51 protein-coding genes (2 of these 51 running past the window's edge) are annotated in these 57671 nt (G+C 64.4%); 21 read left to right on the forward strand and 30 right to left on the reverse strand.

Features of this window, described 5'->3' with window-relative positions; all coding sequences use genetic code 11:
• A protein-coding gene (locus ACOGJC_RS04730; RefSeq protein WP_419847357.1) for an enoyl-CoA hydratase-related protein crosses the window boundary here: on the forward strand, positions 1 to 129 show its 3' portion. It extends 651 nt beyond the left edge of the window; 129 of the gene's 780 nt are visible here — the last part of the coding sequence; its start codon lies off the left edge, out of view; the stop codon is at positions 127 to 129.
• Positions 130 to 141: 12 nt separating this feature from the next.
• Here ACOGJC_RS04730 and ACOGJC_RS04735 read toward each other — a convergent pair whose 3' ends face one another.
• Genes ACOGJC_RS04735 through ACOGJC_RS04755 form a run of 5 tightly spaced genes read right to left on the reverse strand, consistent with a single transcriptional unit; the run spans position 142 to position 6335 of the window.
• On the reverse strand, positions 142 to 609 hold the full coding sequence (locus ACOGJC_RS04735) for a pyridoxamine 5'-phosphate oxidase family protein (protein WP_419847358.1): 468 nt from the start codon (positions 607 to 609) through the stop codon (positions 142 to 144).
• On the reverse strand, positions 602 to 2164 hold the full coding sequence (locus ACOGJC_RS04740) for an AMP-binding protein (RefSeq protein ID WP_419847359.1): 1563 nt from the start codon (positions 2162 to 2164) through the stop codon (positions 602 to 604). The genes ACOGJC_RS04735 and ACOGJC_RS04740 overlap by 8 nt, the downstream gene beginning before the upstream one ends.
• On the reverse strand, positions 2164 to 3192 hold the full coding sequence (locus ACOGJC_RS04745) for a redoxin domain-containing protein (RefSeq protein ID WP_419847360.1): 1029 nt from the start codon (positions 3190 to 3192) through the stop codon (positions 2164 to 2166). The genes ACOGJC_RS04740 and ACOGJC_RS04745 overlap by 1 nt, the downstream gene beginning before the upstream one ends.
• A gap of 22 nt (positions 3193 to 3214) precedes the next feature.
• Complete coding sequence (locus ACOGJC_RS04750) at positions 3215 to 4708, reverse strand: ABC transporter substrate-binding protein (RefSeq protein WP_419847361.1); 1494 nt, start codon at positions 4706 to 4708, stop codon at positions 3215 to 3217.
• 49 nt (positions 4709 to 4757) lie between these two features.
• Positions 4758 to 6335, reverse strand: a complete 1578-nt coding sequence (locus tag ACOGJC_RS04755; RefSeq protein ID WP_419847362.1) for a sulfatase — start codon at positions 6333 to 6335, stop codon at positions 4758 to 4760.
• A gap of 98 nt (positions 6336 to 6433) precedes the next feature.
• Between ACOGJC_RS04755 and ACOGJC_RS04760 the strand changes: the two genes are divergently transcribed.
• Together ACOGJC_RS04760 and ACOGJC_RS04765 are read left to right on the forward strand one after the other, a co-directional pair.
• Positions 6434 to 8635, forward strand: coding sequence for an MFS transporter (locus tag ACOGJC_RS04760; protein WP_419847363.1), 2202 nt, complete (start codon positions 6434 to 6436; stop codon positions 8633 to 8635).
• On the forward strand, positions 8635 to 11526 hold the full coding sequence (locus tag ACOGJC_RS04765) for an ABC transporter permease subunit (RefSeq protein ID WP_419847364.1): 2892 nt from the start codon (positions 8635 to 8637) through the stop codon (positions 11524 to 11526). Before ACOGJC_RS04760 ends, ACOGJC_RS04765 begins: the two co-directional genes overlap by 1 nt.
• Before the next feature lie 27 nt (positions 11527 to 11553).
• On the opposite strand, the gene ACOGJC_RS04770 is transcribed toward ACOGJC_RS04765, so the two are convergent.
• Positions 11554 to 12378 (reverse strand): amidohydrolase family protein, encoded by an 825-nt coding sequence (locus ACOGJC_RS04770; protein WP_419847365.1) that lies wholly within the window; start codon positions 12376 to 12378, stop codon positions 11554 to 11556.
• 43 nt (positions 12379 to 12421) lie between these two features.
• Positions 12422 to 13537 carry an acyl-CoA dehydrogenase family protein gene (locus tag ACOGJC_RS04775; RefSeq protein ID WP_419847366.1) on the reverse strand — a complete coding sequence of 372 codons (1116 nt, stop codon included), beginning with the start codon at positions 13535 to 13537 and terminating at the stop codon, positions 12422 to 12424.
• A 132-nt stretch (positions 13538 to 13669) separates the two neighbouring features.
• Here ACOGJC_RS04775 and ACOGJC_RS04780 point away from each other — a divergent pair, with 132 nt between their 5' ends.
• Complete coding sequence (locus ACOGJC_RS04780; RefSeq protein ID WP_419847367.1) at positions 13670 to 15985, forward strand: CaiB/BaiF CoA transferase family protein; 2316 nt, start codon at positions 13670 to 13672, stop codon at positions 15983 to 15985.
• A gap of 43 nt (positions 15986 to 16028) precedes the next feature.
• Here the strand turns inward: ACOGJC_RS04780 and ACOGJC_RS04785 are convergent, their stop codons facing one another.
• Positions 16029 to 16862 (reverse strand): SDR family NAD(P)-dependent oxidoreductase, encoded by an 834-nt coding sequence (locus ACOGJC_RS04785; RefSeq protein WP_419847368.1) that lies wholly within the window; start codon positions 16860 to 16862, stop codon positions 16029 to 16031.
• 90 nt (positions 16863 to 16952) lie between these two features.
• On the opposite strand from ACOGJC_RS04785, the gene ACOGJC_RS04790 reads away from it, so the two are divergent.
• On the forward strand, positions 16953 to 17696 hold the full coding sequence (locus tag ACOGJC_RS04790) for an SDR family oxidoreductase (RefSeq protein ID WP_419847369.1): 744 nt from the start codon (positions 16953 to 16955) through the stop codon (positions 17694 to 17696).
• Positions 17697 to 17711: 15 nt separating this feature from the next.
• Positions 17712 to 18008 carry a Dabb family protein gene (locus ACOGJC_RS04795; RefSeq protein WP_419847370.1) on the forward strand — a complete coding sequence of 99 codons (297 nt, stop codon included), beginning with the start codon at positions 17712 to 17714 and terminating at the stop codon, positions 18006 to 18008.
• Between the two features lie 24 nt (positions 18009 to 18032).
• Here the strand turns inward: ACOGJC_RS04795 and ACOGJC_RS04800 are convergent, their stop codons facing one another.
• Positions 18033 to 18818: a glucose 1-dehydrogenase gene (locus ACOGJC_RS04800; protein ID WP_419847371.1), complete on the reverse strand. Its 786-nt coding sequence runs from the start codon at positions 18816 to 18818 to the stop codon at positions 18033 to 18035.
• Positions 18819 to 18873: 55 nt separating this feature from the next.
• Here ACOGJC_RS04800 and ACOGJC_RS04805 point away from each other — a divergent pair, with 55 nt between their 5' ends.
• Together ACOGJC_RS04805 and ACOGJC_RS04810 are read left to right on the forward strand one after the other, a co-directional pair.
• Positions 18874 to 19926, forward strand: a complete 1053-nt coding sequence (locus ACOGJC_RS04805; protein ID WP_419847372.1) for a Rieske 2Fe-2S domain-containing protein — start codon at positions 18874 to 18876, stop codon at positions 19924 to 19926.
• A gap of 33 nt (positions 19927 to 19959) precedes the next feature.
• On the forward strand, positions 19960 to 21348 hold the full coding sequence (locus tag ACOGJC_RS04810; protein WP_419847373.1) for an FAD-dependent oxidoreductase: 1389 nt from the start codon (positions 19960 to 19962) through the stop codon (positions 21346 to 21348).
• Here the strand turns inward: ACOGJC_RS04810 and ACOGJC_RS04815 are convergent.
• Both ACOGJC_RS04815 and ACOGJC_RS04820 read right to left on the reverse strand, forming a co-directional pair.
• Positions 21238 to 23385: a cytochrome P450 gene (locus ACOGJC_RS04815; protein ID WP_419847374.1), complete on the reverse strand. Its 2148-nt coding sequence runs from the start codon at positions 23383 to 23385 to the stop codon at positions 21238 to 21240. The two genes, ACOGJC_RS04810 and ACOGJC_RS04815, sit on opposite strands and share 111 nt — an antisense overlap.
• 172 nt (positions 23386 to 23557) lie before the next feature.
• Entirely contained in the window at positions 23558 to 25591 is a 2034-nt protein-coding gene (locus ACOGJC_RS04820) for a cytochrome P450 (protein WP_419847375.1), read from the reverse strand.
• 168 nt (positions 25592 to 25759) lie between these two features.
• On the opposite strand from ACOGJC_RS04820, the gene ACOGJC_RS04825 reads away from it, so the two are divergent.
• From ACOGJC_RS04825 to ACOGJC_RS04850, 6 genes are all read left to right on the forward strand, one after another.
• Complete coding sequence (locus ACOGJC_RS04825) at positions 25760 to 27253, forward strand: flavin-containing monooxygenase (protein WP_419847376.1); 1494 nt, start codon at positions 25760 to 25762, stop codon at positions 27251 to 27253.
• 53 nt (positions 27254 to 27306) lie between these two features.
• The gene (locus ACOGJC_RS04830; protein WP_419847377.1) at positions 27307 to 28080 is read left to right on the forward strand and encodes an SDR family NAD(P)-dependent oxidoreductase; all 774 of its coding nucleotides are present in this window, start codon (positions 27307 to 27309) and stop codon (positions 28078 to 28080) included.
• Between the two features lie 13 nt (positions 28081 to 28093).
• Entirely contained in the window at positions 28094 to 29284 is a 1191-nt protein-coding gene (locus tag ACOGJC_RS04835) for a cytochrome P450 (protein WP_419847378.1), read from the forward strand.
• Positions 29285 to 29382: 98 nt separating this feature from the next.
• Positions 29383 to 29706, forward strand: a complete 324-nt coding sequence (locus ACOGJC_RS04840; protein ID WP_419847379.1) for a helix-turn-helix domain-containing protein — start codon at positions 29383 to 29385, stop codon at positions 29704 to 29706.
• Between the two features lie 115 nt (positions 29707 to 29821).
• Positions 29822 to 30052, forward strand: coding sequence for a DUF433 domain-containing protein (locus ACOGJC_RS04845; protein WP_419847380.1), 231 nt, complete (start codon positions 29822 to 29824; stop codon positions 30050 to 30052).
• Entirely contained in the window at positions 30049 to 30414 is a 366-nt protein-coding gene (locus ACOGJC_RS04850; protein WP_419847381.1) for a DUF5615 family PIN-like protein, read from the forward strand. The genes ACOGJC_RS04845 and ACOGJC_RS04850 overlap by 4 nt, the downstream gene beginning before the upstream one ends.
• A 78-nt stretch (positions 30415 to 30492) precedes the next feature.
• On the opposite strand, the gene ACOGJC_RS04855 is transcribed toward ACOGJC_RS04850, so the two are convergent.
• On the reverse strand, positions 30493 to 32007 hold the full coding sequence (locus ACOGJC_RS04855; RefSeq protein WP_419847382.1) for a hypothetical protein: 1515 nt from the start codon (positions 32005 to 32007) through the stop codon (positions 30493 to 30495).
• A 419-nt stretch (positions 32008 to 32426) separates the two neighbouring features.
• Positions 32427 to 33092 carry a nitroreductase family protein gene (locus ACOGJC_RS04860; protein WP_419847383.1) on the reverse strand — a complete coding sequence of 222 codons (666 nt, stop codon included), beginning with the start codon at positions 33090 to 33092 and terminating at the stop codon, positions 32427 to 32429.
• Between the two features lie 23 nt (positions 33093 to 33115).
• On the opposite strand from ACOGJC_RS04860, the gene ACOGJC_RS04865 reads away from it, so the two are divergent.
• Positions 33116 to 34195: a zinc-dependent alcohol dehydrogenase gene (locus ACOGJC_RS04865; protein ID WP_419847384.1), complete on the forward strand. Its 1080-nt coding sequence runs from the start codon at positions 33116 to 33118 to the stop codon at positions 34193 to 34195.
• 30 nt (positions 34196 to 34225) lie between these two features.
• Positions 34226 to 35509, forward strand: coding sequence for an amidohydrolase family protein (locus ACOGJC_RS04870; protein ID WP_419847385.1), 1284 nt, complete (start codon positions 34226 to 34228; stop codon positions 35507 to 35509).
• 7 nt (positions 35510 to 35516) lie between these two features.
• Here the strand turns inward: ACOGJC_RS04870 and ACOGJC_RS04875 are convergent, their stop codons facing one another.
• From ACOGJC_RS04875 to ACOGJC_RS04900, 6 genes are all read right to left on the reverse strand, one after another.
• The gene (locus tag ACOGJC_RS04875) at positions 35517 to 35870 is read right to left on the reverse strand and encodes a hypothetical protein (protein ID WP_419847386.1); all 354 of its coding nucleotides are present in this window, start codon (positions 35868 to 35870) and stop codon (positions 35517 to 35519) included.
• Between the two features lie 97 nt (positions 35871 to 35967).
• Positions 35968 to 36624: a PAQR family membrane homeostasis protein TrhA gene (gene trhA, locus ACOGJC_RS04880; protein WP_419848197.1), complete on the reverse strand. Its 657-nt coding sequence runs from the start codon at positions 36622 to 36624 to the stop codon at positions 35968 to 35970.
• A gap of 35 nt (positions 36625 to 36659) precedes the next feature.
• Positions 36660 to 38153 (reverse strand): sulfatase-like hydrolase/transferase, encoded by a 1494-nt coding sequence (locus ACOGJC_RS04885; RefSeq protein WP_419847387.1) that lies wholly within the window; start codon positions 38151 to 38153, stop codon positions 36660 to 36662.
• 5 nt (positions 38154 to 38158) lie between these two features.
• Positions 38159 to 39667 (reverse strand): AMP-binding protein, encoded by a 1509-nt coding sequence (locus ACOGJC_RS04890; protein WP_419847388.1) that lies wholly within the window; start codon positions 39665 to 39667, stop codon positions 38159 to 38161.
• A 4-nt stretch (positions 39668 to 39671) separates the two neighbouring features.
• Positions 39672 to 40115: a VOC family protein gene (locus tag ACOGJC_RS04895; protein ID WP_419847389.1), complete on the reverse strand. Its 444-nt coding sequence runs from the start codon at positions 40113 to 40115 to the stop codon at positions 39672 to 39674.
• A 79-nt stretch (positions 40116 to 40194) separates the two neighbouring features.
• Positions 40195 to 41058, reverse strand: a complete 864-nt coding sequence (locus ACOGJC_RS04900) for a TauD/TfdA dioxygenase family protein (protein WP_419847390.1) — start codon at positions 41056 to 41058, stop codon at positions 40195 to 40197.
• A 22-nt stretch (positions 41059 to 41080) separates the two neighbouring features.
• Between ACOGJC_RS04900 and ACOGJC_RS04905 the strand changes: the two genes are divergently transcribed.
• Both ACOGJC_RS04905 and ACOGJC_RS04910 read left to right on the forward strand, forming a co-directional pair.
• Complete coding sequence (locus ACOGJC_RS04905; RefSeq protein ID WP_419847391.1) at positions 41081 to 41518, forward strand: nuclear transport factor 2 family protein; 438 nt, start codon at positions 41081 to 41083, stop codon at positions 41516 to 41518.
• A 6-nt stretch (positions 41519 to 41524) separates the two neighbouring features.
• Positions 41525 to 42028: a nuclear transport factor 2 family protein gene (locus ACOGJC_RS04910; protein ID WP_419847392.1), complete on the forward strand. Its 504-nt coding sequence runs from the start codon at positions 41525 to 41527 to the stop codon at positions 42026 to 42028.
• On the opposite strand, the gene ACOGJC_RS04915 is transcribed toward ACOGJC_RS04910, so the two are convergent.
• From ACOGJC_RS04915 to ACOGJC_RS04965, 11 genes are all read right to left on the reverse strand, one after another.
• On the reverse strand, positions 42025 to 42438 hold the full coding sequence (locus tag ACOGJC_RS04915; protein ID WP_419847393.1) for a Zn-ribbon domain-containing OB-fold protein: 414 nt from the start codon (positions 42436 to 42438) through the stop codon (positions 42025 to 42027). The two genes, ACOGJC_RS04910 and ACOGJC_RS04915, sit on opposite strands and share 4 nt — an antisense overlap.
• Positions 42438 to 43637 (reverse strand): thiolase family protein, encoded by a 1200-nt coding sequence (locus tag ACOGJC_RS04920; protein ID WP_419847394.1) that lies wholly within the window; start codon positions 43635 to 43637, stop codon positions 42438 to 42440. The genes ACOGJC_RS04915 and ACOGJC_RS04920 overlap by 1 nt, the downstream gene beginning before the upstream one ends.
• Positions 43638 to 43688: 51 nt before the next feature.
• Positions 43689 to 45203 (reverse strand): polysaccharide deacetylase family protein, encoded by a 1515-nt coding sequence (locus ACOGJC_RS04925; RefSeq protein WP_419847395.1) that lies wholly within the window; start codon positions 45201 to 45203, stop codon positions 43689 to 43691.
• 174 nt (positions 45204 to 45377) lie between these two features.
• Positions 45378 to 46289 carry a polysaccharide deacetylase family protein gene (locus ACOGJC_RS04930; RefSeq protein ID WP_419847396.1) on the reverse strand — a complete coding sequence of 304 codons (912 nt, stop codon included), beginning with the start codon at positions 46287 to 46289 and terminating at the stop codon, positions 45378 to 45380.
• A gap of 12 nt (positions 46290 to 46301) precedes the next feature.
• Complete coding sequence (locus ACOGJC_RS04935; protein WP_419847397.1) at positions 46302 to 47129, reverse strand: SDR family NAD(P)-dependent oxidoreductase; 828 nt, start codon at positions 47127 to 47129, stop codon at positions 46302 to 46304.
• A 53-nt stretch (positions 47130 to 47182) separates the two neighbouring features.
• Positions 47183 to 48325, reverse strand: coding sequence for a serine hydrolase (locus ACOGJC_RS04940; protein WP_419847398.1), 1143 nt, complete (start codon positions 48323 to 48325; stop codon positions 47183 to 47185).
• 77 nt (positions 48326 to 48402) lie between these two features.
• Positions 48403 to 49179, reverse strand: a complete 777-nt coding sequence (locus ACOGJC_RS04945; protein WP_419847399.1) for a hypothetical protein — start codon at positions 49177 to 49179, stop codon at positions 48403 to 48405.
• A complete protein-coding gene (locus ACOGJC_RS04950; protein WP_419847400.1) occupies positions 49176 to 49913 on the reverse strand; it encodes a lysophospholipid acyltransferase family protein in 738 nt (245 codons plus the stop codon). Before ACOGJC_RS04950 ends, ACOGJC_RS04945 begins: the two co-directional genes overlap by 4 nt.
• Positions 49906 to 52161, reverse strand: coding sequence for a xanthine dehydrogenase family protein molybdopterin-binding subunit (locus ACOGJC_RS04955; RefSeq protein WP_419847401.1), 2256 nt, complete (start codon positions 52159 to 52161; stop codon positions 49906 to 49908). The genes ACOGJC_RS04950 and ACOGJC_RS04955 overlap by 8 nt, the downstream gene beginning before the upstream one ends.
• A gap of 31 nt (positions 52162 to 52192) precedes the next feature.
• Positions 52193 to 52597: a VOC family protein gene (locus tag ACOGJC_RS04960; RefSeq protein ID WP_419847402.1), complete on the reverse strand. Its 405-nt coding sequence runs from the start codon at positions 52595 to 52597 to the stop codon at positions 52193 to 52195.
• A gap of 10 nt (positions 52598 to 52607) precedes the next feature.
• Positions 52608 to 54014: an MFS transporter gene (locus ACOGJC_RS04965; protein WP_419847403.1), complete on the reverse strand. Its 1407-nt coding sequence runs from the start codon at positions 54012 to 54014 to the stop codon at positions 52608 to 52610.
• Positions 54015 to 54091: 77 nt separating this feature from the next.
• Here ACOGJC_RS04965 and cysS point away from each other — a divergent pair, with 77 nt between their 5' ends.
• The 3 genes in view from cysS to ACOGJC_RS04980 are tightly spaced (at most 32 nt apart) and all read left to right on the forward strand, a layout consistent with a single transcriptional unit that may run on beyond the window.
• Positions 54092 to 55474, forward strand: coding sequence for a cysteine--tRNA ligase (gene cysS / locus ACOGJC_RS04970; protein WP_419847404.1), 1383 nt, complete (start codon positions 54092 to 54094; stop codon positions 55472 to 55474).
• A 32-nt stretch (positions 55475 to 55506) separates the two neighbouring features.
• A complete protein-coding gene (locus tag ACOGJC_RS04975; RefSeq protein ID WP_419847405.1) occupies positions 55507 to 56454 on the forward strand; it encodes a phosphotransferase in 948 nt (315 codons plus the stop codon).
• Positions 56451 to 57671, forward strand: partial view of a DPP IV N-terminal domain-containing protein gene (locus ACOGJC_RS04980; protein WP_419847406.1) — the 5' portion only. The gene runs 876 nt beyond the window's last position; only the first 1221 of its 2097 coding nucleotides appear in the window; it begins with the start codon at positions 56451 to 56453; its stop codon lies beyond the right edge, outside the window. Before ACOGJC_RS04975 ends, ACOGJC_RS04980 begins: the two co-directional genes overlap by 4 nt.

The raw sequence follows: 57671 nt of genomic DNA on the forward strand, positions 1-57671 counted from the left end.
AACATGGAGCTGAGGGAGGGCTACCGAACTGAGCAGGACTACACCACCCGCCTGATGCGCTTCGACGACTCCCGAGAGGCCCGCCGCGCCTTCCGGGAGAAACGCGACCCCGACTACAAGTGGCAGTAGGGGCGATTCTGCCTAGAAAAGCTTGCTGTTGTCCCAGTTGAGCATCTTGCCCACCGGGGTGAGCTCGAGGGTGGCGTTGAGGTTTTTTTCGTAATAGTCCTGGGTTTGCTGGGGCATCACGTCGCGGGCGGTTCGGTAGGGGGCGTACTTCTCGTCCAGAGACTGGGCGATCCGCTGGGCCAATTCCTCTGAGGGCTCGATCACCCGGCCGACGCACTCCACATGCACCGCCCGCAGCTCGGCCCACCTCTCGCCCGATTCCACCAGGAAGGAACAGCGCTGGTCATTGCGCACCCGTACCACCTTCTTGCCCCGAGTCACCATGTAGATCTTCTGATCCAGCACCACGTACCAGACAGGAAGGGAGATCGGCTGGCCGTTGGCCCGCAGTGTGGTCAGAGTGCCGTTCACCGAGGTCTCCAGCATCTCCCAGCACTCCTCAGACGACATCCGCACCGTGGGCCTCTTCTTCTCAGCCACCGATCAGCTCTCTCAGCTCCCGGCGCAGGATCTTGCCCGAAGCCGACTTGGGGATTGAATCAGCGAAACGCACCTCGCCGAGGTGCTTGTAGGTGGCCGTGTGGTCGGCCACAAAGGCCTTGACCGCCTCCTCGTCGAGGGCCGAATCAGGAGCGGCAACCACGAACGCCAGCGGCACCTCCCCACTTTCGTCGTCAGGACGGCCGACCACTGCGGCATCGGTGATCTGCGGGTGATCCAGCAGCAGCGCCTCCAACTCGGCGGGGGCCACCTGGAAGCCCTTGACCTTGATGAGCTCCTTCAGCCGGTCGACGATGTACACATGGCCGTCGCCGTCGATCCGGGCAATATCGCCGGTGTGGAGCCATCCGTCGTCGTCAATGGTCTCGGTGGTGGCCTCCGGGTTGTTTAGGTAGCCCTTCATCACCTGGGGGCCGCGAATCCACAGCTCGCCCTCTGCATCGACAGGCAGATCCTCCCCGGAGTCAGGGTCGACAATCCGGGCATCGGTGTTGGCCACCGTCAGACCTATCGACCCCGGCTTGAAATTGCCCGGCGGGGTGGCGTGGGAGATCGGGCTGAGCTCGGTCATCCCATAGCCCTGTACTACCTCACACCCGATCCGAGCCGATGCCTCGGCGGCCACCTCGGCCCCCAGCGGCGCGGCGCCCGACATCACATGGCGGAGCGACGACAGGTCGTAATCCGCCACCACCGGGTGCTTGGCCAGCGCCAGCACAATCGGGGGCACGGCGAAGAAATGGGTCACTTGGTGGCGCTCAATGATCCCCAACGCCTGGGCCAGGTCGAAACGGGGCATCGTCACCAGCTTCGCCCCGAAGCTCAGTTGGTGATTCATGAGCACCTGCATCCCATAGATGTGGAAGAAGGGCAGCACGGCCAGCACCACATCGCCAGCCTGGGACACCACCGAAGAAGCGCACTGCTCGATGTTGTTCACCAGATTGGCGTGGGTGAGCATCACCCCCTTGGGCAACCCGGTGGTGCCCGAGGAGTAGGGCAGTACCACCACGTCGTTTTGGGGATCGACCTCAACCTGGGTAATCGGGTCGCCCATCAGCGACTGCATGGCGACGCCCTCAGTCGGGCTGTCGGCGTCGATGACCACCACATCGCCAGCCACCCCAGCCTGGATCATGGCCTCTTGAGCCTGGGTCGCGAATCCGTCGGCGGCGAAGACCAGCGTCGCCCCCGAATCGGCGAGCTGATAGGCGATCTCTTCAGCGCCGTAGGTGGGGTTGACCGTGGTGACTGCGCCCCCCGCCACCGCCACTGCATGGAAAACCACCGGATACCACGGCGAGTTTGGCGCGATCAGTGCGGCGACATCGCCGCGGGCGAAGCCGCGGACGGCCAGTCCCCCAGCCAAGGAGTAAACCGCCTGCTCAAGCTGGCCGAACGTGAGCGACCACTCCCCCGGCCCATCGATCACCGCCTCCTGGTCGGCGAGTTCCGCGGCCCGTTCCAGCACAAATCCAGTGACCGGCTGCGAGCTCAGCGGCTCATCGGGCAACAGGCTGGGGTGGACGATCATCAAGCCTCGCTGGCCGGAATGATGCCGTGGAACGGGGTTCCAGCCGCTTCATACTCCGCCAGAATCTTGAAGAACTCCTCGCCGAAGGGACTCTCGCCCTGAAGCGGCATGGCGGCCCGGACAACGGTGAAGTCCAGCGGCGCCAGTTGGGCGGCCGCCTCGAAGTGTCGGGCCGCGCCATCCTCGTCGCCATTGCGGCGCAAGTGGGCCGCCAGGCGGAAGTGCAGCCGAGCGGCCACCTCGTCATCGCTGAGATCGGCGATCTGGCTGCTGGCGTCTTCAGGGACAGTGCCGTCGTGGACCCACTCCCGGATCTGGTCGAAGTGGCCCGCGCGAGTTCGACCGGTGAACTCGCTGAGCAGGTCGCTCCCGAACTCGTAGGCGTTGGGGCGGGCAATGCGACCCTCCTCGTCGATCCACACCACCGCAGGCACATTGCTGATGGCGTACAGCTCGGTGAGGATGTGGTCGGGGTCCATGAGCACCGGATAAGTGATGTTCTCGGCCAGGCTCCGCACCTCGTCGATGTTCTCGTCGATGGCCACCGCCACCACCAGGAAGCCGTCGTCGGCCAACTCGTCGTACAGTTCCTGCCACCCGGGCAGGTCGAAGGCGCATCCTCACCAACTGGAGAAGGCAACCAGCAGGCGCTTTTTGCCGGCGTAGTCCGACAGCCTGTGGCTGGTGCCGTCGAGATCGGAGAGAGTGAAGTCGGGCGCTTGGCGATCTTGCAGGGCTGCCCGGCGAGAGCCGTTGGGCTGGCCCAGCACCACGATGCCGGCGTCGGGGTCAACCACGGTGGGCTGGTCCACCGCATTGGCCACCGCGGCCAGGTCGAGCTTGTCGCCCACTTTGATGGCCGAGCCGTCTCCCACCAGCACGCACTGATCGTCGCGGCAGAGCCCCTCTGGCTTCAGCGTCCAGCCGACTGCGGCCGATAGGGCGTCTGGCTCCACAAGCGGGCGTCCATCCGTCCACTCGCCGGTGGCGGTGGCCACCTCCTCGCCCAGGATGGTAATTGTCGTCATGTCGGGAACTCCTTGGCTATGGCTACTCGACGGAATCGGTCGGAATCGGATCGCCCACCGGCAGATAGGTTCTCACCTCGGGGAAATACTCGTAGCGACGCACCAACGAGCCAGCCGAATGCTTGTCGGCCGTGATGCTGGCATTGATCATGGCGGGAAGATCAAATGTGCCCAGCCCCTCAGCCGCGGCCCTGAACGTCTCGGGGGTTATGTTCCCTCCGGCCGCCTCCAGGATCTTCACAGTCAACGCGAAGGCTCGGCAGTGGTTGGTTATGCCATTGACGATGTCGTCGTTGGTGAGATCGAGAGGCTCGTTGCTAGTCCTCTCCTCGAATACAGCTAGGCATTGCTGAACACCGGGATCGGCCAGCGCTTCCTCGCTGGTTGGCTTGTTGGTGGTGACGGCAAAAGTACGGGCCATGTACTCGTCTTCGAGGCCTTGGTCATCAGCAATGGTCAGGCGGTCGGCAGCCTGTCCATTGGTGTGGGCGATGCGCACCTCCCAGCCAATGCGCTGCACCGACCCGATGATGCCGTACACGTTGGAGAGGTTGAGGATCAGATCAACCCCGTCGGCTTCCATGCGCGTGGAGATGTTGTCGGTGTTCTGCTCATTCTGAACGGTGTCAGTTGTGGGCGAACCCGGCGAATAGACGCCAACGACGTTGATGCCCGCCTCCTCCAACAACGGCTCCACGGCATCGGCATACTCCTTGTCGGGGGGCGCCTCGTAGTAGATGCCCACGTTGTAGCCGTCAAGATCGCCGGCCCGAATCATCTCGGCCGTCCCGCCGACCCGCATGCGGGTCTGCTTCATCTCGGTGGCGAAGAACAGGCCGTTGGAGCGCTCTTGCCGCTCGGTGTTCTCCCCGAAATGGCCCACATAAGGATGACCGTGCAGCTCGGTGATGCACAATGCGTTGTCCTCGAGGAATTGGCCGATCACCACGAACACCTTCTTGTCCTCGATCAACTCGGTACACACCCGCTCGCTGTCGGTGCTACCGATCGGCAGGAAGGAAATCACGTGAACGACAACGTTGCGGCCGTGGATGCCGCCCCGCTCGTTCAGGTCTTCGGACAGGGCAGCATAGAGGTCCTGCACTGGGAAGATGCCGATGTCGATGCCGAACATCTCATTGATCTGCACCGGATCGATGGCGGCCACGCCGACGGCGATCTCGGTTTCCGTAACCCCCTGGTAGCTGGCAATGAGCTCCACCGGCGTGGGGGCTGGCGTCGGCTCTGCGGGGGCCTCGGCTGGCTCATCGGCTGGCTCATCGGCCGGTTGTTCGGCGGGCTCCTCAGCAGGCTCCTCCGCGGGGGCCTCGACGGTTTCCTCTGCGGGGGCTTCGGCGGTTTCCTCGGCCGGTGCAGCCGTCTGCTCCTGGGCCGCGGCCGGCTCCGCGGTGTCGGCCGAACTGTCATCGTCGTTTCCGCCGCAGGCCGCGGCCACCAACGCCAGGGCGACCAGCAGCCACCACCACTTCCTAAGGGTCTTGGAACCTCTGTTCATGCCGGGCATGTTCTTTCTCCAATGCTGTGGCTGGATAGGTGTAGGCACGTCATTTGAGCCCCAGACGAGCGTATTGCTCATCGGGAGCGTCAACCTCGTTGAGCGCGGTGTGGAGCAGATCGATCATCTCTTCGGCCGATGGCTCGCGGCTGCGGTTCTCCTGCTCTTCGGGGTCGACGTCGAGGTCGAACAGGAAGTGGCGGTCGTTGCAGGCGTTCACCGTTATCCACAGCGGCAGCTTGTCGCCCGGCTCGTAGGGCTGGCGGATCACCGGGACCTCCGAACCCGGCATCGTGTCGAGCCAGGCCCGGTGGTCGGGCGGGGGCAGACCGGGCATGCCGATGTCGCCGAACGGCATGGTGGACCACCGGTTGGACCACATCGAGATGGGGAAGTTCTCGCCCTCCGCGCCTCGGGCGTACTTGTGCTGGCCATCGGTCACCTGCACCCAGCCGCCGAACACTCCGCCCAGCGCCCACTCCCGGATGAACTCGGCCTCGCCGTTCAGCAGCGGGGCCATGGAACGACCGTGGGTGGTCTGCACCACCTCGGCATCGAAGATGTCGGCCACGGTGGCGAAGATGTCCACGTTGGTGGTCAGCGCCTCGCACGCTCCTCCCCCGGGCTTGCCCGGCCAGGAAATCAACAGCGGTGTGTGGCCCAGCGGCTCGTACTGGGGCACGCCGGGCTTGCCCCAGACATCGCGGCCCTCCCGCTCATCACCCAGGTAGTGGCCGTGGTCAGTACACACGATCAGCGCGGTGTCATCCCACAGGTTCTGCTCGTCGAAGCGGTCGAGGATCCGACCGAACCAGTGGTCGATCATCGACAGCTTGGCCCCGTAGTTGGCCCGCACGTGGCGGCCCTCCTTCTCCGAGAAGTGACCCGAGGCGATGCCCCCGTCAACGTAGGGCGGCCAGATGATCCACTCCTCGTCCCCCCATGGCTCGTCGTGATAGCGGCCGGCCCACGGCGCCGGCGTGTCGAACGGCTCGTGGGGATCGAACTCGTCCACGAACATGAACCACCGGTCGTGATGGGGGGTGTCCTGGGCCAAGAACCGGGCCGCCGCGCTCATCGTCATCGGCCCGGGATAGTCCTCCTCGGCCCGGAAGAACGTGCGCGACCGGTCGTAGGCCCGATCGATGTCCTCAATCCCCCACATCTTGGCCCACCACCAGCCGCCCTTACGGGCCGGCATGGTCGGGGTTCCGGCCCAGGAGGGGTCGCAATAAGTGCGCCACGGATCGCCCTCATGGCCCCGCAAGTAGTCCCAGCAGTCGAAGTCGGTGTGGTAGTTCTCCCCGCCGGTCTCAAACAAGTGGGGATGGTCGGTGACCAGCGCAGTGGTGACTCCCTGGCGTCGCAGCACCCGGGTGATCGGCTCCTCCCACAACTCGATCGACCCCCACGGCTTCCACAAGAAGTCCAGCGCCCCGCACAAAATGTCGTGGCGAGCCGGCATACACGGCAGCGACCCCGTCACATGGCGGGTGAACCGAGTGGCTTGCTCAGACGCGAACCGGTCCAGGTTCGGGGTCTCGAACTCGGTGCCCCCGTAGCTCCCCAACATGTGCCGATTCAGCGAATCCAGCAAAACGACCGCGACGTTGGAAGGTCCGCTCATCACATCTCCTGGCTTGTCTCTGGCATCGACTCGATCTGGTCACGCTAGTCTCATGGGCCATCGCAGGCGGAATAAGCCTGTTCAATTCGGGGGGACCGTTGGCCGAGGAACATGCCCAGGGCGAATCCATAGACGCACTGGCCACAACGGTGCTCGAGGGCGAGGCTGCTCGGCGCGACGCCCAGAAGGCCGACGTGCTGTTCCCCGACGATTTGCTGCCCGGGGTGGGCGGTGCACAGACCACCCTCAAAGAGGGCCTGCGCAAAGGCGGATTCCAGACCTTCGTCGTGCTGCTGGCGCTGAACAGCCTCGACGAGCTGGAGAACAGTGCGGTGGCCATCTTGGGCCCCGACATCGGCGAGAGCTTCGGGGTGAGCGACGGGGCGATCACTGCCATCAGCACCGCGTCGCTCATGTTCTTCGTGCTGGGCGCCGGGCCGATGGGTTGGCTGGCCGACCGCTTCCGCCGCGGTCCCATCGTGGGCATCGCCAGCGGCGCCTTCGCCGCGTTCAGCGCCCTGTCGGGGGCGGCGGTGAACGCCCTGATGTTCTTCTTCATGCGGTTCTTCGCCGGCATGTCCAAAGCCAACACCATCACCGTGCATCCCAGCATGCTGGCCGACACCTATCCGCTTCAGACCCGGGGCCGCATGTACGCCACCAACGCCGGGGTGGGGCGCGTCTTCTCAGCAGTCAGCCCCATCCTGGCCGGGGGCATCGCGGTGTGGATCGGCGGCGACGACGGCTGGCGTTGGGCCTTCTATCTGCTGGGGCTGCCCACTGCCGCCCTGGCCTTCTTGGCCTTCTTCTTGCGAGAGCCGCCCCGTGGCCAATGGGAACAAGAGCATGTGCTGGGCGCCGGGCTGAAACAAGACAAAAAGATGCCTATCTCGGTGGAGGCCGCCTTCACCCGCATCTGGAACATCGACACCATCCGCAACATGACCATCGCGTTCGCCGCCATGGGCTTCGCCCTTTTCCCAGCCGGTTCGATTCAGTCGTTCTTTTTGGAGGAAGAATTCGGCCTCGACGCCTTGGAGCGCGGCCTGGCGGTTGCCCCCGCAGGGTTCGGGCTGATCTTGCTCCTGCCGTTTGTCGGGCGCCGGTTCGATGCCACATTCCGAAGGGACCCCGACCGGGCAGTGCGGCTGATCGGCATCCTCTTGTTGCCCATCGGCGTGCTGGTTCCCATCCAGTACGCCATGCCCAATCTCGCCTTGTTCATGATTCTGTCCGCCATCAACTCCACCTTCCTGGGTGGGGCCTTTGCCATGGTGCAGCCCGCCATGCAAGCGGTGTTTCCCTACCGGCTGCGGGGCATGGGCACCGCCATCTTGACCTTCTTCATGGTCATGGTGGGCGGTGTGGGAGGCAGCATCATCGCCGGCTTCCTCCAAAACGAATTGGGCGAGCAAACCGCCATCACCATCATCACCGCGGTAGCCATGCCTATCGGCGCCTACTTCGTGCTGCGAGGGGCCGGCCGGCTGCGGCGCGATCTCTCGCTGGTGGTCGGCGAGCTGCGGGAAGAACAGAACGAGGAGCGCCGCCAAGCTGAAACCGACCCCGACGACATCCCGGCCATCCAGTTGGTCGATGTTGATTTCAGCTATGGACAGGTACAGGTTCTCTTCGATCTTGGATTCGAAGTGCGCAAACAGGAGACGCTGGCTTTGTTGGGCACTAACGGTGCGGGGAAGTCCACCGCGCTCAAAGTGATCACCGGGCTGGTCACCCCGGAGCGGGGAGTGGTGCGTCTGCATGGCCAAACCATCACCTATGCCACCCCCGAGCAGCGGGCCGCCATGGGCCTGCACATGCTGCCCGGCGGAGCCGGGGTGTGGAGCGAACTCTCGATCCGCGACAACCTGCTTATGGGGGCCTACGCCTACCGCAGGGATACCAGCGACCGGGACCGGCGCATCGAAAAGGTGCTCGAAATGTTTCCCGACCTCGGCAAACGGCTCAACGAGCGGGCCGGAAACCTCTCGGGTGGCCAGCAGCAGATGCTGGCGCTGGCCCGGGTGATGCTGCACGAACCCGAGGTGCTGATGATCGACGAGCTGTCGCTGGGATTGGCCCCGGTGGTGGTGCAGTCGCTCTTGGAGACAGTCGAGGAGCTCAAAGACCAGGGCCAGACCATGATCATCGTGGAGCAGTCGCTGAATGTGGCGCTGGCCATCTCCGACCGGGCCGTGTTCCTGGAAAAGGGGCAGGTGCGCTTTGAGGGCCCGGCCCAGGAGCTGGCCGAACGAGACGATCTGGCTCGGGCGGTCTTCCTGGGCACCGAGGGCGGCTGATGGAATTCGCCTCCGCGTCGGTGGTCGGGACCTGGATCACGCAGCAGTTGGCCTTCAACGGAGTGGTCAATGGCCTGGTAACCGGGCTGGTGGCCTTGGGGATCGTGCTGATCTACCGGTCCACCCGGGTCATCAACTTCGCGGTGGGCAACATGGGCATCATCTCCGCCTCGATGATGGCGCTATTGGTGCTGAACTACGGCTGGGGATTCTGGCTGGCGCTGGCACTGTCGCTGGTGCTCGGGCTCTTGTTCGCCGCCGCCGTGGAGCTGACGGTGATCCGCCGGCTGTTCAACTCTCCCCGAGTGATCGTGTTGGTGGCCACAGTCGGCATCGCCCAGCTGGCCCAGCTGGTGATCTCCCAGCTTCCCGACATCGAGGCCGCCGGCCAGAAATATCCGGTGGTGGTCGGTTCAGTCTGGGAAGACGTTTGGTTTACCGAAATCCGGGTACGCGGTCCCCAGCTCATCATCCTCATAGCGGTGCCGGTATTGGCCCTGCTGTTGGGCTGGTTGATGAACCGGACCTCTTTCGGCAAATCGGTGGCCGCGTCGGCCAACAACCCCGACCTCTCCCGGCTGTCGGGGATCAATCCCAAAACGGTGTCCACCTTCGTATGGGTGATGGCCGGGCTGTTGGCCTCGCTGTCGATGATCATGCTCTCCGGGTCCACCGGACAAATTGCCGGCTTGGCCAACCTGGGACCGCAGACGCTGGGCAAGGCCATGGTGGCCGCCGTGCTGGCCTCGATGGTCTCGTTCCCGCGGGCCATGGTGGCCGGGATGTTGATCGGTTTCCTCGACGCCCTGTTCCGGTTCAACTTCTTCACCGAAACCGGTCTCATCGACTTCGTCATCTTCTTGGCCGTGCTGGTGGCGGTGTATTTCCAGAGCCGCGGCCAGGGCGAGACCGGAGTGTTCTCATTCGCCCCCAAGGTGCGGGCCATCCCCGAGCGGCTGCGCCAGGTGTGGTGGCTGCGACACCTGTCCAAGATCGCCTTGGGGGCGCTTTTGGTGCTCAGCATCGTGCTGGTGCAGCTCCCCGGCATCTCCAACCTGCCGTCCCGCCAGCTGCTGTACGCCACCGTGCTGTGCTTTGCGGTCGCCGGACTGTCGGTCACCATCATCACGGGCTGGGCCGGCCAGCTCTCCCTGGCCCAGATGACCTTCGCCGGCATGGGGGCGCTGTTCGCCGCGAGCCTCAAACGGGGGCTGTCCATGGACTTCACCGTGGGAACCGGGTTCTTGCCCGGCGACGCGCTGTCGTACGACTTTTTCGACGTCCAGTTCGAGACCGGCGGCATCCCGTTCATGGTGGCCATTCCCGTGACTGCGCTGTTCTCTGCGCTGGTGGCGGCGGTGATCGGGGTCGGATCACTTCGAGTTCGCGGCCTCTATCTGGCGGTTACCACCTTTGTGTTCGCCCTGGCCGCCCAGCAGTACCTATATCGGAGGCCGTTCTTCACCGGGGGCAACACATCGTCGGTGTCGTTCCGCCGGGGCGAGTTGTTCGGACTCGACCTCAAGTCGCAGAAGACCTACTACTACGTGTGTCTGGCCCTGTTGCTGATCGCGGTGATCATCGTCAGCCGACTGCGTCGATCGGGGGTTGGCCGCACCATCATCGCAGTGCGCGACAACGCCGACTCCGCCTCGGGCTACACGATTGGGCCGGTGCGCTCCAAGCTGGCTTCGTTCGCGTTGGCCGGGGGCATCGCCGGATTGGGCGGAGCAATGCTGGCCGGCCTGGTGCAGAACGTCCCGATCAGCGAGCGGTTCTTCCAGGTGGAGGACTCATTGCAGCTTGTGGGCATGGTGGTGATTGGGGGTCTCGGCTCGTCGGTTGGCGCGGTGCTGGGGGCGATTTGGGTCTACGGCCTTCCGAATCTGTTCAACAATGCGGAAACCGTTGCCCTGTTCTCCTCCAGCATCGGGCTCCTTCTGGTGCTGATGTACTTTCCGGGCGGGCTCATTCAGATCGGCTACAGCGCGCGAAACGCCCTCATCGGCCTGGCCGAGCGGCGACTCGGACCCGATCCCGGCGGCAAAACCATCCAAGCCGCTCCCACCAGCCTGACCCGGGTTGACGATCCCCGGCCGGCCACCGATCCCATGCTGGCCGGGCACGACATCAGTGTGCGGTTCGGCGGCGTGAATGCGGTTTCGGAGGCCACCGTGGTGGTCCATCCCGACGAGATTGTAGGCCTCATCGGCACAAACGGCGCCGGCAAGTCCACGTTCATGAACGCGGTGGGAGGCTACGTGGCCTCCAGCGGCCGAGTGGAGCTGCTCGGCGCCGACATCACCCGGCTTTCTGCTTCCCGTCGGGCCCGAGCCGGGTTGGGGCGCACCTTCCAAACCGCGTCGCTGTTCCCGGAGCTGACGGTTCGAGAAACGGTGCAGGTGGCCTTGGAGGCCCGGGGCCGTACACCACTTGTGAGCACCGCCCTGCACCTCCCCCACACCTTTGCCTTGGAACGGAGGCGTCGGGCCGAGGCCGACGAGCTCATCGACTACTTGGGATTGGGGCGCTACGCGGATTCCTATATCAGCGACCTGTCCACTGGGACCCGGCGCATCGTCGAGATCACCGGGTTGTTGGCCCTGGGCACCCGGGTGCTGTGCCTCGACGAGCCCACCGCCGGAGTGGCCCAGCGGGAAACCGAGGCCTTCGGCCCGCTCATTGTGAATATCCGCCGAGAACTGGGGGCGGCCATGCTGATCATCGAGCACGACATGCCCCTCATCATGAGCATCAGCGACCGGGTGTATTGCCTGGAGGCCGGCAAGGTCATCGCCGAGGGATCACCCTCCGAGGTCCGCAACGACCCACTGGTGATCGCCAGCTATCTCGGCACCGACGAGCGCGCCATCGCCATCAGCGACGGCTGACCCGCGGCTGAAGGAAGGCGAGTCGATCTAGTAGCGGGGGTTGCGGGGGCCGAAGAACAGGCGGTCGGCGTTGGCGTAGAGGAACTTGTCGAGTACGCCGTCGCGCAGGTCAAGATCCCAGGCCTCCGTTATGCAGCGGCGCATGTCCAGGGCCGGATGGTCGGAGGCGAAGATCACCTTGTCTTGGCCCCGGGTGTTCATGAAGTGGACGAACTCGTCCGGGAGCCGCTTGGGGCTATAAGCCGAGGTCATCAAATGCAGGTTCTTGTACTTGATCATGAGCCGCATGGCCACCCCCCACCACGGGTCAGCGCCGTGGGCCATACACAGCTTCAAGTCGGGGAAGCGCAGGCAGATGCGGTCGAGCAGCATCGGGTCTTGGCCCTCGCCGGGCATGGGCGGACCGGGGATGCCGGTGTTGATCGACAGCGGCAGGTCCAGCTCGGTGCATTTGGCGTAGAGCGGGTAGTACACCGGGTCGCTGGGCGGCACATCCACCCCGAACGGCACCACCCGGGCCAGCGCCACCGGGTACTGCTTGACCATGTCCTCCAGCTTCCACAGCACCGGCATCATTCCCCGGGGATCGAGATGGAGGGCCAGCGCGAACCGCTCGGGGTAGCGCTCCACGAAGTCGAAGGGGCGCGGGTTGTTCTCACCGACCGTCGCCTGGATGATGGCCTTCTCCACCCCCAGCTCGTCCATGAGCGGCAGCAGCTCCTCGGGGGTGAAGCTGCGGAAGAAGTCGGCCCCGCCGTGGAGGTAGTCCTCCTTGACTCGGATCAAGTACTCGGGCGGCTCATAGTCGCCCATGTTCACGTTCACCCAGCAGTCGATGGCTCTCGGCGGCATGCCCCGAAGTTAGCGGTCACGACAAGGCGGGCTTGAGTTGCTGCTACCAGCCCCTACCCTCCGGTTCCACACCCAACAGGGCCTGGCCGCCGCCGGTGACCACCGATTGGTGAAACGCGGGGAACTGCATTGCTACGTAGAGGTCTCGCAGACGGCGCTCGATGGGATTGGCCCTCATGGCTGCCGGCGTTCCCACCGCGTGAAACAGGCGCTGCACGGCGTCGAGGCAAGCATGGCCGGCGTGGACGTACAACAGGCGGGCCTCGGTCACCCCCTTGGAGTCTTCGGGATCGTCCCACGCCCGCTGGGTGGCGTCGATCACGCCGGAGCGGGCCGCAGCCACCGCGGCAGAAGCCTCGCCCACCGCCAACTGCACGTCGGGGCGATCTTGCAACAGTCGTCCTGAGCCGCTCGACCCGGCCTTGGCGGCCAGGGCCACCACCCCATCGATGGCTCCCTGGGCCAGCCCCAACGCCACCGCGGCCACCGGCGCATGGGTCGCCATCCGCAGAAGCCTGGGGTGGTACAGGCGCAGATCCTCATCGGGCAAGCCCCCACCGTTAGTGGTCCGCTCTTGGGGAACGAACACATCATGGGCCGCGACATCGTGGCTGCCGGTGCCGGCCATCCCCATCACCGACCACGTCCGATTGATCTCCACCTCATCGGCAGGAACGAACATGGCCCGGGGCGTGGACTCGCCCTCCACCGAGCACGCCAGCATGGCCCAGTTTGCGTGCTCAATGCCGCTGCAAAAGTCCCACTGCCCGCTGATCCGATAGCCACCGGGTGCCACAACCCCGGTTCCCTGCGGTCGGAACGACCCCGCGACCCGGAAATCGGCGGGAGAGCCAGCCATCTCGGCTAGAACCGCGGCATCCAGCCAACCGGTCAGATACCCAGTGGTGCTTGACACCATCACGCACCACGCGGTGGACCCGTCGCCCCGGGCGATGGCCTCCACGCAGTGGTAGGCGACCATGGCGTCCTGCCCCGGTCCGCCCACCGATCCGCGCAAGTACAACTGGAGGAGCCCTGACGAGGTCAGGTCATCGACCAGCGCCGGTGGCAACGACAGCTCCTGCTCGATCTGATCGGAAGCGTTGGCCGCCTGCTCGGCGATGCGGACCGCAGAGCCGATATAGCTATCAACTGTCAATATCAGTCCCTCATCCCCATCTCAGTATCGCCAATGGCATACGGCGGCATGGCCCGACGTTAGTGGTCCGTCGGCAAACTGATCAGGGCGTTCCGATAGGCCCCAAGGGACGGCAGCAACCAAAATGAGGTGGTGGCTACCGCCCTAGAGGGGTTGCGGGTCCTTGAACTCGGCTATGGAGCGGCCGCGGGCATGGCCGGCATGGTCTTGGCCGAGAACGGCGCCGAGGTGGTCAAGATCGAGCCGCCCGGCGGCGACCCTTGCCGAGGCCAACCTGGATTCGCCGTCTGGCACCGGGCCAAGAAGAGCGCCGTCCTCGACCTGACCGAACCCGGAGATTCCAGTCGGTTCTTCGAGTTGGCCCAGAAGGCCGACGGGTTGGTCGAGGCGTTCCGACCGGGTACAGCCGACAAGCTGGGCGTGGACTACGAGACCCTGAAGGAACTGAACGACCAACTGGTGTACGCCTCCATCACCGGCTTTGGCGAATCCGGGCCGTGGCGCGACATTCCCGGCTACGAGCAGGTCGTGGCGGCCAAGAGCGGGCGCATGACCACCTACGACGGTGTGCGCCCCGGCCCGGTGTTCACCCCGGTGCCCATCGCTTCCTTTGGAGCGGGGATGCTGACCGCCGTCGGGCTCATGGCTGGTATATGGGCCCGAGAGGGCTCTGGCCGGGGTCAGCGGATCCACACCAGCCTGCTCCACGCCCTGAGCGTGTATGACATGACCAGCGGTCACGGGAATCGCACCAACATCCCTCCGGAGCCGGGCAAGGTCTACGGCATCATGCGGGTGCCGTTCATGACCGCGCCCACCAAGGACGGGCGATTCATCCAGATGTGCAGCCGCCAAGCCCACCACTACCGCCGGTGGTTGGCCGAGCTCGGGCTGGAGGCACTGCTGGACGACCCCGAGCTGGCCAACGCCCCCGACCTATGGCCCAGCGAGGAGCGTCTGGCCGCGGCCATTGAGGCCATACAGGCCGGAATGCAAGAGCACACCGCCGAGGAGTGGATGGAGATCTTCTCCGCCAAGGACATCGGGGGCGATCCGTTCCTGGCTCCCCGGGAGTTCCTGGATCATCCCCAATGCACCGAGAATGGGCGGCGCCAAGAGGTGCTCGATCCCGACTTCGGACCGACGGTGCAGATCGGCCCCCTCGGGCTGTACTCCGACACGCCGTCGGTGGTCGGCCCGCCCGCCCCGGACCTCGGTGAGCACACCGATGAGGTGCTGGGCAAATGGCTGTCGACGCCGTCTTTCGCCCGTACTGCTGACCGGGCCGATCACAATGGTGAGCTGCCCCTGGCCGATGTGACCATTTTGGACGTCGGCTACTTCTACGCCTGCCCGTTCGCAGCCACGCTTTTGGCGGAGGCCGGAGCCCGGGTCATCAAGGTGGAGCCCCCCACCGGCGATCCCGGTCGGCGCAACTGGACCACCGACTACGTGAAGTCCCTGGTGGGCAAAGAGTCAATCGTCTTGGACCTCAAGACGCCTGAGGGGCTCGACATCCTCTACCAACTGGTCGACAAGGCCGACGTTTTCCTGCACAACTTCCGGCCGGGAACACCCGAGCGACTGGGCATCGACGCCGATTCCGTGATGGCCCGCAATCCCAATCTGCTGTACGTGTACGCCTCGTGTTTCGGCAGCCGGGGCCCGTGGGCCCACAAGGCCGGATTCCACTCGTCACCCAACGCCATTGCCGGCGCCGGGGTGGTGGAGTCGGGTGACCAGAACCCGCCCCGCAACCGCACCTACGGCGATCCCACCGCCGCCTTGGCCACCGCAGCGGCCATCATGGCGGGGGTTCTGGCCTGCCGGCGCACCGGAAGAGGCCAGAGGTTGGAGACCACCATGCTCACCGCCACTGCTTACGCAGTGGCCGAGTGGGGCATCCAGCTCTCGGGTCCCGAGGCCCCCGCCGTGGACTCCGGGCAGTACGGCTTCCACGCCTACCAGCGGCTGTACGAGACGGGCGACGGGTGGCTAGTGCTGGATGTGCACCGAGACCGCGAGCGTCAGGCTTTGGAGGCGGTGGTTGGCGTCGAGCTTCCCAAGCTGCCCTCCCCAGAATCGGAAGCCCAGCTAGCCAGCGTGTTCAGTTCCGACTCAGCCGGGGCTTGGGAAGACCGGCTGCTGACCGCCGGGGTACCCGCGGCCCAAGCTGACCGGGGTGACTTTTTGCACAATATGTTGAATGAGAGTCACATGCGGACAAGCGGAGTGGCCGTCGAAGCCGAACAGGACGGTCTGGGCTCGTACTGGAGGGCCGGGCCGACCATGCAATTCTCGTCCGCCTCCACTCCCCTGACCCCTGCACTCCCCCTCGGTTGGGCCACAACAAAAATTTTGGGTGAACTTGGCATCAGTGATGAGAAAATCACCCGACTGCACGATGCCGGGGTGACCAAGCCCATCGGGCACGGCCTTCCCAGCTAAAGGACCGTGGAAGACGGCAGCCTGACTCCGGTCGAGTAATCGTCTACCGCGGCATCATCGGCAGTATTTCATCACCCGCGATGCCAGCCGACGATTCGCTCATCGACGACACAATCGCCCCCCGGTTATGGGGAGTGAGAATGAACTCACTGGCCGCCCGGTTGTGCTCCCCAACCACATAGGTCGGCCCGTTGTGCAGATTGGCCAGGGCTTCATCGGCTACATCTGAAGCCTCCATCGGGTTGTGGGCGCTCAAGTCGGCCCCCATCCGACGGTGGGAGGGGGTATCGGTGGCCCCGATCACCATGGCGATGGCGTCCACCCCGTAGATGCCGAGCTCTCGCCACAGCCCTTCGGCAAAAACCCAGTCGTACGCCTTCGAGGCGTTGTACACCGACTGATGGGTGGACCCGGCGAATCCAGCCACAGAGCCGACCATCACAAAACCGCCCCGTCCCCGCTCGATCAGCCGGGGAGCAAACCGGTGGGCGAACAGCGTTGTGCTCCGGCAGTTCATGTTCACCAGGGCAAGCAGGTCTTCTTCGGTCCAGTCGGTGAAGTAGCTAAACCGGATTGTCGCCCCGGCGTTGAAGATGACCAGCCCAACGTCGAGATCGTCGGTCAGTTCAGCCGCGATGACCGCCGCGTCGGCGTCGCCCAGATCCACCGAGGCCGTTCGAACCTCAACGCTGTGTTGGGCCTGGATATCGGCGGCCAGTTTGTCGAGCGGGGCTTGGCGACGAGCGAGCAGCGCCACGTTGATCCCCTCGCGGGCGAGGCGCCGGGCAAAGGCCTCTCCGGTGCCCTCCGACCCTCCGGCGATGAGCGCCCACGGGCCGTAACGGTCGGAGAAATCAGCGGAGAGCTCCCAATTCATGGCAGCAGACTACTCATATCCCGATTCGATCCCGCTGCTATAGAAGTGCATGGCGCATCCCATTCATCGACGGGCCACTAACCTCGCCCCGTGGATTTAGGAATCAGCGGACGACGGGCGCTGGTGGCTGCCTCATCAGCCGGACTGGGGCTGGCCACCGCAGTGGCACTGGCTGAAGAAAGGTGCCAGGTCGTGATGAACGGGCGCGACTCCGATCGCCTCAATGACGCGGCTGGCGGCGTGCCTGGTGCTATCCCCATCGTCGGCGATGTGTCCGACGCGGCTGGCGCAGCGGCATTGGTGGACGCGGCCACCGAGGCCTTGGGCGGCATCGACATCCTGGTCACCAACGCCGGTGGGCCGCCGGGCGGCAACTGGGCCGACACCGACACCAGCCTCTACGCAGCGGCCCTCGAGTTGAACCTCATTTCGGTGGTGGCCATGACCAAGGCGGCGGTGCCCGCTATGCAAGCCCAGGGCTGGGGCCGGGTGCTGGCCATCACCTCGGTGTCGGTACGCCAGCCGCTGAACATGCTCATCTTGTCCAACACCGCCAGAGCCGGAGTCACCGGCTACCTCAAGACCATGGCCAACCAGGTGGCCGCCGACGGGGTGACTGTCAACTCCCTCCAGCCCGGCTACCACACCACCGACCGGCTCCGGCAGCTGTTCGGCGATCGGATGGACGACCTGGAATCGAGTGCCGCCTCCCACTCGGTAGGCGACCCATCGGACTTCGGCCGGGTCGCCGCCTTCTTGTGCTCTGAGCACGCCCGGTTCATCACCGGCGCCGCCCTCCCGGTGGATGGCGGCCTCTACGCAGGCCTGCAATAGGCAAAAGGAGAAGACATGATCCGCCACGTTGTGATGTTCAAGTTCCGAGACGACGCCGACGAGGCTCAGCGCCAAGCGGTGCACGACGCCATCGCCACCATGCCTGAGGCCACCGGGGTGACCGAGGCTTACGCCATCGGACCGGATGTGGGGCTGGCCGAGGGCAACTTCGACTTCGTCGTCGTCGGGGACTTCGCCGACCAAGAGGCCTACTTGACCTACCGCGACCACCCTGAGCACCAGCGAATCGTCTTCGACATCATCCGACCGGCGATCACCGACCGGGCCGCCATCCAGTTCGAGGTTTCCTGACCTCCCCGTGCGGTTTTAGCGGTCCTAAACCGGGTTCACTCCCGGGTTGGGGTAGCCGGCGGTGAAGCCCCCGTCGGAAATGAACTCCGACCCGGTGGAATACGAGCTTTCGTCGGAGGCCAAGAACAGGGCCAGACGGGAAATCTCCTCCGGGCCCCCGGCCCGACCCATAGGGGCCATCCGGGCTGAGTACACCTCTAGGTGCTCGTGGACTTCTTCGGGGGTCTTTGCATCGCTCGATCCCATATGGGTGCGGATGAATCCGGGGTGGATGGAGTTCACCCTGATACCCAAATGGGCCAGCTCCATGGCCGCGGTCTTGGTCATGCCCCGAACTGCCCACTTGCTGGCAATATAGGAGGTGAGGTTGTTCATGCCGACCATCCCGTCAATGGACGAGATGTTGATGATCGACCCGCCGCCCGACTCGGTCATCGGCCTCACCGCAGCCCGCATACCCAGGAACACGCCGGTCTGGTTCACCTCGGTGACCCGCCGGTAGCTCTCCAGAGTCAGATCAGCCAACGGGGCCGACTCAGCGATCCCGGCGTTGTTCACCAGAATGTCGAGGCGCCCGAGGTTCTCCATCACCGCATCTATGGCCGCGGCCCAGTCCTCCTCGCGGGTCACGTCAAGGTGCTGGAACACCGCATTCGGCCCGATGTCGGCGGCCACTGCGGCACCCTCGTCATCGAGGACGTCGGCCACCATCACTTTGGCCCCCTCCGCGGCGAACAGCCGGCAATGGGATTGGCCCATACCCCGAGCACCACCCGAGACCAGCGCAACCTTGTTGTCCAAACGCCCCATGCTTCTCTCCGTTTTCTATCGACAGCGGCCATGAGGGTAGCGTTTCCCGAGCGATATGACGGCAACCGCAAGCGACCCGCTACTTTCTCCTTTTCCCGAGGGCTGGTACTTCGTCACCAGCCGCCAGTCCCTCGAGAAGGCCAAGCTCATCAAGAAGACCTGGATGGGCGAGGACATCGTTGTTTGGAGCGACAACAGCGGGGGGGTCTGCGTCGCCGAGGCCTATTGCCCGCACTTGGGCGCCGATCTGGGGCCCGACGCCGGGGGGTGTGTACGCGATGGCCAACTCGTCTGCCCGTTCCACGGTTTCGAGTACGACACCACCGGCCAGTGCGTCGCCAATCCTCTCGGCCCTCCGCCGAAGGCGGCGCGGCTGCGGGTATTCGAAACCCGGGACATCGCCGGGTTGATCTTCGCCTGGTGGGGTTTCGGAGGACGGCCACCGCAATGGCACCTGCCCGCGGAGGCGCCGGACCAAACTCACTGGAGCAACTTCCGTGTCTGGACGACTTGCTTTCCCGGCCATCCTCAGGAGACCACAGAAAATTCGGTGGATCTGGCCCATCTGAGCCACGTCCACGGCTACGACAGCGTGAGCAGGGCCGACCCGTTGGAGGTGGACGGAGCCTTCCTTCGGAGCTGCTTCGATTTCACCACCACTCGGAGGATCGCCAAGGTGGGGCGCCTTCGGTTTGACGTCACCGCCAACGCCCTGATCTACGGCCTCGGCTACTCATTCGTGGAGGTGCGGCTGCACAACATCGGCTTCGACACGCGCCTCTGGATACTGGCGACGCCTGTCGACGGCACTCACATCAACCTGACTCTGGTGTCGCAAGCCAGACCGATTCGCGGTGCAAACCGCCGGATTGCCGGTCTGGGCTTTCTCCCGCAGAGACTGCGCGCCTCTGTCATGAACAAGTTCGTGATCCATTTCGAGAAGCAAGACGTGCGACAAGATGTGCCGATTTGGAGCGGCAAACAGTACCGATCTCACCCGCGCCTGTCCCGCGCCGATGGTGAGATCATGAAATTCCGCGCCTACTGCAAGCAGTTCTATCCGGGTCCACTGACAGTGGTAGAAAACGAAGAGAAGGTTGCCAGATAGCCGGCAGCGCACAACGGACAGGGGAAGCAGACCGTGGCAACCAAGAACTCACCCGCATCACCGCGCAAGATCGCCATCGTCGGCGGCGGCATTGCGGGACTCGGCGCGGCGTGGGGGCTGCACCATCAGCCGGACCGCTTCGACTTTCGACTGTACGAGGCACAGGAACAGCTCGGCGGCAACGCCATCACCGCCCAGATGCCCCAAGAAGACGGCAGCTCGATTCCCTTCGACATGTCGGTCACCGCCTGCATCCCGTCGGTGTACGACCACATCCTGCTGCTGATGAAGCAGTTCGACATCGAGCTACTCGACACGAAGTTCAACTACAGCGTGAAGTACGGCGGGCAGATCTACGCCCACGATTTCGATTCCGACATCAGACAGCAGCTGCAACCTGAGATTGCCAAGTTCCAACGCCTCCTGCGCCGCCTGCACCGCTTCGGATGGCTCACCCATACCCAGTCGAAGGCGTTGAGCCTTCTGAATCCGTACAACTACGTGAGCATGGGCACGCTTTTGAATCTGGGCGGGTTCTCCGGCGACTTCAGGTACAAAGTCCTCAAGCCGATGTTCGTCAACTTCCTCATGGCCACGAACGTGTTCGATATGCCGGCCTCCCTGTTCGCCAGATATCTGGAGTTCTTCGACATCGAGTCGGCGACGCCCATGCAGACGTGGGACCAGGGAACGCAGCGCATCTACCAGCACCTGTCGGCCGACTTCCAAGACAAGATCTACCTGAGCCGGCCGGTGCAAAAGGTGTACCGGTCGAAGACCGGTGTCGTGGTGGTAGACGCCGAAGGGGTTCGAGAGGAATTCGACGAGGTGATTTTCGCGTGCAACGCGAACCAGACGTTCATGATGCTCGACAAGCCCACCGCCCTCGAGCGCTATCTGCTGTCGTCGATCCGCTACGAGAGCGAGCTCCACAACCACGCCGTCGTCCACTACGACTCCTCAGTGCTCCCCGACAACGAGGTGAAGCCGCTGACCACGCGCAGCAACCACATCGAGCAGTACGGCGCGAGACCGGACAACTACGAGATCACCTACATCATGCACAACCAGCAGCCGTGGGCGAACCGGTCGGACAAGCCCTGTCTGGTGACCTATAACGCGATCAGTCCCATCGACGAGGAGAAGATCATCAAGAAGTGGTGGTTCCAACACATCGTCCACGATGTGCGCCACGTCGCCTGGCTGGTCAACTTGTTCCGCTTCGTCCAGGGCAAGCGGCGCACCTGGCACTGCGGCGCCCACACGCTGATCAACAGCCAGGAGACCTGCTTTATTACCGGTCTCGCCGCGTCAAGGCAGCTCGGCGCCGACTATCCCTTCGACGATCCCGGGGCGAGGCGCTCCTTCAACTTCTACGGGAGCCTCATGTACGGGTGGCGCTTCCGTAAGGCGAAGCGCTAGGAGGGGGGGGGACAGCTCTTGCCGCTGTCCGGCAATGTGGAACTTCAGCTTCTTGTTCGGGGACATCGACGCGAACGGGGCGATCTTGAGCTTGTAGTTCTTCGGTGCGATTTCGAGGTCGAAGTAGTACACCATCAACAGCAGGTCGATTGCCATCTGAAGTTCTGCCATCCTGGAGCCCATACACGTGTGGGTGCCCAGGCCGTAGGGGACATACGTTGAGCCAAGGTGTTCGTTGCGCGGCGCCTTATAGCGGTCGATGTCGAAGGTGAAGGGATCGGGAAAGACATCGTCCATGTAGTGGGTTGCCGTGGTGGCGATCAAGACCCGCGCCTCCACCTCGAGTTCGTATCCCTCGACCACGCACGCATTCATCACGTTGCGAACCGACATTGAGATGGTCGGCCACATGCGCAAGCACTCCATGATGAAGCGGCGGGTGATGTCGGTCCCCGGCCCGACGAGCGCCTCAAGGTCGGGGTCGCCGTCGGCGAACAGGGCATCGGCCTCGGCCTGGATCTGCTCGTGGAACTCCGGTCTTGTCAACATGGCGTAGACGATGAAGCTCAGCTCGTCGCCCACGTACATGCTGGCCAGCAGCGGCGTGGAAAGCAGGAACCGCAGATTCGACTCCGGTACGAACTGCTTGTCGCTGGCATGCATGCTCATCAGATCGTCGACATATTCTCGTGGGCATCCAGCCCGCTGGGCGGGGGTGTGGACTTTCTGGACCCTGTCCACCACCTCGTCGACCAGCTTCCCCCGACGCCTCATGCCTGGTGTCTTCAGCATGAACTTGGGGAGAGACTTGGCGACATGGGTCTGGAGCGCCCGCTCTTTGAACTTTTGCAGATCTTCGATGAGGTCCTGCGACTCAATGCTGGCCAGCAGCGGCGACGTCTGGGCGTTGACAAAATTCCGGCACATCGTGACCGCAGGCAGGGTTTCCCCGACAGTCCACGTCGCCATGTGCCGTCGCGCGTATGAGTAAACCACATCGAGTGACTCTTCTAGCCTGGTGCGGGAATATGCAGGCTGGATGGACTTTCGATAGCGAAAGTGGTCAGCCCCGTCGAGGCCGGGCAGCAGTCCTATGCCGCCGTAGACCCTCTCAAAATCCTGGAAATAGTCCCTGGCCCTCAGGTACATGCGGCCGTGGCGGTGAACCCAGTGATTCGTCTCCGGGCCGCCGAGAACAATAGTGCGATCCTGGAAGGGCAGGCGAACCTCGAACACCGGTCCGTACTCTTCGTGAAGCTCCGCGAACAGCGCCGGCACGTTCCCGCTACGCACATGCTTGTTGCGCAACACCTTTCGCAGCTTGACAACGGGAATCGGCTTGGTCAGGGCGGATCGCCGCAACAGCGGGCCGGCGATGTTCTCGCTGACCGCATCGGCGATGGAGCGGCCGATCAGGTCCATCTTCAGGATCTGCTCGACACGCTGCTCCGACTCCTCATCAAGTTCGAAGATGTAGCGAAGCACGTCACAGGTGTCGATGAGGCAGACGATGACCACGTCTCTTGGACTCGGAATCTCGTTGTTGAAAAGCGCCTTGCTGATTCGGGTCTTGACAAACTCGACGGCAGTACCCACCTCGGAACTGGTGTGGAACCCCGACATCCAGGCTCCTCGGGCCAACGACCAGAAATCGCCCTCGTGGTGCTGGAGGATCCCCAGGTTTACCAGGCGATCCAAGGTCATATCGACGATCGACTCCGCTTTGGGCGCGAGCCGCTCGATCCAATACTGGGCGTTGTACTGTCCCGGCTCGGACGCGATTTCGCCGAGGATGGGGTCGAGACAGGGATCGCCCGTCACCTTCGTGTCCAGAAGGATCAGGGAATCCATGTCGGTATCGATGCGATAGAGGAAGGACAGCTCGGCAAGCGCGGCGCCGACGACGGCGCAGTTCAGAGTCCACCCGGGAACTTGGCGAAAGTAGCCGCTCTCCTCATTCAGGAGCGTCAAAACGAGTTCGTCGAGGAGGCTCAGTGGTGTAGCGCTGGCGTCTACCTCGGTTTCGACGCGTGTCAACAGACCGACTTTCCGTGTCCCACCCCAAGAACTCTAATCATTCGCGTTATCCACAACAACCATGCGGGCTGTCTCACAAACCCACTGAAACGGCTCATTACCGCCTCCTTTGTGCTCGAGAGGATCAGCCAAACTCGGCAATTGCGAGCTCTTTGGCACCTAAGGAGTAACGTCAGACGGGCAGCTCGCGCCGCTGCTCCACGACGCGGATCTTCAGCTTCTTGTTCGGCGACATCGACGGGAACGGGCTGATCTTGAGTCGGTACCTCTTGGGGGCGATCTCCAGCTCGTAGTAATGCACCATCATCAGCAGGTTGATCGCCAGCTGAAGTTCCGTCCACCGGATGCCGAGGCATGTGTGCGTGCCCAGCCCGTAAGGGGCGTATGCAGAGCCAATGTGCTCCTTGCGCGGCGCATCGTAACGGTCGATGTCGAACGTGAAGGGATCAGGAAAGTGATCGCTCATATAGTGCGTGGCCGTCTGGGCGATGATGATCCGCGCCCCCTCGGGCAGTTCGTATCCCTCGACCACGCACTGATTCATCACGTTGCGAACCGACATCGGGACGATGGGGTACATGCGCAGACATTCCATGATGAAGCGGCGGGTGATGTCGATCGCTGGACCGGTGAGCGTCTCGCGGTCGGGATCGCCGTCGGCGAACAGGGCATCGGCCTCCTCGCGGATCTTCTCGTGGAACTCCGGCTGCGACAGCATGGCGTAGACGATGAAGGAGAGTTGGTCGCCCACGTACATGCTGGCAATCAAAGGTGCCGATAGCACGAATCGCAGGTTTGACTGCGGAAGGAACTGCCGATCGCTGGCGTGCATGTTCAGCAGCTCATCGGCGAGATCCCGAGGACATCCCGCACGCTGGGCGGGCGTGTGGACGCGCAGGACCCGTTCAACCACCTCGTCGATGAGCTTCGCCCGGCGCCTCATAGAGGGGGTGCGCAGCATGAACTTGGGGAGGGTCTTGGCGAGGTGCGTCTTGAGCGCCCGCTCCTTGAACTTGTGCATGTCGTCGGCAATGTCTTGCGAGTCAATGCCTATGGTCAGCGGCGACAACTCCGAGTTGACCAAATTCCGGCACATGGTTACCGCAATGCCCGCTTCTCCCACGTTCCAAGTCGCCAGGTTCTCCCGAGCCTTGGAGAAGACCATGTCGAGCTGAGCTTCCAGCCTCCCGCGGGCATAGCCCGGCTGAATGGACTTCCGATACCGGAAGTGATCGGCACCGTCGAGGGCCGGCAACAGCCCAACCCCGCCGTAGACCTTCTCAAAGTCCTCCAGATAGTCTCTGGCTCGCAGTTGCATGCGGCCATGCCGGTGTACCCAGTGATTTGTCTCGGGCCCTGCCAGAATGATCATGCGCTCCTGGAAGGGCGCCCTAAGCTCAAACACCGGGCCGTACTCCTCGTGGAGTTCCGCCATGAGCGCGGGCACGTTGCCGCGGCGAAGATGCTTGCTGCGCATCACCTTGCGCAGCTTGAGCCGCGGAATCGCCCTGGTCAGGGAGGTTCGTTGGAACAACGACACGGCGATGTTCTCGCTGACGGCGTCGGCGATGGAGCGACCGATCAGGTCCATCTTGCGGATCTGCTCGACCCGCTCCTCTGCCTCCTCATTGAGCTCGAAGATGTAGCGCAAGACATCGCAGGTGTCGATGAGGCAGACGATGACCACATCTCTCGGACCTGGGATCTCGTTATGGTAGATCGCCTTGCTGATGCGGGTCTTGACGAACTCCACGGCAGTACCCACCTCGGAACTGGTGTGGAACCCCGACATCCAGGCCCCGTGGGCCAACGACCAGAAATCACCCTCGTGGTGTTGCAGAATCCTCAGGTCGACCAGGCGATCCAAGGTCATATCGACGATCGACTCCGCTTTGGGTGCTAGCCGCTCGATCCAGTACCGGGCGTTGTATTGACCTGGCTCCATCGCGATCTCGGCCAAGACGGGGTCGAGGCAGGGGTCTCCCGTCTTCTTCGTGTCCAGAAGGATCAAGGAGTCCATGTCGGTGTCGACGCGATAGAGGAAGGACAGTTCGGCGAGCGCAGCGCCCACGACCGCGCAGTTCAGCGTCCAACCGGGTATTTGGCGAAAGTAACCGCTCTCCTCATTCAAGAGCGTCAAGACGAGCTCGTCGAGCAGGCTCAGCGGCGTCGCGTTGGCCTCTACTTCGGTTTCGATGCGCGTCATACGTGGACTGTCCCGCATTCCACGCCATGAACTCTAAACTCCAGCATTCCGAGCAGCAAACACACTGTTGTTATTGCCATAGTGCATTCCAGAGCCAAAGGGTCTCTACGTTTTCTACCGACAGCGTCTATAGGGGTAGCTTTTTCCGAGCCACTCAGAGAGGTAGACATGAGCACGCAGCAAGCAGAGGCAACCAGCGGCAACGGGGAGCGAGACCTGCGAATCGCTATCATCGGCGCCGGGCCGGGCGGTTTGTGCGCCGCCATCCGGCTTCGCCAGTCGGGCTTCGAGAACTTCACGGTGCTGGAGAAGGGCAGCGGCGTGGGGGGCACGTGGTACCACAACCGCTATCCCGGCTGCGCTTGCGACATCCAGTCGGAGCTCTACTCGTTCTCCTTCGAGGTGAACACCACATGGACCCGGCCCTACGCCCGCCAGCCTGAGATCCTGAGCTACATGGAGCACTGCGCCGACAAGTACGGGGTGCTCCCCCACTGCCGCTTCAACGACGCCGTGACCTCGGCCCGTTGGGACGACGACACCGCCACCTGGACGCTCACCACCGAGTCGGGCGCCGAGGTGACCGCCGATGTGGTGATCAGCGCACTGGGCATGTTCAACGACGTGCCCTTGCCCGACATTGAGGGCTTGGGCGACTTCGAGGGCAAGACCATTCACTCGGCCCGGTGGGACTGGGATCACGACCTCAGCGGTGAGACCGTCGGCGTGATCGGCTCGGCAGCCAGCGCGGTGCAGCTCGTCCCCGAGATCGCCCTCGAGGTGGGCCAGCTCCACGTGTTCCAGCGCACCGCCAACTGGGTGCTGCCCAAAGAGGACGACCCCTACACCGCCGAGGAGATGGCGGCCCGCCAGGCCGATCCCAGCATCGTGGTGGCCCGCCGCGACGAGCTGTTCGAGCAGGTGGACACCGGCATGGCCTTCAAAGACCCCGTGAGGCAGGCCGAGATGGAGGACATCGGCCGCCGAGCCCTCGAGGCGGTGACCGATCCCGAGCTGCGGGCCAAGCTCACCCCCACCCACATGTGGGGCTGCAAGCGCCCGCTGTTCCACAACGAGTACTTCACCACCTACAACCGCTCGAACGTGGAACTGGTGACCGACGCCATCGAGCGCATCACCCCCAAGGGCGTTCTCACCGTGGACGGCAACGAGCGGGTGATGGACACCATGGTGCTGGCCACCGGCTTTTCCACCACCAAGTACCTCTCGGCCATCGAGGTGACCGGCCGGGGAGGCCTGGACATCGAAGACGCTTGGAACGACGGCGCTACCGCCTACATGGGCATCACTACTGCCGGGTTCCCCAACCTGTTCATGCTGTACGGCCCCAACACCAACAACGGCTCGATCATCACCATGATCGAGTACCAGGTGGACTACGCCCTGGCCCACATCCAGCGCCTGGCCGCCGAGCGCCTGGCCTGGGTGGACGTCAAGTCCGAGCCCATGGACCGCTACAACGAGTGGGTGCAGGAGGGCATCTCCGAAATCCGGCCGTGGAACGCCAGCTGCAACGGCTACTACCGCAGCCCCAGTGGCCGCATCGTCACCCAGTGGCCCCACAACATGACCACCTTCAAAGACCAAACGGCCGCCATCGACGAAGACGCCTTCGAGGTAGCTTCTTTGCCCGCGGACTGAATCTCAGTCAGAGCTCATCAAGCGACCACCGAGATCAACAGGGGGCAATGCGAATGACCGGAAGACTGGAAGGAAAGGTGGCGCTTATTACCGGCAGCGCCCGGGGACAGGGCGAGGCGGAGGCCCGACGGTTCGTGGCCGAGGGGGCCAAGGTGGCCATCACCGACCTGCGCGACGTGCTGGGCGAGCAGCTGGCCGCCGAGCTGGGACCCGACACCTTCTATCAGCAACTCGACGTGACCCGGGAGGACGACTGGGACGCGGCGGTGGCCGCCACCGTGGAGCGGTTCGGCAAGCTGGACATTCTGGTGAACAATGCCGGGATCGGGGCGTTCGGCACCTTGGAGGGCCTTGACCTCAAGACCCATCACGAGATGACCGACATCAACCTCCACGGCGTGTACCTGGGGATGCGGGCGGCCAAGGCTGCCCTGGTAGCCACCGGCAACGGGGCCATCGTGAACATCTCCTCTATCGACGGCATCGTGGGCGTGCTGGGCATGACCAGCTATGCCGGCACCAAGTTCGCGGTCACCGGCATGACCCGCTCCGCGGCCATCGAGTTGGGACCCCTGGGAGTACGGGTCAACTCCATCCACCCCGGCGTGATCAACAGCCCGATGGTGCAGGAGGCCCCGCCCGAGACCCTGGCCCGGCTCAACCGCTTGATGGACATGCAGCCCATCAAGCGCATGGGCGAACCGGACGAGATCGCCTCGCTGGCCCTGTTCTTGGCCAGCGACGAGGCCAGCTACATCACCGGCGCTCAGTTCGTGATCGACGGTGGACACCTGGCCGGGCCGTGGCGGGAGTCGTTCGAGGAGTAGGGAAGACGAAGCCATGACCGACACCCTGCCCGCTTTCGACCCCCACAACCCCGACTACTTCGTAACTGGTCTGCCCTTCGACCTGCTGGCCGAGCTCCGCCAGCAAGGACCGGTGGCCAAGACGCCGCTGGGCTATTACCTGACCCGCCGTCAGGAGGCCGATGAGTTGTTGTACGCGGTGGACACTTACGGCTCCGACATGACGCCGGGCACCGGGCTCACCGGCGTGGAGGAAGTGCCCGAGGAGCAGCTGTTCCTCCCCGAGATCGACGAGCCGGTCCACGGGCAGATCCGCCGGCTGTACAACTCGGCACTGGGACCGCACCGCACCATGAGGATCCAGCCGTTCGTGCGGGAGACCTGCGAGGCGCTGCTGGACGCGCTGGTGGATGAAGAAGTCTCAGACCTGCACGCCAACTACGCCGTGCCCATACCCTGCGAGGTGATCGCCCACATCATCGGCCTGCCCGAGGGCGGCGCCGACAAGCTGAAGGTGTGGTCATCGGACGGCTCGGTCATGTTCCGGGCGGTATGCCCGCAGTACGCCCCCGATGGCCCGCCCATCACCGGCTATCTGAAGGACCTGGTGGCCCAACAGCGCCTGGCCGACGAGCCCAGCTCCCACACCTACAAGGTGTTCCTTGACGCGGAGATCGAGGGCGAGTCGCTCAGCGACACCGTGATCGCCCATCAGCTTCAGACCATGGTGCTGGGCGGGGTGCACACCACCCGAGGGCTGCTGGCCCACTCCATGCACCGGCTCATCGTGGAGCCCGACACCTGGGCCGCCCTGGAGGCCGACCGGGAGCTGATCCCGGTGTTCGTGGAGGAGTCGCTCCGCCATGACTCCCCGGCCCCCCGAGTGGCCCGGCGATGCCTGAAGGACACCTCCTTGGGCGGAGTAGACATGAAGCAAGGCGATTGGGTGGAGGTGGGATTAGCCTCAGCCAACCGCGACGACACTCAATACGAAGACCCCGAAGACTTCCGCCTCGACCGCCCCGACCCCTTGAACCACGTGGCCTTCGGCGCTGGCGCCCACGTCTGCCCCGGCGCCAGCCTGGCCCGCCTCGAAGGAGTCACCGCCATTGAGACCCTCCTCGACCGCGTCGCCGCCCTCACCCCCGTCGACGGCTTCCAATACCCACCCCTCCCCGCCAACCTCGCCTACAGCGACCTCCCCACCCAAATCACCTGGCGCTAGCCCCGACCGTCGGCCTCGGGTCGGACACCTTCGGCTGTTGCATGACCACTTGCCTCTGGTTTATTTCTAGATAAACTACAAATTGCTGGAGGTGTCCAATGACGATTGCCGACTCGAAACGTTCCGCTGATTTCGAGACAGTCGAAGACGTACTCGACGGGTTCGATCTCACTCCCACCGAACGATCCCAAATCGAGGCCAGAACCTCTGAACTGCTTGCCCTGGATGCCTGCCTCAAGGAACTCCGAGTCGCCGCTGGCGTCAGGCAAAAGGACGTGGCGCAAGCAATGGGAGTCACCAAGTCTTCGGTCGCCCAACTCGAAGCCCGCGGCCTAGCCGATGCCAAACTCAGCACTCTCGCCCGGTACTTTGCCGGACTCGGATACAGGCTCGACTTCGCACTCACCCCTATCGAAGCCTGAATCCACATATCGCCAAAGGAGCTCCCCAACAAGGGAGTCATCCTGGGCCCCCGAAACCATCACAGGTTTCTAAAATTCCGGCCACAGGACCGATCGGGAGAGGTAGCTTGTGTGTATGCAACTGGACAGGATTACCGTCAATCCTGAACGCATGGGTGGTTTGCCCTGCATCAGAGACCTCCGGGTAACAGTTGCCATGGTGCTTGGACAGCTAGCCGCTGGAAGAACTCGTGATGAAGTACTGGCCGACTATCCCTATCTTGAGCCAGAGGACATCACAGCAGCACTCGAATTTGGCGCTGCCCGCGTGAACGAACGGGAACTCCCAGCCGCCCACCCGGCGTGAGAATCCTCATCGATGCCAACCTTTCCCCGCAAGTAGCACAAGCCCTCCGCGTCGCTGGACACGAAGCTCAGCACGTCAGCCAGTTGGACATGTTGACTGCATCTGACGAGACGATTCTCAAATGGGCGGCCGAGCACGACAGCACCCTCATTACGGCTGACTCTGACTTTGGAGCGCTTCTCTCAATCCGTCGTGCTAACAGCCCTTCAGTCGTCCACCTGCGGGGAGTGGCCGACCAACCCCCGGATGTTCATACCGCGCTGCTCGTCGAGAACCTTCCAGCGATTGAGGAAGCCCTAGCCAAAGGGTCGATCGTGTCCCTCAGCCCGACTCGCATTCGAATCCGCGACCTCCCAATCTGAAGCACAACATCCGCCTACCCCAGTCAGGGTTCCAGCGGTTGTAGGGGATTACTTGAGGGGCGGGGCGGACGGCGGTGTTCATGGTGTAGGCAACTGGTGGCGTTCGAAAGTTCCATCATGATGTTGAATGATCGCGACATCGCCGTTGGCTACAACACGTGCCCAACCATCTAGCCACTCATCCATGTACGCATATTGAGTGGATTCCAGCCTCCTCCAATTTGTTCCGTCGGGGTCAATAACCCACCAACGGTTGACACTGCCATCTTCCATAACCTGCTCATCCACCCCAGATACAAAAATCAACTCCCCAATCTTCCGCAATGACCAGAGGAATATTGGTGTTTCTTCGGAATCCTCACGTGATCGGGTTTCCTCTGGCGTTTCAATCTCTTCCCACTCGTAGCCATTGCGAGAGAAAAACATCCTCTGATAGCCACTCCATAGCGGCGAATACCCTGCCATATATGGAATGGTCAATGCAATATACCCATCTCCAGTACCTATAATTTCACAGCAAATCTTGCGGGAGATATATGGCAACTCGATCCAATTCTCTGTATTCACATTCGGAACATCTGTACCCCAGATATGTGGCCATACCCATCCGGAAAAGTTTGGACTCTGCAAATAAGGCTTGTTGCTGTAGAGGTCACTTCCGTATTGTTGGAATATATCGCCATCTATACCTAGTTCCTCCCAAGGCACGAGGCGGGTATTGCTCCCGCCATCTTCCAAATACCACGTAATAAACATACCCTCTTGTGATTCAAGCGGACTGCCTATACGCACCGCTTCCTGGAAAATATCATCCGGTACTAAGATCCACATATTGATAAGCGCAGTAACAGTAACCCCAACAATCCATCCATTTGGCCCCAATGCAATGTTTTCGAGGTCCGCGGATACTTCTAATCGAGGATGTAGACGTTCTGGCCTATGAAATGGAACCTCTGACGTTTCCCATTCGACCAAGTCCCTTGTGATTGATACAAGTGCGCTCCCTTCCTGCTGGATCCCAACAAGAAGAATATCTCCATTAGTAGTCAAAACAAGTGGAGGGGAAAACGCCTCACCTCCGTAGATTGCGAGTGGTGGAGCATCGACTGGCAGGGAAAGGCGCTCTGGTGTTGTCCAATCAATACCATCGGGTGACCGTCTTTCAAGTAAGTACGGCACTCCATGCATAGAAGGAAACCACCATACCGTCCACGCTCCAATACCACTTTGTATTTCTACTTCACATGGGTCGATGACTTTCGGATAGCCAACTTGGAGGAATCCAGCTTTCCAAGGAACAAACCATGCATGTCTACCGATTGAATCAAGAGTCGCTCCGTCCAATTCGCTTTCCTCGCTTGAGGTTGTCTGAGTTATGAGATCCTGCAAATAAGCGATCGAAGCAGGCTTGTCACAACTGATTTTGTTGACGAAAGGCTCTTGATCTGAGACTTGATGGCTGGGAAGCACATTTATTGCCCAATATTCGTTTGCCAAAATACGAGCTTCGATTTGCGAGGGAATTTCTGGGTGTTCAAGAACGAAACCAGAAGCGGTCGGATCCGGGGTCGGAGGTGGAGGTGGAGGAACCACCGCGGTCGGATCCGGGGTCGGAGGTGGAGGTGGAGGAACCACCGCGGTCGGATCCGGGGTCGGAGGTGGAAGAGCCGTCGGCGTTGATGTCGCATCCACTGAGGTCTTTGGGGCGGGGACAGTCGGCGTTGGCTTCGCCTCAATTGTCGTTTGAACCGTGCCAGCTTCAACGGTGAGCGAAGGGAACTGGGTTACCTCGTTGGGCGAACTGCCACATCCAACGAGACCTGCGGCAAAGATGCCAAGGGCGCCCAGAGTTACCCCCGCACACGAGGATCGGCGCTCCAGCACACGACTCGGGTCGTGGCGTATCAGACTCTCCATAGACCTACCGATCTGCTCCTCCCAATGTATAGACGCACAGAAGCATCAATCGGTTCCATTGGTACCAAGCGTCACCAGCCTCAACACCCCGCTGGCTAGTCCCAGGCGGGGTTCCAGTGGTTGTAGGCGGTTACTTCTGCTGCGGGGTGGCGGAGGGCGGGGCGGAAATCGGTGCCGATGGTGTAGGCAACGGGGAAGAGGCCGGCTTGGATGTGGGTGTCGTAGGGGATGCCGAGGAGATCGGCCATTTCCTGCTCGCGGTGCAGGTGGATGGTGGTCCAAGCGCTGCCCATGCCCCGGCTGCGCAGCGCCAGCATGAAGCTCCAGACCGAGGGGATGATCGAACCCCACTGGCTGGCGTGATGGAAGGTCTTGGCCTGGTCGCTGCGCAATACGCCGAACCGGTCAGCCAGCACCGGGATCAGCATCGCGGGAAGGCGGTGCATGTTGTCGCGCAGGTAGGCCACCGACTCTGACATCTGCTCGGCTCGTACGGTCTGGCGCTCGTAGTGCTCTAGCCCGGCGGCGATGTCGGCTGAGTACTGGGCCATGGCGGCCCGGTAGATCTCCGACGCCTGCCCGATCACATCTGGATCGTCGAGCACGATCCAGTGCCACCGCTGCTGGTTCGAGCCCGTCGGCGCCTGCAACGCCAGATCCAGGCACTCCTCGATCACCGACCGCTCTACCGGCCGCTCCAAGTCCAACCGCTTCCGCACCGCCCGAGTGGTGGTCAGCACTTCATCTATGGTCAGCGTCATAGGGGCATCGTACGATCATCGCCATGAGCGATGCGGTGCGGGCGATGGTGCAGGTGGGGCCGGAGCGGTTGGAGATGCAGGAATTTGGGCGGCCCCGGGTGGGCGACGACGACGCTCTGCTGCGGATTGAGGCGTGTGGGATTTGCGGTACTGACGTTGAGACTTTTTCGGGCAGTTCGCTGATGAACTATCCGGTGATTCCCGGGCATGAGCCGGTCGGGGTGATCGAGGAGATCGGCGAGCGGTACGCGGCTCGCTGGGGGTTGAAACAGGGCGACCGGGTGGTGGCCGAAGCTGCTTACGGGTGTGGTCGCTGTCTGGCCTGCCTTGACCAGCAGATGTGCCGGGTGGCGCCCGGTAACCACGGCTTTACCCCCACTGGCCGGACTCCCGCCCTGTGGGGCGGTTACGCCGAGATGATGTATCTGGCTCCAGGATCAGTTCCCCACAAGATCGACAGTTCAATTCCGCCTCGCATTGCCGCGCTTTACAACCCTCTGGGGGCGGGCTTCGCTTGGGCGGTGTCGGCCCCCAACCTGCGCTACGGCGACACCGTCACTGTGCTCGGCCCCGGTCAGAGGGGTTTGGCCTGCGTGATTGCGGCGGCGGCCGCGGGGGCGTCGGCCATCTTCGTCACCGGATTGGGATCACAAGACGCCCACAAATTGGCCCTGGCTGCCGAGTTCGGGGCCGATGTGACCATCGATGTGGAGACGGAAGACGCAGTAGAGCGAGTGCTGGCCGAAACCAACGGCAGGGGCACCGACATTGTGGTGGACACCACCCCGCACGCCACCCAGCCGGTGGTGGATGCGGTGTCCATGGCCCGCCTCGGAGGCACCATCGTGCTCGCCGGCCTCAAAGGCCACGGAGTGGACGGCTTCCCGTCCGACGCCGTGGCCATGCGCTACCAAACCGTCATCGGGGTGCGCACGGTTGACTTCCACAGCTACCGGCAGGCGGTGCGTCTCATCGAGTCGGGGACGCTGCCGGTAGAGCGCCTCCACACTCACCATTTCCCACTGGAACAGGCCGCAGATGCCGTGCAGACCCTCGTCCAAGCAGGCATTGCCAAAGCCGTCTCTATTACCGTTGAACCCTAGACACCCCCCAAATCACCACAGAGGAACACCGTGAACCCCGACGACCTCATTCTGATCAGCGTTGACGACCACATCGCCGAACCGGCGGACATGTTCGAGGGCCACGTGCCCGACAAGTACAAGGAGCACGCCCCCAAGGTGGTCACCGACGAGAACGGACGGGAGCAGTGGTACTACGGCAAGCTGCCGGGCCGGAATCTGGGGTTGAACGCGGTGGCCGGCAAGCCCCGGGAGCACTACAACATCGACGCCAGCCGCTACGACGAGATGCGACCCGGCTGCTACGACGTACACGAGCGGGTGCGGGACATGAACGCTGGCGGCCAGTTGGCCGGGCTGAACTTCCCCAACTGGACTGGATTCTCCGGCCAGGTGCTCAACGAGGGTCCCGACCCAGACCTCAACGACATCATGATCAAGGCCTACAACGACTGGCATATCGACGAGTGGGTGGGGGCCTACCCGGACCGGTTCATCCCCTGCGGAATCCTGCCCCTGTTCGACGTCGACCGGGCAGTGGCCGAGGTGAAGCGCCTGGCCAGCAAGGGATGCCACGCGGTGACCTTCTCGGAGAACCCGGCGATGCTGGGCATGCCTTCGATCCACTCCGGGGCATGGGACCCGCTGTTCGCGGCGTGCAGCGACTTGGGCACCGTGCTGTGCTGCCACCTGGGTTCATCGTCTCGCTCGGTGGGCGCTTCGGCCGACGCTCCCCCCAGCGTGCCCATGACGCTGTCGTCGGCGCTCACCATCTCCACGCTGGTGGAGCTGGTGTGGGCCGAGTTCTGGGACCGCTTCCCCGACCTCAAGTTCTCGCTCACCGAAGGCGACATCGGCTGGATCCCCTACTTCCTGTGGCGGGCCGAGCACGTGCAAGACCGCCACTCGGGCTGGACCAAGCACGAGTTCGGCATCGACGGCAGCCCCACCGGCGTGTTCCGCAACCACATCCTGTGCTGCTTCATCAACGACCGCATCGGGGTGAAGCTGCTCGATGAGTTCAACGTGGACAACCTCTGCTGGGAGTCGGACTACCCCCACTCCGACGGCACCTGGCCCCAGGCTCCCGAATACGTGGCCAAGCTGATGGGCGAATTGCCCGAAGACGTGGTGGCCAAGATCACCCACCAAAACGCCATGCGCCACTACCGATTCGACCCCTTCGCCCACCGCCCGCCGGAGAAGTGCACCGCGGCCGCGCTGAGGGCCGAGTCCCCCGACGTGGACGTGGTGACCCATGTGGGCCGCCCGGCCGATGAGCGCGACGCCGAGTTCTGGAACCGCATCCAGACCGGCGGCTGGAAGCGCGAATAGTCGACCGCTAACCGACGCGGCGGTAGTTGGCGATGGTCACTGCGGTGGCGAAGCGCCGACGGCACTGCGTTCGGATGTAGCGGGCGGCGGCCGAGTTCAAGGAGCGGGCCGCCCGGCGAGCCTTTCGGTCGAACACGTCGGCCTCAGCCCGAATGGCGTCGGCAGTGAGCCGTGAATCGACCCGCACAGCCAGCTCTCGCAGTCGGTCAACCTCGACCCGGACGAACTTTCTCGTGCAAGTGCCTGTCCCGTGAGCTGCCTGGATGGCCTCCCACAGTCCTTCATAGGTGTCGGCAATGTCGTCGAGCGTCTCAGGACCCAGGTTCTGGGGAAAAGCCTGCAATTTCAACTCTGGCGACATCAGGGGCGGATTTCTTACTAGATCGGGCAAGAGCCGATCAGAAGGGGATGAGGGAGCGCTAGGGAACAGCGGGCAGCCTACGCGCCGCTCTGATCGCTCAGGCCAACGGAAGGGCGAAGAAGGTGATGGCCACGTAGTGAACGGCCACCGCGGCGATGACCAACAGATGGAAGATCTCGTGGTAGCCGAACCAGCGCGGCCATGGATCAGGACGGCGGAAGGCATAGATGAGGGCGCCCAGGGTGTACAGGCCTCCGCCGATGAACAGCAGCGTTGACCCGGCTACGCCCATGTTGCGCCAGATGTCGCCAATGACCAGCAGCGCGGCCCACCCGACGATCGGGTAGGGGGCGACCAACACCCAACGGGGAGCGTGGAGCCATATCAACCTACCGAAGACGCCGAGGGCGGCGCCCGACCACACCACGCTCAGGACAAGGGTTGCTGAACCGGTTCCAAGCGCAAAGAAGCCCACCGGGGTGTAGCTGGCCGCGATGAACACGAAGATCATCGAGTGGTCCAGGCGGCGAAATGTCTCTTTCACCCTTGGGGTCCAGGTGCCTGCGTGGTAGGCCGCGCTCACTCCGAAGATGAAGACCACGGCGATGGCATAAACCGCTACAACCGCCCGGTCGGCGCCGCCCGGACCCAAGGCGACGACAATGGGACAGAGAACCGTGGCGGCCACCGCGGCCAGCGCGTGAGACCAGCCCCGAAAAACCGGCTTGGGAATAAAAGATCTGGCAACCGTCAGACGGCCACCCTACACGGGTGCCGCCCCGAATAGAGCTAGCTGCCTAGTTCAGCAGCCTCGTACTCCAATAGACGGCCGAACAAATCCCGCAGCTCAGACCGCCGAGAGCGGTCGTTGGCCAGGTTGACCAGCTCGTGAGGGTCTTCAGCCAGGGAATACCACTCGTGATCGTGGTCGTCGAAGTCGGCGTCGGTGTCGAACAGCTTTGGCTCGGGGGCGGGGTTGCCGGTGCGGTCGATGCCGCCGCCCACGCCGTAGTACCGGGCGTATTTGGTCTCGCCGTCGAAGAAGCCCCGCACCGCATAGCGGCTGTGGCGCAGCAGCTCCGACTGGGCGCTGTCCTGGCTGAACAGCACATAGTCGCGCACCGATGTCGACGGATCGGCCAGCGATGGCGTGAGGTCTTTGCCCGACAGGGTGGGCGAACTGTCGACGTCCACCCCGCCGAGCGCGGCGATGGTGGAGGCCAGGTCCACGTGGGTGGCCAGCGCATCGGTGGACGCACCCTGCGGGGTGAGTCCAGGGGCCTTGACGATGAGTGGCACCCCCATGACCTCCTCGTACACGCAGGGCAGCTTGGCCCGCAGCCCGTGCGATCCGCAGGCGTCGCCGTGGTCGGAGGTGTAGATGACCACAGTGTCGTCGTAAGCCCCGATGTCGTCGAGGGCTCCCAGGATCGAGGTGATGCTGTGGTCGAGCAGCTCGTGCAGCCAGGCGTAGTAGTCGAGTTGGCGAAGCCAGGAGTCGACATCGTCGAGGGCCATGTGGCCCACCATGTGCTCGCGATTGCGGACATGGCGCCAGGCCCGCTGGACCTCGGGCTTGGTATGGAGGTCGTCGTCGAAGTTGTCGGGCAGTTGGGTGAAGTAGCGGGGGTAGATCTCTTCTAGGGGTTCAAGATCGACCTTGCCGCCCAGCATGTGCTCGTGGAGGAAGTTGAACAGGGGTACCAAGTCGGGATGGGCCTCTTGGTATGTCGGATGGTCGAGGGGATACCACATGATGTCGTGGGGGTTCACCAGCGCCACGGTGAGGAACCACGGGCCGGCTGATGGATCGGCACCGTGGGTTTGCAGCCAGTCCACCGCTTGGTCGGCGATCACCGGGTCGAAGTGCCGCCCGGTCCACGGCCCGCCGACATAGTGGCGGTCGTCACCCTGCCAGCCGCTGTAGCCGAAGGCCTCCATGTCGGGCATCGGCTCGTGGGTGAGGTGGTATTTGCCCAGGTAGGCCGATTCGTAGCCCACCTCTCGCATCAGCCGTCCCACGGTGGGAATGGCCGGGTCGAGCGCCGTGTGGGCCGGGAAGCTCACGTTGTCCACCACGCCGTGCTCGGCCAGGTAGCTGCCGGTATACAGGCTGGCCCGAGAAGGCGAACACGGCGACGAGTGGGTGTAGTAACGGTTGAAGTCCAGGCCGTCGCGGCGCAGCCGGTCGTGAGCGGGCATATCGACCACCCCGTCCAGCCATGGGTTCCGGCGCTCCTCGTCGGACACGATCAACAAGATGTTGGGCTGAATAGTTGACATGGCAGTTACCCTCCGTAGGTTTCCCGGAGTTCCTTCTTGAGCACCTTGCCCACCGGGTTGCGGGGCAGTTCGTCGACGATCTCGAGTTGCTCGGGGATCTTCTGGTTCATCAGCCCGACTTCCTTGCAGTGCTCGACCATCTCGCCGAAGCCGAATGACCGACCGGCCATGGGCGCCACCACCGCGCAGCACCGCTCCCCCGACACCGCATCGGGCAGGCCGATGACGGCCACATCGGCCACACTGGGATGGGAGAACAGCACGTCTTCCACCTCTTTGGCCGAGATGTTCTCTCCCTTGCGGATGATCACATCCTTCTTTCGTCCGACGATGGTCACGAACCCCTCGTCGTCAACTTCAGCCAGGTCGCCGGTGAAGAAGAACCCGTCGTCGTCGAAGGCGGCCTCGTTCAAGGCCTCGTCCAGATAGCCCCGGCACAGCGTCGGGCCCTTGAGCAGCAGCTCTCCGTCGATCAGCTTCCAGTCGGTGTCGTCCAAGATCCGACCCTCGGTGCTGGCCAGCTTGTCGTCGGGATCATCGAGGAAGCAGTAGGTGACGATGGGGCATTCGGTGAGCCCGTAGCTGGAAATGATCCCCACCCCTCCCATCTCGTTCTTGACCTCCATGTGTAGTCCAGCCGGCTTGGGGGCGCCCCCGCCGATGGCCGCCCGCATCTCGGGGAAGATGGGCTGGTCGGGGGTCTTGCGCTGCTCGGCCAGAAAGGCGATGAAGAACGGGGTGCCCGAGCCGGCCAGAGTCAGGCCGTGCTCCCGGAAAAAGCGGGTGTCGGCTTCGGGGTTGAAGCTCTCCACCATCAACATAGGAGTGCCGCACACCAAGGTGGCGATGAGCAGGCTGATACCGCCGATATGGGTGTAGGGAAAGGCCAGGGGCCACACGTCGTCGGCCCGCAGCTCCAGGTTCTCCCACACATGGCGGGCGGCAGCGATCACCGAGTCGTCGCCGTGCTTGGCCCCTTTGGGGTCGGCGGTGGTGCCCGACGTGTAGTAGATCCACCGCACCGGGAGCCGTCCGCTCTCATCGAGGGGGGCCTCGAATGGGGCAAGGGTGTTGGGATCGCCCTGGGGAAGGTCGCCGTCACACACCAGCACGTCGCAGTCCTCGGTGTTGGCCACCACGGTGTTGGCCATGGCCTGGTAGTCGAAGCCTCGCCACACCGACGGCACCACCAGGAGCCGGGCCCCGGTTTGGCGGACCACAAAGCCCACCTCCCGCTCCCGGTAGATCGGGATGATCGGGTTCTGGACGGCCCCCAACCGAGCCAACGCGGCCGACAAGATGAGCGACGCCCGCCCGTTGGGAAGCTGCCACGACACCCTGGTGTCGGCGGTGATACCCAGGGCAGCCAGCCCCGCGGCGGCCCTTTCTGCGGAATCCCGGAACCCGGCGAAGGTCATCACCGTGCCGTCGTGCTCGATGGTGAGCGGGGAGTCGGGGGTGGCGGCGGCCCGGGCCTCGATCGCCTCCCAATAGGTTCTGGGGTTTCCTATCACCGGGTCATTCTCCCAGGTCGGTGGTCGGGGTCTCGAAGCCCACCAGCAGTTCCACCAGCTGTCCGGCCGGGGTGCGAATCATCACCGCTACGTCCCATAGGCGGGTGTCTTCCAGCACCTCCCCACCGTGAGCTCTCACTCGCTCCAGCGCGGCATCCATGTTGGCGACGTTCAGCGAGAGGTGGGTGAGACCGGGCTCGTTCACCACCCGGGCCGGTCGATCCACCAGACCGGCGCCGCGGAATTGCAAGAGCTCAAGCACAAAGTCGCCCTTGCGCAGATACACCGCCCGCAACCCGGGCTTCTCCATCCGCAAGAGCTGGCCGGTCGACGCGTCGTCGGCATCCAGCGCCCCCACTCGCTCGAAGTCCAGCGCTCCAGTCCAGAAATCAACTTCGGAGTCCAAGTCGGCCACCGCCAGCCCCACATGGTTGACCTTCTCGCTCATCGAGGCTCACCCCCCATCGGCCATGCAGCGTAGGCTGGCAGCAGGTCGCCCGACGAGAAGAACGAACGCAGTGCTATAGCTAGTCGCGGTCGAGGCCGTAGGCGGCGGCGGAGACTCGCTCGTATTGGTAGGGGGCCCACTGGGAGGTGTCGAAGGCCGGTTCGGGGTTGTCGCCCAGGATGGTGACCCGGCTGATGGCCCGGGCACCGTCGAAGTCGTTCACCGCGAAGTGCTGGGTGGCCCGGTTGTCCCAGATGCCGATGGTTCCCTCGCTCCAGCTGTAGCGACAGGTGAAGTCGGTCTTACAGGCGTGGGCGGTGAGCAGGTCCAGCAGCGACTCCGACTCGTCCCGGCTGAGTTGGGGGATACGCCGGGTGAACTGCTTGTTCACGTACAGCGACGGTCGACCAGTGCGGGGGTGGCGGCGCACCACCGGGTGCTCGGCCTTGTGGTCGGGCTGGCCGTAGTTGGCCGCGGTGTGGATGGCGGTGAGCCCGTTGATCATCTGCTTCATGGGCTCGGCCAGGGTCTCATAGGCCTTGTACATGTTCGACCACATGGTGTCACCGCCCGCGGGGGGCATGACCATGGCGTTGAGCACCGAGCAGATGGGCGGAGAGTCCTCGAACGTGCAGTCGGTGTGCCACACGTCGGCCACATAGCCCGACTCCCCCTTGAGCACCACGATCTCGGGATGGTCGTCGTCCAGCTTGGGGATGTAGGGGTGGATCTCCGGCTCGCCGAATCGGATAGCGAACGCCCGGTGCTCGTCGGGGCTGAGGTGCTGGTCGGGGAAAAACAGCACCAGGTGCTCGTCCAGCAGCTCTTGGATGAGGGCGAACTCAGCATCGGATACCGAAGCCAGCGATAGCCCCCGCACCTCGGCACCCAGCGCGCCCGCTACCCGGCGCACGTCCAGATCAACAGCATCGATGACAGCCATGGCCGCAGCCTACTCTAGAGAAATGTCTGATCGAGATGCCCTGGCCGACCTCGCCGCCGATTACGCCCGCTGCGTGGACCGAGGCGATCCCGAGGGGGTGGCGGCCTGTTTCGCTCCCGACGGGGTGCTGCGCCGAGTGGACTTGCCTACTGGGGGGACGATTCTGAGCGAGCGAACAGGGCGAGAGGAGATTGCCCGGGCCATCTCCCGGATGACCTACGACGCCACCTTTCACTTCCTCGGCCAGCAGCAGACCGAGATCTCCGGCGACACCGCAACTGGGGAGACCTACTGCATTGCCCATCACTTGACGGTCCCCGACGACGGCACTCCGGCCACCGACTTCATCATGTTCATCCGCTATCACGACCAATTCGTCCGCCTCGACGAGGGCTGGCGATTCGCCGCTCGGGAGCTCCAGATCGACTGGACCGAGAACCGTTTGGCCGAAGGCGTTTAGCAACCGATGGACGACGTCGCCCGACTGCTGGCCTATGAAGAAATCCGGCAACTCGCCTCCCGATACGCGGTGGCGATCGACCGGCGAGATCTCGACGCCCTCGTCGAGCTGTTCATCGACGACGTGCGGGTAGGTCGGGACAGCTATGGCCGGGACGCTCTGCGAGCCAACTTCGAGGAGTCGCTAGGGGCCATCGGCCCGTCGATCCTGAATATCGGCACCCACCAGATCGACCTCATCGACGACGACCACGCCACCGGCCACGTGTACTGCAAGGGGGAGATCGCCGACGGCGATCGCTGGATCCACCAGGCCATCCGCTACGACGACACTTACGAGCGCCGCGACGGCCATTGGTACTTCGTGCGCCGCCTCCACAAGCTGTTCTACGGTGCCGAAGTGGGGGTGAACCCGCTGGGCCTGCCCCCGGCCAATTGGCCCGAGAACCCCGACGGCCTCGGCACCCTCCCCTACGAAGAAGCTTCTTGGCAGGCCTTCAACGACCGCTAGCCCACAGGGCGAAAGCCCAGCAGGGTGGTGTTGTCGATGTCCTCGTAGGCGGCCTCCACGGCCATTCCTACGGCGACGTCGCCGACCTCGCAGTCCACCATGTTGCCCACCAGGCGGGGGCCTTCGTCGAGGTCCACCAGGGCAATGGCAAACGGGATGCGGCTGGCCAGGGCAGGGTCGTGGCCGGCCCGGTCAACGGTGAAGGAGTACACCGTGCCCTGGCCGCTCAGCTCTTCCCACTCCCAGTCGTCGCCCAGGCAAACTGGGCACCGGCCCCGGGGGTAGAAGAAGTATCCGTGGCGGGGGCAGCGCTGAAGCACCAGCCGATGCTCCCGCAGGCCGTCGAAGTACGGCGCGGTGATGGGGGTGGGGGAGGGCAAGGGTCGGCCGTCGGTGGAGAAGTGGACCATCAGGCTCCCTCCAAGATGAGGGCCACCTGCTCGGCCAGCATTCCCCCGGTGCCGTTGGCGTAGGCGATGTTGCAATCGGGCACCTGGCGCTCACCGGCCCGGCCCTGCACCTGGCGCACTGCCTCGGTGATGTGGCTCATGCCCCCACCCAGCCCGGCCTGGCCCATGCCCAACTGGCCGCCGTGGGTGTTGAGGGGCCAGTCGCCGTCGTAGCGCAGGCTGTGCTCGTCGATGAACCGCCCGCCCTCGCCCTTCGGGCAGAACCCGGCATCCTCGATGGTCAACAGCACGGTGATGGTGTAGCAGTCGTACATGGAGGCCATGTCCACTGCGTCGCGCGACACCCCGGCCATGGCGAACGCCCGGTCGGCGGCCAGCCGGATGGGGGTGTCAACGATGTCGGGGGCATAGGTGATGCTCTTGTGGGTGAGGTGCTCGCCGTAGCCGCTCACGTACACCGGTCGGTGGGGACACCGGGCGGCCCGCTCGGCGGTGGTCACCAACACCGCCGAGCCGCCGTAGCACGGCATGACGATCTCCAACAGCTTCAGCGGATCGGCAACGTAGCGGGAGCTCATCACGTCGTCGACGGTGATGGGCTTTCCGTAGAACACCGCCATGGGGTTGGCCTGGGCGTTGTAGCGAGAGTCCACCGCCACCTTGGCCAGGGTCTCCTCGCTCACGCCGTAGGCGGCCATGTAGCGCTGGGCGGCCATGGCGAAGCTGGGGGTGGCGGCCACCAGCCCGGCGGGGATCTCGAACTGCCCCTGGGGCGAGCCCCACACGTCGCCGCCCAGATAGGCCCCCATCTGCATCTTCATGGAGCCGCCATTGGCCCCCGGCTGGGGCGGGACGGGCACCGACGGGGTGAACACCAGCACCGTCTCGCAGATCCCCACCTCGATGGCAGCCGCCGCCCGCCACACCATGCCCGCCGGGGTAGCCCCGCCCAAATCGACCGTCTCATTGAAGTTGCTGCGAATGCTCAAGAACTCCGCCAGCGCCGACGGCGCGAACATCGGCGACTCCCGCAGGCCGTTGATCACCAGCCCGTCCACCTCGCCCTTGTCCATCTCGGCATCGGCCAGCACCTCGGCCGCCAACCGGGCACACGCCTCCATAGTGAACATGGGCTCGTCCCACACCCGCTTCGGCGCCCACTCGGTGAGCCCCACAATCGCCGCCGCTCTCTTTCCCATGCGCCTCACCCTAGTGAGCGGGTCGTCGGCGACTCTGACCCACCGCCTGCATTAGCGGCACAAAGGCTCAAACCGGAAACCGCGCCCGACAAGGCTCTGGAGCGCAGCCTCGAGAGCCAGAACGGTTTGGGTTCGGTCGCCGCCGCCGTCGTGCAACAGCACAATGGCCCCGTCGCGGGCGTGGTCCACGATGTGCTGGGCGATGTCCGCCGCAGGGGGACTGCGCCAGTCGGCGGGATCGACATTCCAAAGGGCGATATCCAGGCCGTGGTTCGCCGCCCAATCGCGGGTGAAGGCGTCGATCGACCCATACGGAGGCCGCAGGCACGACGTGGCCCGAGAACCGAGCAAGTCCTGGGTCCGTCCGACGGTGTCGTCGAACACTTCCTGGGGCAAACCAGCCAAAGCCTCGTGATTCCATGTGTGGTTGGCAACGGTGTGGCCCTCAGCAGTGATGCGCTGAATGATGCCGGGGTATCGCTCGGCCAACGAGCCAATGACGAAGAACGTTGCCCGAGCGCCGTGGCGGGCCAACGCCTCCAGCACTTGCGGGGTGTACCCGGGGTGAGGCCCGTCGTCGAAGGTGAGGTATAGCACCGGCCCGGAACCGCCGGCCGGTGAGGTCGGCACCGAGGTGGGCTCGACGGGCCTTGTCGGGGTGGGAACTGGGGCGGGGCTGTCCCCCAACGGCAGGGCTTCTACATAGAGCCGGTAGTCGACTTGCCCAGCGTGAGTTGAAACCACCGTCACCCTCCACGGGCCGGTGGTGGGCAGGTTGGCGGTCACCGACTGGAACCGCTTGGATGCCGATGTCAGCACGTGATCGTCGAGCCGCACGTCCAGCCACACACCGATGGGGGCTTCGAGGACGGCGGTGAACGCCTGGCCCTCGGATATGTAAGCCGTGTAGGGCTGCCTCTGCTGGAAGTCGATCGACCCGATGAGCGTGCCACCCACGGCGCCTGGCTCGAACCGTATGTCTATCTCAGGCGCCTCGGCCTCGGGAAGCGGGAGGTCTTCTAAAGGCATGGACTCGACTACCGACACCACGGGCTCGAGCCCGGAGATGTCGACATCCAAGGTCTTACGCCGGGAGATAACGGTGAAGGGCTCCTCTGGCTCGCGGTCGAGCAGCGACACCCTCACCAGGCCGTCGTGCACTTCGATGCCCTCCATCACAATGCGGTCGCCCACCAGCACGGGCTGTTTGGCCGCGCCGCCCCGCCCGTCGTCCATCACCGGCACCAGCAGGTGGAACACGCCTGACCCCGACGAACTCAAGGTGATGTGGGCCACCACGTCTTCGAAGCCGTCGTCGTCCAGATCGCCCTGCGCCACTCGGTTTTGGAGCACATAGAGGTCAGTGGAAGCGCCGCCATAGGAGAATTCGGCTCTGCCGCCTTCGAGTTGTATGGACTGGCCGTCCAACTCGAAGGCGAGGCCCTCGAGGTCTTCCCAGTCCACCCCCGTCCGCTCTATCGGCACCGGAGTTGCGGTCGGGGTGGTCGAAGGCTGGCTTGGGGGGTCCTCGGATGCGGTGGAGGCCGGGGTTGTCGGGGTGGGCACCGCAGTAGAGGCTGGCGTTGAACTCGAAGACTCAGGGGAAGGCGCCGCCGACGGAGATAGAGAAGGCGTGGGCGAAGTGGTCTCTGGCGAAGGCGGGCCGTCTTGTCCGCATCCTCCGAGAAACACAGCCAATAGGAGCCCGGCGATGGCGAGTCTGCGAAAGGTCATAGTCAGCTACCGGCAAAGGGGATCGAAGCGGTAGCCCCGGCTGGACAGTTCGCGGAGCGCGATATCGAGGCCGATTACTGTTTGCGAGCGGTCGCCGCCTCCGTCGTGAAGCAGCATGACCACCCCGTCTCGGGCGTAGTCCACGATGTGTTGGGCGACGTCCTGGGCCGAGACCTGGAGCCAGTCTTTGGGACTGGTATCCCATGTGACCACGGTCAAGCCGTGCTCGGCCGCCCAGCCCCGGGTGGACCCGTCCATCGACGCATAGGGGGGCCGCAAACAGGAAGAGCCCCGATCACCGAGCAATGCCTGGGTTCGGCCCACTGTCTCATCAAACTCCTCGCGGGTCAGACCCCCGAGAGCCTCGTGGTTCCAGGTGTGGTTGCCGAGAGTGTGCCCTTCGTCAACGATGCGCTGGGTGGTGCCGGGATAAGCCTCGACCAGCGATCCGACCACGAAGAACGTGGCCCGAGCTCCATAACGGGCCAAAACATCGAGCATCTGGGGCGTGTAGACCGGATGAGGGCCGTCGTCGAAGGTGAGGTACATGACCGGAGCAGACTCGTCGAGAATCGGGGTGGGATTGGGTTCCTCAAAATCGGGCGTCGGTGTCGGCGTCGGTGTCGGCTCCGGCTCGGATTGTGCCGTGGTCGGCGCCGGGGTGACTGGCTCAGGTAGCGTCGTCGTATCGGACTCGGGTTGTGCCGTGGTCGGCGGTGCAATTTGCGGTGTGAAATCGGACTCGGGTTGCGCCGTGGTTTCCCGCTCGGTCGGCACCGGGATCGGCGAGGCAGGCTCGAACGGCGCTTCCGATGGAGAGGGAACCGGCGATACCGAAATTTGCGAAGTAGGGGTGCTTTGGCCGCACCCGGCGAGAAGCACAACCACCGCGAAAGCAGCAGCCGCACGCCGGATCATGCCACCATTCAACTAGTCGACATCGGCAGTTGGGGGGATCCTCCGCTCCAGCAGCGCGTCGTAGCGGACTTGGAGCTGGTTGGCATAGCTGGGCTTGGTGGGGATGAGGAAGTCGCCCGCCCTGATGCCGGCCATGACCGGGCCGACCACATCGGCCGGCGAGATCCCGGTCGCGGTCATCTTGGAAAGCGACTCCACCACGAAGGCGTTGTCCTCGCTCTCATCAGTGCCGTAGCGATCGTCCCTGACCCGGGCGGTGTGGGCGATGGCGGTGTCGATGGCGCTGGGGGTCAGCACCGAGGCGCCGATCTTGGACCCCACCGCGGCCAGGTCCAGCGCCAAGCACTCGGTGAGCGAGAAGGCAGCGCACTTCGACACGACGTAAGGGCTAGAAAACCCACCAGCCACGAACGCGGCCACCGATGCGGTGTTCACGATGTGGCCCTCGGTGTCCTGGGCCATCATCCGGGGCACGAAGGCGGCCACGCCGTTGATGATGCCGTACACGTTCACGCCAAGCACCCAGTCCCAGTCGGCCTGAGTGCGCTCCCACATGAGCCCGGCCTGGAACACGCCGGCGTTGTTGAAGAGCAAGTCGACCTGTCCGAAGGCATCCCACGCGGCGTCGGCCAGCGCCTCGACCGATCCCCGATCGGCAACATCCACCTCGACGGCTACGGCATTGGCCCCGATGGCCTCGACGGTGGCGGCAGCTCCCGCGATATCAATGTCCGCGGCCACCACCTTGGCGCCCTCGGAACTGAACCCGGCGGCCAATGCCGCTCCAATTCCGCTGGCTGCCCCGGTTATCACTGCCACTTTGTTGTCAAAGTCCTGCATGGTCCCATGCTGGCACGGCTTGACCGCCGATGTCGGAGCGGAGAAGCCAGGGGCTATGGGCCAGTTCCTGCTTCAGGCCAGATCTCCGGGTCGTGGACGCCGTCGTCTTCCCGCTCGCAAACAAGGTCGGCGTCTTCGGCCACGAAGGCGTAGATCCGGCAGGCAGCCAGCGCCACCCATTGATTGGTCAGGTCGAAGAACTCCCCCCGGGCGCTCATGACGGCCAGGGCAAACCAGCTGCCGTCAGGGAGCACAATGACACCGGAGTCGATCATCTGCCGGTACTCCGCGGGACAGCAGTTCGGCCGAAGCCAACCCGCCTTGTGCAACGACGATTCGGCCACTTGCGGAGGCAGCCGATCCAGCAAGACTCCGTCGAGGTCTCTCGGGGAGTTCAGCGAATGGGACGTGTCCAGCAGCCACTGTTGAAGGGCTGCGTTCTCATCGGCATCGAGGAGCTCGCCCTTGTACAGCCGCACAAAGAAGAGGGCTAGATCGGCCATGGTGGTGCGGTTGCCCAGGGGATTTTCGGGCTGGAAATTGCTGGCGACCCGATTCGGATCTTGGAAACGCCAAGCCTCCAGCCGGGTGTCAGACAGCTCGGCCACATTCCAGGTCCAGTCGTTCACCGCATCCACTCCCCCGGCCAGATCGATCATCCACCCGCCGGCCAGATTGTCGGACAGGATCAAGGCGGCATTGGCCAGCGGCCTCACCGCCTCCACTCCGGCCGCTTCGAGAGCGGCTGCGGCCCACAGCGGCTTGACCGCGCTGGCCGAGATCCGAGACTCCTTGGGCTCGTAGCCGTAGAGCGTCTCGTCGGGAAGCACCACCGCAATGGAGATCTGCGCGTCGGGGTTCCATTCTTCGGAGATCTTGGCCAAGTCCTCGAACTCTCCAGCCAAGAGGAATTGGAAATCTCCAGCCAGCGAGGCCAAGAACTCCTCTGCGGCCCGATCGGGGGTGGGAGTCGGCTCTGGAGTAGGCGCAACCGTTGCCGTGGCCTCAGGGGTTGACGTGGGCAAGGGGGCAGGCGTCGGCGTATGAGGCGGCTGCGTGGGCACCGCGGTGGGCACCGGAGTCGCAACCGCGGTGGGCGTCGCCTCAAGCTCCACCGACCGCACTTCCAACTCCGTCTCTGGTTCGCTATCGCAGCCCGCGGCCCAGCCGAGCATGGCAAGAGCCAGCAATGCCATACCCAGTGCTTTGGGGCGAAAAAACACACTGCAAGCTACCCGCTTTGGCACAGAATCTGTGGGCAACCCTGGCTTTCTCAGCGGATGTCGTTGACCCAAGTCATGTTGGTGGCCTCGCCAGCCTCAAGCAGAGGGCCGTCGTAGTTGGGGGAGGTCATGACAGAAGCGTCGCGGCGGTAGTTGATGAAATGGACGCCGTCGTCGCTGCTGTAGAGCTTGTAGCGGCGGTCGGCGGCCACCCACAGGGTGTCGCCCTCGCCGACGACTCGTCGCCCCACTCTGATCTCGCCCCGCAGCACGTGGATCAGCTCGTCTTGAGAGTGGCTGTGGGCTGACGACTCGAAGTACTGGGGGCGGTCGGTGGCCAGCAGCCACAGTCGGTTGGTGGGCGATGAGGCGTCGGAGAAGAACCGGGTGCGCTGGGTGTCGTCCACCGTGGCCCACAGCCCGTCGGGGCCGACGACTCGCACTCCCCGGCCCTCGGATTCCGCCGGGCCCCTCAGCCCATGGGCCGGCGGAACAGAATCAGTCGGGCCCACGTGAACAATGGTGGTATCGGATCCCGCAATCGCAGTGGCCGCTACCCCTGCTTCCACCACCATCGCCCCATCGGCGGGGCAGACCCGCCCGTCAACCACCAAACTGCCAGAGCGCACATACACTGCCTCGTCGCCGTGCTCGGTCCCCCACCGCATCTCGGTGCCGGCGGCCAAGTCCGCGGCCACCAGCCACAGGGAGGCCCCGTCGGGGCTCACCAACCGAGCGGTGCAGCCGCCGATGATCTCCACCGTGGGCCTCGGATAGCCCGCGGCCGGTTCGATCTCAACAGCGTGAATGACATCGACTGCGCTCACAGCACCTCATCATCGCGCCTAGCGCGTCGGCGGCGCAGGGAGCGGCGAGTGGATGCCAGCTCGTCAGCCTGGTCCATGGCCGTTTGCATGGCGTCTCGCAAGCGGATGGTGAACTCGTGGCGTTGGTCGGATGACAATCGGCCGTTCTCTAAGTCGGGGGGCAGTAGCGGTTCGGCCACCACGATGGTTATCGGCACCCGGCGGGGGAACTTGGCCCCTGGCGGCATGGCCTCTTCGGTGCCGGCGATGCCCACCGGGAGAACCGGCACCCCTGAGCGGGCAGCGAGGAACGCGGCACCGCCGAAGATCTCCCCGATGTGGCTGCCCGACTGCCGGGTGCCCTCGGGGAACACCAACAACGGCTCTCCCCGCTTCATCAAGTCAGCGGCGGCCTGGAGTGAACGGCGGTCTCCCACCCCCCGATGCACCGGGAACGCGCCCAACACGGCGCTGACCCAGGTACCGACCCCGGCGGGGAACATCTCCCTTTTGGCCAGCGACCGCACGATCCGAGGGCACCGGGAGTTCACCAGCGGAGCATCCAGGTTGGACCGGTGAACCGGGGCGATGATGAATGCCCCCTTTGCCTTCAAGCGCTCGGCACCGACCACCTTGGTCCGCAGCCAGATGAGTCCGATCAGCCAAACCAGCCGGCTCAGCAACCGGAACAGCACTCGGGCCCGACGGGTCTGCCAAATAGCCAACACCCGCTCTTCCAAATGCTGTTCAGACATGGTCCTGCATGGCCTTCCACACCCGCTCGGGTGACAGGGGCATATCCAAATGACTGATTCCAAAGGACGATAGGGCGTCGATCACCGCATTTTGCACCGCGGCGGTGGCTCCGACCGTGCCCGACTCGCCGACGCCCTTGGCCCCGAGCAGGTTCCGGTCGGTGGGGGTCTCAGAGCGGATCAGCTCGAAGCTGGGCAACTCGGCCGCCGATATCACCAGGTAATCGGCGAAATTGGTGGTGAGCGGGATGGCGTCGGCGTCATAGGCCACCTCCTCCATCAGGGCTTGGGCGATGCCGCCGGCGATTCCCCCATGGATCTGGCCGTCGAAGATCAGCGGATTCAACACGGTGCCGGCGTCGTCCACGGCCACCACGCGCACCAGCTCCGTCCGGCCGGTCTCAGCATCCACCTCCACCACCGCCACATGAGCGCCGAACGGGAATGTCTGGCCTCCAGACTCGAAGTCAGACTCAACGGTCAGTGGGCTGTCCAAGGCGGCGGCCACCGCCGACCATCCCACCGACACCGCCGGGGTTCCGGTCACATGGAAGCACCCCGTCTCCTGGTCGTGGACTACATCGCTGACCGCGGCCTCCAAAAGATCGGCTGCCGTCGGCAGCACCTGCTCCACTAGCCGCTGGGAGGCATCGACCAGCATCGACCCCACGATCTGGGCCGATCGAGACCCGCCGGTGACCTGCCCCCGGGGGGTGCAGTCGGTATCGCCGCCAACCGCAACCACCCGATCCAGTTCGAGGCCCAGCACTTCGGCCACGATCATCGGCCATACGGTCTCGTGGCCTTGGCCGTGGGGAGTGGAACTGGTCACCGCCTTCACAGTGCCATCGGTGCCCAGCTCCACCGAGGCGAAGTCCCCCGCTCCGGTGGTGGCGGTGACCTCCACGTAGGTGGACAGGCCAATGCCCAGCAAAGACGCCGACCCGTTGGCCCGCCGGGCAGCCTGCTCGGCCCGCAGGTCGTCGTATCCGGCGGCTTCCAGCGCAAGATCCAAGGCTTTGCCGTAGTCGCCGGAGTCATAGCTCAACCCCGACACGGTGGTGTGGGGGAATGCCTCCGGGTCGAGGAAGTTACAGCGGCGAACCTCGGCGGGGTCCATCCCAATCTTCGCGGCAAACAAGTCCACCGCCCGCTCGATGGCCGAGGCTGCCTCGGGACGACCAGCCCCCCGGAAGGCTCCGTTGGGCGTCGTGGAGCTGGGCACCGACACCGCCTGATAGCCAGCGCAGCCGATGTCGTAGACGCCGGTGAACATGGCCATGGTCATCCGGGGTAAGAACCCGGCGATCAGTGGATAGGCCCCGCTGTCTTGGATCACGTCGAGCTGGTAGGCGGTGATCCGACCGTCCCGGCTCCCGCCCACCACCACATCTTGGATCTGGCCCCGGCCGCTGCCCAGCCCGGTCATCGACTGGGTGCGGGTCTCAACCCAGGCGCACGGACGGCCCAAGCGGCGGGCCAACCAGCCCAAGAGAGCCTCCTCGGGATAGCAGCGGAATTTCGCCCCGAAGCTACCGCCCACGTCGGGGGTGATCACCAGCACCTGCTCGGGGTCGAGCCCGTAGATGGCCATCAGCGCCGCCTTCACGTTGTGACTGCCCTGAGTGGCGGTGTGGTGGATGAGCCGGTCGCCCTCCCAGTAGGAAAAGCCGGTTCGAGCCTCGATGGGCGCCGCCGACATGCGCTGGTTGTGAAGCCGGGCTCGCACCACCACCTCGCACGCATCGAAATCGGGGGCCTCGCCCACCGCACACCGGTACACCGTCTGATCGTCGATGCCCTCGAACAGCACCACTTCGCCCCGCAGCGAGGCCTCCAAATCGACCAGCGGCGACCGCGGCTCGTAGTCCACGGCCACCAAGTCGGCGGCGTCGGCGGCCCGGCCAGGATCGTCGGCCACCACGGCGACCACCGGCTCGCCCACGTATCTGACCACCTCGCCAGCCAGCATGGTGCGAGCCATCTCGTCGTTCATGCCGGGAAACGGCGGGGGGTACACCACCACTTCGGGGTCGATGTCGGCCGCGGTGAACACCCCGAGCACGCCGGGGGCGGCTGCGGCGGCCTCCACATCCACCGTCAGCAGCCGGGCGTGAGGCTCGGTGGAGGTCACATAGACGACGTGGGCGGCATTAGATGGGATCAGGTTGGCCACATACGCGCCCTGGCCGGTGAGAAAACGAGGATCTTCCCGCCGCAGAACGGGATGGCCGAGAATCGAGGGCATGAGTCCTATTTGGTCCGGGTGCAGACCCCCATCACTCCAATAAGGCGACGTCGGTGAACTCGATGAGGTTCCCGTCGGGGTCCCGGGCAAAGGCCGACCGCACCGCCACGCCGAAGTCATCCCGCTCGTTCGGCTCGATGACAAACTCCACCCCCCGCTCGGCCAACTCGGCCATGGTGGCTTCAAACTCGTCGGCGGGAATAAACAGGGCGAAGTGGGACATCCCCCCAGCGCTGTCAGGCATTTCTTCCACCTTGCTCAGGTGGAGTTGCGAAGGACCCATCCGCAGCCACGACCCCTCAAACCCGCCGAAATCGGGCCGGGGGAGCTTTTCCAGCCCCAGCTTCTCGATGTAGAAGGCATCGGCAGCCTCCACATCGGTCACCGGAATGTTCACATGGGAGTAGGCGACCAGACCCTTGACAGCAGTGCTCATCCCCGTGACTTTATTGGACTGCGGGGGCCGGCATGCCCCTGGACCGCGTGCAGCGCACTCCCAGCACCGCGGTGACCGCGCCCCCGGCGGCCAGCATGATGTAGCTGCTGCCGAGGTTGCCGATCTGGCCCACGGCCAAGGTGGCGCCGATGATGGTCACCGCGATGGCCACCCCGAACGCGTTGCCCACCCGCATCATGGTCTGGGCCACGCTGGATCCCGACGCCAGGAAATCGCTGGGCAGGTCGGCCACCGTGACCGCCATCAACGATCCCCACACCAAGCCCGATCCGATGCCCGCCAGCGTCACACTGAGCACCCACGCCACCAGGTCCTGCTCGCCGCCCAGCGTGGCCCACTGCCACACCATGCCTCCGGTCCACATGATGCTCCCCGCCACCATGAATCTGGCTGGACCCCACCGGTCGGCCCACCGGCCCGACAAAGCCGACAGCAGTCCAGTGAACACGAACACCGGGGTCAGCAGCATTCCGGCCTCGAAGATGGTCAGCTCCCACACGATGGTCAGGTAGTTCACCCCCACCAACTGGTGCCCGAAGAAGGCGATGGAGAACACCAGCATCCCGTAGTTGCCTAGCCGAAAGCTCTTGAATCGGAACAGGCTGGGGTCGATTACGGGCCACCGGTGACGCATCGATCTCCAGGCCAGCAGCACAAGCACCAGCGGCCCTCCGATCAAGGCCGCCAGCACCACTGGATCGGCCCATGACCACTCCCGGCTCTGCACCAGGGCGAACACCACCCCGCCGACGCCAGCCAACACCATGAGCGCACCCAGCCGATCGGGCAGCTCCGGGGTCTGCGCACTGCGGTGCTCTTGGATCACTTTGCCTATGAAGGCCAGGGCGATCACCCCGAAGGGCACGTTCAGCCAGAACGCCCACCGCCAGTCGCCCACATGCACCAGCAGGGCGCCCACCGAGGGTCCCATGGCCGCGGCCACCGCGCCGTTGGCCGACCATGTGCCCACGCCGGTTCCCCGGCGGGCTACCGGGAAGGCCTCGATCACGATGGCCGCCCCGGTGGGCAGGCTCAGCGACGTCCCGAATCCCTGGAGAGCTCGGGCCACGATGAGCACGCCGGTGCTGGGGGCCAGCGCGGCCCCCGCCGATGCCAGGGTGAACACCGCGATGCCGGCCATCAGAGTCCGCCGCCGTCCCCACCGCTCGCCCAAGACCCCGCAAATGACCAGGGTGGCCGCTCCGACGATGGTGAAGGAGTTGATTACCCACGACAGCTCCGCCTCGCTGGCGTTGGGGAAGGACTCCTTCAGGTCGGCGTAGACCACGAAGATGATCGACAGCGCCATGGCCGTCTGGAAACTGGCCAGGCTCACCACCACCAGCACCAGCCAGGCCCGGCGCATCACCGCCGGGTCCACGGCTGCTTGCTGCATCACCAGGTGACTGTAACCCTCTGGCCTCCCATCAAACGGATGGCAGCAGTGGCAGGGGCGATAGCTAGCCTTCTGGCGTGGTTTCGTTCTATGACACCCGGCTTCGGCAGATCGTGCCGTTCGAGCCGCTGGTCGACGGCCGGGTGTCGATGTATGTGTGCGGGCCCACCGTGTACGACGATCCCCATGTGGGCCACGCCCGCACCGCGCTCACCTTCGACATGATCCGCCGCTACCTCCAGTGGCGGGGCTTCGAGGTCACTTTCGTCTCCAACATCACCGACATCGACGACAACATCATCAACCGGGCGCTTGAGACCGGAACCACCGAGCCCGAGCTCGCTGCTCGCTACGAGCAGGTTTATATCGACCAGATGGACCGGTTCGGCATCGCCCGGCCCGATCATCGTCCCCACGCCACCGAGTACATAGCCGAGATGCTCGAGTTCATCAGCGATCTGGTGGACCGGGGCGCGGCCTATCCCATCGAGGGCAAGGGCGTGTACTTCTCGGTGGCCGCCCATGATCGCTACGGCGATCTGATCGGGCGCACCCCCGAGGAGCTGCGAGAAGGAGCCGGCGCCCGGGTGGAAGTGGACGTCGAAAAGGCCGACCCGCTGGATTTCGCCCTCTGGAAGGCGGCCAAACCAGGCGAGCCAGTGTGGGACTCCCCGTGGGGACCGGGCCGACCCGGCTGGCACATCGAGTGCGTGGCCATGGCGACGGACTTGTTGGGCGAGACCTTCGATATCCACGGCGGGGGCGATGATCTAGCTTTCCCCCATCACCAGAACGAGGTGGCCGAAGCCGAGGGCGCAGAGTTGGACTTCGCCCGCCATTGGATCCATGGGGCCATGCTCAACGTGAACGGCGAGAAAATGGCCAAATCGCTGGGCAACTTCACCACCCTGTCTGATCTGCTCGATGTCTACGAGCCTCAGGTGCTGCGGCTGCTGATGCTGCAAACCCACTACCGAACGGTCATGGAGCTGAGCGACGACGCCTTGACCGGCGCTTCAGGGGCGCTCGACCGGCTCCGGGCCTGGCACCGCCGGGCCGATGCCGCCAGCCTGAACCCCTCGGCGGACCCCGACCCCGACGCGTTGGCTCGGTTCACCGCGGCGATGGACGACGACTTCAGCACCCCCGCCGGATTGGCGGTGGTGTTCGACCTGGTCCGGGAAGCCAACGCCGCGCTGGACGGCGGAGACACCGACCGGGCGGCCGCGGCCCACGCCACGGTGGGCGACCTGGCTGGGGCCTTGGGCCTCACCTTGGTGAGCGACGGCCAAGCGGGCGATGACGCATTGGCTGCTGAGGTGGAGAAGCTGCTGGCCGAGCGGGACGAGGCCCGCAAGTCCAAGGACTTCGCTACCGCCGACCGCATCCGCGATGAGCTGGCCGCCCGGGGAATCGTGTTGGAAGACACTCCCGGCGGCACGATCTGGAGAACATCCTGAGGAAGTACCAGAGCCGGCTGCTCGGTCAACCCGTGACGGAGATCGAGATCCTGGACGATCAGTCGGGCACCACGCGAAGAACCCGGGCTCGGCTGCATTTGGACGATGGCACAACGCTGGCTGTGTTCGTCAAGCGACCATCCCGCTCTTTGATTGCTCGAGCCTTCGTCGCGGTGCCTCGATTGAGCCGGGCCGAAGTCAGCTTCTACACCGAGCTGCGCGACCAGGTTCCCATCCCCACTCCCCAATGCCACGGCGCTGGCCACTTCTGGCACGGCTTCATCGTGGTGCTAGAGGACTTGGCCGACTCCGGCGCAACGCTTCGGTCATCCACCGACACGCTTAGCGCAGATGAGGCAGCCTCGCTGCTGGCGTCGCTGGCCGCCATGCATCGGCAATGGTGGGGGCGCACTGAGTCGCATCCGTGGCTGGCTCGAAACCCCCGGCGAGAACTGAAGCTGGGGGCACTGTTCAGCCCCTCGCTCTGCCGCCTGGGGCTCTGGCGAGTTGGCTCGGCGGTTCCCGAGGCGCTGCACCAGCCCATCGCCCGGTACGCCCGCACCCGCCGGGCGGCCCACGAGGTGATGTCGGGCGGACCGACGACTCTGATCCACAACGACTGCCACCCGGGGAACCAATTCGTTGCCGCCGACGGCCGCCCCGGGCTCATCGACTGGCAGTTGTGCCGGGCGGGGCCGTGGGCTCGAGACGTCGCCTATCTGCTGGTCACCTCGCTTGACCTTGAGACGCGCCGAAGCGCCGAGAAGGACCTGCTGGCCGGCTACCTGCGCCAGCTCGGCCCGGTCGCCCCGGATTTCGATGAAGCCTGGCTGGCCTATCGCCGCAATGTTGTCTACGCGGTCGAGGCCATGCTGGTGACCGCCGCAGTGGGGGTGATGATGCCCAAGCCCACCTCCCTGGTCTTGGTGAACCGCGCCGCTGCTGCCGCAGCCGACCTAGATTCATTCGGCGCGCTATGACCGAGTCGTTCCCCCGCCAGCACGCCCGTACCCGGGGATTCACCCTGGGTGCGCCTCGCAGCTTCTCAGTGTCCGAAGATGGCCGCCGAGTGGCGTTTCTGCGCAGTTCGTCGGGCGATGATCCGGTGAACCGGCTCTGGATGCTGGACACCGCTACCGGCGAGGAGATTGTGGCCGCCGATCCAGATGAACTCTTGGCCGACCCCGGCGAGGAGAACCTGCCGCCGGCCGAGCGGGCCCGCCGGGAGCGAGCCCGGGAGAGCGGCGGGGGGATCGTGGCCTACGCCGGCGATCCCGGCCTGACCAAGATCGCCTTCACCTTGGATGGGCGGGTGTTCCTGGCCGATGTGGCCGGCGGGACCGTCGAATTGCTGCCTACCGAATCTGGAGCTTTCGATCCCCGCCCATCACCCGACGGACAACGGGTGGCCTATGTGTCCGGCTCCGGCTTGCGAGTGGTGGACGCCGCAGCTGACGGACACGACCGGCTGGTCATCGATGAACCGGGCGACACCGTGAGCTGGGGGTCGGCCGAGTTCATCGCCGCCGAAGAGATGGGCCGGAGCCGGGGATTCTGGTGGTCTCCCGACAGCCAGCGCCTGCTGGTGGCCCGAGTAGACACCGCCGGGGTGCCTACTTGGTACATCCCCTCCCCCGCTGATCCAAGTTCCGCGCCCGTGCCCATGGCCTATCCCGCCGCGGGCACAGTTAATGCCGACGTCTCTTTGGCAGTTCTCGGGCTCGACGGCAGCCGAGTTGATGTGGCCTGGGATCGAGACGCCTATGAATACCTGGCTCGGGCCGCGTGGGCACCCCGGTCGAACCCCGTTATTACCGTGCAGAGCCGCGACCAGCGCACGGTGGTGATCTTGGAGGTCGACCCCGACACCGGGGCCACCAGAGAAATTGCCCGCCAGACCGACGAGCACTGGGTGGAGCTGGTGCCGGGCACCCCCGCGTGGATGGGCGAGCGGCTGGTGACCGCCGAGGACCGTGGCTCAGCCCGCCGTCTCGTGATCGACGGCGTCGAGGTCACCCCGGGCAACCTGCAAGTCCGCAGCGTGGTGGCCGCCGATGAGCACCGGGTGGTGTTCACCGCGTCGGACGACCCCACCGAGGTCCATGTTTGGCAGCTCGACTCCGACGGCAACCTGGAGCGCCTTTCCGCTGATCCAGGGGTGCATAGCGCGGCCGCCGGAGGCGACACCGCAGTGATT

The sequence above is a fragment of the Candidatus Poriferisocius sp. genome, from assembly GCF_965204015.1.
Classification (GTDB): domain Bacteria; phylum Actinomycetota; class Acidimicrobiia; order Acidimicrobiales; family Bin134; genus Poriferisocius.

Coding starts and splice junctions, on each gene's coding strand:
- ACOGJC_RS04750 (WP_419847361.1), bottom strand. CDS start 4,708: ATGAACAGAGGTTCCAAGACCCTTAGGAAGTGGTGGTGGCTGCTGGTC.
- ACOGJC_RS04830 (WP_419847377.1), top strand. CDS start 27,307: ATGACCGGAAGACTGGAAGGAAAGGTGGCGCTTATTACCGGCAGCGCC.
- ACOGJC_RS04820 (WP_419847375.1), bottom strand. CDS start 25,591: ATGACGCGCATCGAAACCGAAGTAGAGGCCAACGCGACGCCGCTGAGC.
- ACOGJC_RS04935 (WP_419847397.1), bottom strand. CDS start 47,129: ATGCAGGACTTTGACAACAAAGTGGCAGTGATAACCGGGGCAGCCAGC.
- ACOGJC_RS04865 (WP_419847384.1), top strand. CDS start 33,116: ATGAGCGATGCGGTGCGGGCGATGGTGCAGGTGGGGCCGGAGCGGTTG.
- ACOGJC_RS04950 (WP_419847400.1), bottom strand. CDS start 49,913: ATGTCTGAACAGCATTTGGAAGAGCGGGTGTTGGCTATTTGGCAGACC.
- ACOGJC_RS04860 (WP_419847383.1), bottom strand. CDS start 33,092: ATGACGCTGACCATAGATGAAGTGCTGACCACCACTCGGGCGGTGCGG.
- ACOGJC_RS04930 (WP_419847396.1), bottom strand. CDS start 46,289: ATGATCCGGCGTGCGGCTGCTGCTTTCGCGGTGGTTGTGCTTCTCGCC.
- ACOGJC_RS04905 (WP_419847391.1), top strand. CDS start 41,081: ATGTCTGATCGAGATGCCCTGGCCGACCTCGCCGCCGATTACGCCCGC.
- ACOGJC_RS04805 (WP_419847372.1), top strand. CDS start 18,874: ATGACGGCAACCGCAAGCGACCCGCTACTTTCTCCTTTTCCCGAGGGC.
- ACOGJC_RS04895 (WP_419847389.1), bottom strand. CDS start 40,115: ATGAGCGAGAAGGTCAACCATGTGGGGCTGGCGGTGGCCGACTTGGAC.
- ACOGJC_RS04915 (WP_419847393.1), bottom strand. CDS start 42,438: ATGGTCCACTTCTCCACCGACGGCCGACCCTTGCCCTCCCCCACCCCC.
- ACOGJC_RS04840 (WP_419847379.1), top strand. CDS start 29,383: ATGACGATTGCCGACTCGAAACGTTCCGCTGATTTCGAGACAGTCGAA.
- ACOGJC_RS04875 (WP_419847386.1), bottom strand. CDS start 35,870: ATGTCGCCAGAGTTGAAATTGCAGGCTTTTCCCCAGAACCTGGGTCCT.
- ACOGJC_RS04955 (WP_419847401.1), bottom strand. CDS start 52,161: ATGCCCTCGATTCTCGGCCATCCCGTTCTGCGGCGGGAAGATCCTCGT.
- ACOGJC_RS04755 (WP_419847362.1), bottom strand. CDS start 6,335: ATGAGCGGACCTTCCAACGTCGCGGTCGTTTTGCTGGATTCGCTGAAT.
- ACOGJC_RS04910 (WP_419847392.1), top strand. CDS start 41,525: ATGGACGACGTCGCCCGACTGCTGGCCTATGAAGAAATCCGGCAACTC.
- ACOGJC_RS04845 (WP_419847380.1), top strand. CDS start 29,822: ATGCAACTGGACAGGATTACCGTCAATCCTGAACGCATGGGTGGTTTG.
- ACOGJC_RS04940 (WP_419847398.1), bottom strand. CDS start 48,325: ATGGCATTGCTGGCTCTTGCCATGCTCGGCTGGGCCGCGGGCTGCGAT.
- ACOGJC_RS04920 (WP_419847394.1), bottom strand. CDS start 43,637: ATGGGAAAGAGAGCGGCGGCGATTGTGGGGCTCACCGAGTGGGCGCCG.
- ACOGJC_RS04765 (WP_419847364.1), top strand. CDS start 8,635: ATGGAATTCGCCTCCGCGTCGGTGGTCGGGACCTGGATCACGCAGCAG.
- ACOGJC_RS04795 (WP_419847370.1), top strand. CDS start 17,712: ATGATCCGCCACGTTGTGATGTTCAAGTTCCGAGACGACGCCGACGAG.
- ACOGJC_RS04900 (WP_419847390.1), bottom strand. CDS start 41,058: ATGGCTGTCATCGATGCTGTTGATCTGGACGTGCGCCGGGTAGCGGGC.
- ACOGJC_RS04825 (WP_419847376.1), top strand. CDS start 25,760: ATGAGCACGCAGCAAGCAGAGGCAACCAGCGGCAACGGGGAGCGAGAC.
- ACOGJC_RS04740 (WP_419847359.1), bottom strand. CDS start 2,164: ATGATCGTCCACCCCAGCCTGTTGCCCGATGAGCCGCTGAGCTCGCAG.
- ACOGJC_RS04770 (WP_419847365.1), bottom strand. CDS start 12,378: ATGCCGCCGAGAGCCATCGACTGCTGGGTGAACGTGAACATGGGCGAC.
- ACOGJC_RS04960 (WP_419847402.1), bottom strand. CDS start 52,597: ATGAGCACTGCTGTCAAGGGTCTGGTCGCCTACTCCCATGTGAACATT.
- ACOGJC_RS04885 (WP_419847387.1), bottom strand. CDS start 38,153: ATGTCAACTATTCAGCCCAACATCTTGTTGATCGTGTCCGACGAGGAG.
- ACOGJC_RS04800 (WP_419847371.1), bottom strand. CDS start 18,818: ATGGGGCGTTTGGACAACAAGGTTGCGCTGGTCTCGGGTGGTGCTCGG.
- ACOGJC_RS04785 (WP_419847368.1), bottom strand. CDS start 16,862: ATGAATTGGGAGCTCTCCGCTGATTTCTCCGACCGTTACGGCCCGTGG.
- ACOGJC_RS04835 (WP_419847378.1), top strand. CDS start 28,094: ATGACCGACACCCTGCCCGCTTTCGACCCCCACAACCCCGACTACTTC.
- ACOGJC_RS04965 (WP_419847403.1), bottom strand. CDS start 54,014: ATGCAGCAAGCAGCCGTGGACCCGGCGGTGATGCGCCGGGCCTGGCTG.